Annotated in this window: 52 protein-coding genes (2 of these 52 only partly in view); 26 read left to right on the top strand and 26 right to left on the bottom strand. The window is 37.2% G+C overall.

Annotation, left to right across the window (positions count from 1 at the left end; translation table 11 throughout):
• On the bottom strand, nucleotides 1-428 hold the 5' portion of the coding sequence (locus tag CHSO_RS02305) for a porin family protein (protein ID WP_045491944.1). 163 nt of this gene lie to the left of the window's left edge; only the first 428 of its 591 coding nucleotides appear in the window; its start codon is at nucleotides 426-428; the stop codon falls past the left edge of the window.
• A 305-nt stretch (nucleotides 429-733) separates the two neighbouring features.
• Between CHSO_RS02305 and CHSO_RS02300 the strand changes: the two genes are divergently transcribed.
• The 7 genes from CHSO_RS02300 to CHSO_RS02270 all read left to right on the top strand — a co-directional run bounded on the left by CHSO_RS02300 (nucleotide 734) and on the right by CHSO_RS02270 (nucleotide 10,376).
• Nucleotides 734-1,852 carry an efflux RND transporter periplasmic adaptor subunit gene (locus CHSO_RS02300; protein WP_045491942.1) on the top strand — a complete coding sequence of 373 codons (1,119 nt, stop codon included), beginning with the start codon at nucleotides 734-736 and terminating at the stop codon, nucleotides 1,850-1,852.
• A gap of 29 nt (nucleotides 1,853-1,881) precedes the next feature.
• A complete protein-coding gene (locus CHSO_RS02295; protein ID WP_045491940.1) occupies nucleotides 1,882-5,040 on the top strand; it encodes an efflux RND transporter permease subunit in 3,159 nt (1,052 codons plus the stop codon).
• Nucleotides 5,027-6,442, top strand: a complete 1,416-nt coding sequence (locus CHSO_RS02290) for an efflux transporter outer membrane subunit (protein ID WP_045491938.1) — start codon at nucleotides 5,027-5,029, stop codon at nucleotides 6,440-6,442. The genes CHSO_RS02295 and CHSO_RS02290 overlap by 14 nt, the downstream gene beginning before the upstream one ends.
• Before the next feature lie 287 nt (nucleotides 6,443-6,729).
• Nucleotides 6,730-7,305 (top strand): DUF4840 domain-containing protein, encoded by a 576-nt coding sequence (locus CHSO_RS02285; RefSeq protein WP_045491936.1) that lies wholly within the window; start codon nucleotides 6,730-6,732, stop codon nucleotides 7,303-7,305.
• Nucleotides 7,306-7,399: 94 nt separating this feature from the next.
• Entirely contained in the window at nucleotides 7,400-7,966 is a 567-nt protein-coding gene (locus tag CHSO_RS02280) for an RNA polymerase sigma factor (protein WP_045491934.1), read from the top strand.
• Nucleotides 7,959-9,368: an outer membrane beta-barrel protein gene (locus tag CHSO_RS24865; protein ID WP_052480468.1), complete on the top strand. Its 1,410-nt coding sequence runs from the start codon at nucleotides 7,959-7,961 to the stop codon at nucleotides 9,366-9,368. The genes CHSO_RS02280 and CHSO_RS24865 overlap by 8 nt, the downstream gene beginning before the upstream one ends.
• A gap of 42 nt (nucleotides 9,369-9,410) precedes the next feature.
• On the top strand, nucleotides 9,411-10,376 hold the full coding sequence (locus tag CHSO_RS02270) for a T9SS type A sorting domain-containing protein (RefSeq protein WP_045491929.1): 966 nt from the start codon (nucleotides 9,411-9,413) through the stop codon (nucleotides 10,374-10,376).
• Nucleotides 10,377-10,530: 154 nt separating this feature from the next.
• Here the strand turns inward: CHSO_RS02270 and CHSO_RS02265 are convergent, their stop codons facing one another.
• The 9 genes from CHSO_RS02265 to CHSO_RS02225 form a co-directional block, all read right to left on the bottom strand.
• Complete coding sequence (locus CHSO_RS02265; RefSeq protein ID WP_045501738.1) at nucleotides 10,531-11,106, bottom strand: Crp/Fnr family transcriptional regulator; 576 nt, start codon at nucleotides 11,104-11,106, stop codon at nucleotides 10,531-10,533.
• A gap of 10 nt (nucleotides 11,107-11,116) precedes the next feature.
• Complete coding sequence (locus tag CHSO_RS02260) at nucleotides 11,117-11,800, bottom strand: hypothetical protein (protein WP_052480467.1); 684 nt, start codon at nucleotides 11,798-11,800, stop codon at nucleotides 11,117-11,119.
• A gap of 43 nt (nucleotides 11,801-11,843) precedes the next feature.
• Nucleotides 11,844-13,397 (bottom strand): DHA2 family efflux MFS transporter permease subunit, encoded by a 1,554-nt coding sequence (locus CHSO_RS02255; protein ID WP_232509140.1) that lies wholly within the window; start codon nucleotides 13,395-13,397, stop codon nucleotides 11,844-11,846.
• A gap of 6 nt (nucleotides 13,398-13,403) precedes the next feature.
• On the bottom strand, nucleotides 13,404-14,462 hold the full coding sequence (locus CHSO_RS02250) for an HlyD family secretion protein (RefSeq protein WP_232509139.1): 1,059 nt from the start codon (nucleotides 14,460-14,462) through the stop codon (nucleotides 13,404-13,406).
• Nucleotides 14,463-14,470: 8 nt separating this feature from the next.
• Nucleotides 14,471-15,808: a TolC family protein gene (locus tag CHSO_RS02245; protein WP_045491925.1), complete on the bottom strand. Its 1,338-nt coding sequence runs from the start codon at nucleotides 15,806-15,808 to the stop codon at nucleotides 14,471-14,473.
• Between the two features lie 71 nt (nucleotides 15,809-15,879).
• Complete coding sequence (locus tag CHSO_RS02240) at nucleotides 15,880-16,317, bottom strand: universal stress protein (RefSeq protein WP_045491922.1); 438 nt, start codon at nucleotides 16,315-16,317, stop codon at nucleotides 15,880-15,882.
• A gap of 75 nt (nucleotides 16,318-16,392) precedes the next feature.
• Nucleotides 16,393-17,154, bottom strand: coding sequence for a siderophore-interacting protein (locus CHSO_RS02235; protein WP_045491919.1), 762 nt, complete (start codon nucleotides 17,152-17,154; stop codon nucleotides 16,393-16,395).
• 12 nt (nucleotides 17,155-17,166) lie between these two features.
• Nucleotides 17,167-17,841 (bottom strand): 3,4-dihydroxy-2-butanone-4-phosphate synthase, encoded by a 675-nt coding sequence (gene ribB / locus CHSO_RS02230; RefSeq protein WP_045491916.1) that lies wholly within the window; start codon nucleotides 17,839-17,841, stop codon nucleotides 17,167-17,169.
• Nucleotides 17,842-18,000: 159 nt separating this feature from the next.
• The gene (locus CHSO_RS02225; protein WP_045491912.1) at nucleotides 18,001-19,599 is read right to left on the bottom strand and encodes a Na+/H+ antiporter; all 1,599 of its coding nucleotides are present in this window, start codon (nucleotides 19,597-19,599) and stop codon (nucleotides 18,001-18,003) included.
• A gap of 131 nt (nucleotides 19,600-19,730) precedes the next feature.
• On the opposite strand from CHSO_RS02225, the gene CHSO_RS02220 reads away from it, so the two are divergent.
• Together CHSO_RS02220 and CHSO_RS02215 are read left to right on the top strand one after the other, a co-directional pair.
• Entirely contained in the window at nucleotides 19,731-20,690 is a 960-nt protein-coding gene (locus CHSO_RS02220; protein WP_045501732.1) for a hypothetical protein, read from the top strand.
• Between the two features lie 132 nt (nucleotides 20,691-20,822).
• A complete protein-coding gene (locus CHSO_RS02215) occupies nucleotides 20,823-22,358 on the top strand; it encodes a YifB family Mg chelatase-like AAA ATPase (RefSeq protein ID WP_045491909.1) in 1,536 nt (511 codons plus the stop codon).
• 30 nt (nucleotides 22,359-22,388) lie between these two features.
• Here the strand turns inward: CHSO_RS02215 and CHSO_RS02210 are convergent, their stop codons facing one another.
• The gene (locus CHSO_RS02210) at nucleotides 22,389-23,321 is read right to left on the bottom strand and encodes an MBL fold metallo-hydrolase (protein WP_052480466.1); all 933 of its coding nucleotides are present in this window, start codon (nucleotides 23,319-23,321) and stop codon (nucleotides 22,389-22,391) included.
• A gap of 525 nt (nucleotides 23,322-23,846) precedes the next feature.
• On the opposite strand from CHSO_RS02210, the gene CHSO_RS02205 reads away from it, so the two are divergent.
• Complete coding sequence (locus CHSO_RS02205) at nucleotides 23,847-26,954, top strand: non-ribosomal peptide synthetase (RefSeq protein WP_052480465.1); 3,108 nt, start codon at nucleotides 23,847-23,849, stop codon at nucleotides 26,952-26,954.
• A 68-nt stretch (nucleotides 26,955-27,022) separates the two neighbouring features.
• Here CHSO_RS02205 and CHSO_RS02200 read toward each other — a convergent pair whose 3' ends face one another.
• A complete protein-coding gene (locus CHSO_RS02200; RefSeq protein WP_045491907.1) occupies nucleotides 27,023-28,243 on the bottom strand; it encodes a spondin domain-containing protein in 1,221 nt (406 codons plus the stop codon).
• 214 nt (nucleotides 28,244-28,457) lie between these two features.
• Between CHSO_RS02200 and CHSO_RS02195 the strand changes: the two genes are divergently transcribed.
• The gene (locus tag CHSO_RS02195) at nucleotides 28,458-28,739 is read left to right on the top strand and encodes a hypothetical protein (RefSeq protein WP_045491904.1); all 282 of its coding nucleotides are present in this window, start codon (nucleotides 28,458-28,460) and stop codon (nucleotides 28,737-28,739) included.
• A 16-nt stretch (nucleotides 28,740-28,755) separates the two neighbouring features.
• On the opposite strand, the gene CHSO_RS02190 is transcribed toward CHSO_RS02195, so the two are convergent.
• Together CHSO_RS02190 and CHSO_RS02185 are read right to left on the bottom strand one after the other, a co-directional pair.
• Nucleotides 28,756-29,232: a YdeI/OmpD-associated family protein gene (locus tag CHSO_RS02190; RefSeq protein WP_045491901.1), complete on the bottom strand. Its 477-nt coding sequence runs from the start codon at nucleotides 29,230-29,232 to the stop codon at nucleotides 28,756-28,758.
• Between the two features lie 76 nt (nucleotides 29,233-29,308).
• Nucleotides 29,309-31,513 carry a S46 family peptidase gene (locus CHSO_RS02185; RefSeq protein WP_045491898.1) on the bottom strand — a complete coding sequence of 735 codons (2,205 nt, stop codon included), beginning with the start codon at nucleotides 31,511-31,513 and terminating at the stop codon, nucleotides 29,309-29,311.
• A gap of 86 nt (nucleotides 31,514-31,599) precedes the next feature.
• Here CHSO_RS02185 and CHSO_RS02180 point away from each other — a divergent pair, with 86 nt between their 5' ends.
• Nucleotides 31,600-32,034, top strand: a complete 435-nt coding sequence (locus CHSO_RS02180) for an META domain-containing protein (protein WP_084221065.1) — start codon at nucleotides 31,600-31,602, stop codon at nucleotides 32,032-32,034.
• Nucleotides 32,035-32,139: 105 nt separating this feature from the next.
• Here CHSO_RS02180 and CHSO_RS02175 read toward each other — a convergent pair whose 3' ends face one another.
• From CHSO_RS02175 to CHSO_RS02160, 4 genes are all read right to left on the bottom strand, one after another.
• Nucleotides 32,140-32,550 carry a hypothetical protein gene (locus CHSO_RS02175; protein WP_045491895.1) on the bottom strand — a complete coding sequence of 137 codons (411 nt, stop codon included), beginning with the start codon at nucleotides 32,548-32,550 and terminating at the stop codon, nucleotides 32,140-32,142.
• A gap of 6 nt (nucleotides 32,551-32,556) precedes the next feature.
• Nucleotides 32,557-35,106: a beta strand repeat-containing protein gene (locus tag CHSO_RS02170; protein WP_045491892.1), complete on the bottom strand. Its 2,550-nt coding sequence runs from the start codon at nucleotides 35,104-35,106 to the stop codon at nucleotides 32,557-32,559.
• 5 nt (nucleotides 35,107-35,111) lie between these two features.
• Nucleotides 35,112-35,591, bottom strand: a complete 480-nt coding sequence (locus CHSO_RS02165; RefSeq protein WP_045491889.1) for a T9SS type A sorting domain-containing protein — start codon at nucleotides 35,589-35,591, stop codon at nucleotides 35,112-35,114.
• Nucleotides 35,592-35,750: 159 nt separating this feature from the next.
• A complete protein-coding gene (locus CHSO_RS02160; RefSeq protein WP_045491881.1) occupies nucleotides 35,751-36,458 on the bottom strand; it encodes a LytR/AlgR family response regulator transcription factor in 708 nt (235 codons plus the stop codon).
• Between the two features lie 191 nt (nucleotides 36,459-36,649).
• On the opposite strand from CHSO_RS02160, the gene hflX reads away from it, so the two are divergent.
• From hflX to CHSO_RS02115, 9 genes are all read left to right on the top strand, one after another.
• On the top strand, nucleotides 36,650-37,873 hold the full coding sequence (hflX, locus tag CHSO_RS02155; protein WP_045491877.1) for a GTPase HflX: 1,224 nt from the start codon (nucleotides 36,650-36,652) through the stop codon (nucleotides 37,871-37,873).
• The gene (locus CHSO_RS02150; RefSeq protein WP_045491875.1) at nucleotides 37,873-38,502 is read left to right on the top strand and encodes a DUF4919 domain-containing protein; all 630 of its coding nucleotides are present in this window, start codon (nucleotides 37,873-37,875) and stop codon (nucleotides 38,500-38,502) included. The genes hflX and CHSO_RS02150 overlap by 1 nt, the downstream gene beginning before the upstream one ends.
• Before the next feature lie 23 nt (nucleotides 38,503-38,525).
• Nucleotides 38,526-39,812, top strand: coding sequence for a cation:proton antiporter (locus CHSO_RS02145; RefSeq protein WP_045491873.1), 1,287 nt, complete (start codon nucleotides 38,526-38,528; stop codon nucleotides 39,810-39,812).
• A 19-nt stretch (nucleotides 39,813-39,831) separates the two neighbouring features.
• Nucleotides 39,832-40,548, top strand: coding sequence for a DNA alkylation repair protein (locus CHSO_RS02140; protein WP_045491871.1), 717 nt, complete (start codon nucleotides 39,832-39,834; stop codon nucleotides 40,546-40,548).
• 134 nt (nucleotides 40,549-40,682) lie between these two features.
• Complete coding sequence (locus CHSO_RS02135; RefSeq protein WP_045491869.1) at nucleotides 40,683-41,351, top strand: hypothetical protein; 669 nt, start codon at nucleotides 40,683-40,685, stop codon at nucleotides 41,349-41,351.
• Nucleotides 41,352-41,368: 17 nt separating this feature from the next.
• Nucleotides 41,369-43,393: a hypothetical protein gene (locus CHSO_RS02130; RefSeq protein ID WP_045491867.1), complete on the top strand. Its 2,025-nt coding sequence runs from the start codon at nucleotides 41,369-41,371 to the stop codon at nucleotides 43,391-43,393.
• Nucleotides 43,394-44,632: a hypothetical protein gene (locus CHSO_RS02125; RefSeq protein WP_045491865.1), complete on the top strand. Its 1,239-nt coding sequence runs from the start codon at nucleotides 43,394-43,396 to the stop codon at nucleotides 44,630-44,632.
• A gap of 31 nt (nucleotides 44,633-44,663) precedes the next feature.
• Complete coding sequence (locus CHSO_RS02120; protein WP_171817586.1) at nucleotides 44,664-45,002, top strand: DUF6122 family protein; 339 nt, start codon at nucleotides 44,664-44,666, stop codon at nucleotides 45,000-45,002.
• Nucleotides 45,003-45,068: 66 nt separating this feature from the next.
• Complete coding sequence (locus CHSO_RS02115; RefSeq protein WP_045491863.1) at nucleotides 45,069-46,139, top strand: calcium:proton antiporter; 1,071 nt, start codon at nucleotides 45,069-45,071, stop codon at nucleotides 46,137-46,139.
• A gap of 33 nt (nucleotides 46,140-46,172) precedes the next feature.
• Here CHSO_RS02115 and CHSO_RS02110 read toward each other — a convergent pair whose 3' ends face one another.
• Nucleotides 46,173-46,553: a group III truncated hemoglobin gene (locus tag CHSO_RS02110; RefSeq protein WP_045491861.1), complete on the bottom strand. Its 381-nt coding sequence runs from the start codon at nucleotides 46,551-46,553 to the stop codon at nucleotides 46,173-46,175.
• Nucleotides 46,554-46,699: 146 nt separating this feature from the next.
• Between CHSO_RS02110 and CHSO_RS02105 the strand changes: the two genes are divergently transcribed.
• The 3 genes from CHSO_RS02105 to CHSO_RS02095 all read left to right on the top strand — a co-directional run bounded on the left by CHSO_RS02105 (nucleotide 46,700) and on the right by CHSO_RS02095 (nucleotide 48,712).
• Nucleotides 46,700-47,671, top strand: a complete 972-nt coding sequence (locus tag CHSO_RS02105) for an ion channel (RefSeq protein WP_045491859.1) — start codon at nucleotides 46,700-46,702, stop codon at nucleotides 47,669-47,671.
• Nucleotides 47,672-48,160, top strand: coding sequence for a YkgJ family cysteine cluster protein (locus tag CHSO_RS02100; protein WP_045491857.1), 489 nt, complete (start codon nucleotides 47,672-47,674; stop codon nucleotides 48,158-48,160).
• 228 nt (nucleotides 48,161-48,388) lie between these two features.
• Nucleotides 48,389-48,712, top strand: a complete 324-nt coding sequence (locus CHSO_RS02095) for a hypothetical protein (protein ID WP_045491855.1) — start codon at nucleotides 48,389-48,391, stop codon at nucleotides 48,710-48,712.
• 57 nt (nucleotides 48,713-48,769) lie between these two features.
• Here CHSO_RS02095 and CHSO_RS02090 read toward each other — a convergent pair whose 3' ends face one another.
• The 4 genes from CHSO_RS02090 to CHSO_RS02070 form a co-directional block, all read right to left on the bottom strand.
• Entirely contained in the window at nucleotides 48,770-49,192 is a 423-nt protein-coding gene (locus tag CHSO_RS02090) for a hypothetical protein (RefSeq protein ID WP_045491853.1), read from the bottom strand.
• 242 nt (nucleotides 49,193-49,434) lie between these two features.
• Nucleotides 49,435-50,793 (bottom strand): NADP-specific glutamate dehydrogenase, encoded by a 1,359-nt coding sequence (gene gdhA / locus CHSO_RS02080; RefSeq protein ID WP_045491849.1) that lies wholly within the window; start codon nucleotides 50,791-50,793, stop codon nucleotides 49,435-49,437.
• A gap of 190 nt (nucleotides 50,794-50,983) precedes the next feature.
• Nucleotides 50,984-52,093, bottom strand: coding sequence for a DNA-processing protein DprA (gene dprA, locus CHSO_RS02075; RefSeq protein ID WP_045491847.1), 1,110 nt, complete (start codon nucleotides 52,091-52,093; stop codon nucleotides 50,984-50,986).
• Between the two features lie 33 nt (nucleotides 52,094-52,126).
• Nucleotides 52,127-52,894: a rhomboid family intramembrane serine protease gene (locus tag CHSO_RS02070; protein WP_045491845.1), complete on the bottom strand. Its 768-nt coding sequence runs from the start codon at nucleotides 52,892-52,894 to the stop codon at nucleotides 52,127-52,129.
• A 249-nt stretch (nucleotides 52,895-53,143) separates the two neighbouring features.
• Here CHSO_RS02070 and CHSO_RS02060 point away from each other — a divergent pair, with 249 nt between their 5' ends.
• Both CHSO_RS02060 and CHSO_RS02055 read left to right on the top strand, forming a co-directional pair.
• Complete coding sequence (locus CHSO_RS02060) at nucleotides 53,144-54,070, top strand: DUF3078 domain-containing protein (RefSeq protein WP_045491839.1); 927 nt, start codon at nucleotides 53,144-53,146, stop codon at nucleotides 54,068-54,070.
• Between the two features lie 228 nt (nucleotides 54,071-54,298).
• Nucleotides 54,299-55,222, top strand: a complete 924-nt coding sequence (locus CHSO_RS02055) for a DUF3078 domain-containing protein (protein WP_045491837.1) — start codon at nucleotides 54,299-54,301, stop codon at nucleotides 55,220-55,222.
• 69 nt (nucleotides 55,223-55,291) lie between these two features.
• Here the strand turns inward: CHSO_RS02055 and sufD are convergent, their stop codons facing one another.
• The 3 genes in view from sufD to sufC are tightly spaced (at most 34 nt apart) and all read right to left on the bottom strand, a layout consistent with a single transcriptional unit that may run on beyond the window.
• The gene (gene sufD, locus CHSO_RS02050) at nucleotides 55,292-56,599 is read right to left on the bottom strand and encodes a Fe-S cluster assembly protein SufD (protein ID WP_045491835.1); all 1,308 of its coding nucleotides are present in this window, start codon (nucleotides 56,597-56,599) and stop codon (nucleotides 55,292-55,294) included.
• Between the two features lie 34 nt (nucleotides 56,600-56,633).
• On the bottom strand, nucleotides 56,634-57,026 hold the full coding sequence (locus tag CHSO_RS02045) for a four helix bundle protein (protein ID WP_045491830.1): 393 nt from the start codon (nucleotides 57,024-57,026) through the stop codon (nucleotides 56,634-56,636).
• Nucleotides 57,027-57,056: 30 nt separating this feature from the next.
• Nucleotides 57,057-57,671 carry the 3' portion of a Fe-S cluster assembly ATPase SufC gene (gene sufC / locus CHSO_RS02040; protein WP_045491828.1) on the bottom strand. The gene runs 129 nt beyond the window's last position, so only the last 615 of its 744 coding nucleotides appear in the window; the start codon falls outside the window, past its right edge — the gene reads right to left on this strand; its stop codon occupies nucleotides 57,057-57,059.

Here is a 57,671-nt window from a genome sequence, read left to right as displayed (position 1 = left end):
AAATCTATTGATCGTGTTTTACCGTATGTAGCCTTCACTTTCTCATTTTTCCCCATAAGGAATCCTATAGATGGCCCTGCATTTACGTACACTGGGCCAAAGCTGTATTTCGCCAGTACAGGAACCTCTATATAATTGAAATTGTAGGTTTCACTTCCAAAGCTATTTTTAAATTTTGTTCCTTTGCTGATGAAATTCACCTCAGGCTGTACAGAGAAATTCTTGATGCCTGTCTGTATATTTACTCCTAAACCAGCCTGGAAAGATGTCTTTGATTTCTCATCATTCACATTCTTAATAGACTGATTGGCAATGTTGATTCCTACCTTCGGAATGAGTTCAATTCCTGATTCCTTTTTAGGTACGGTCGTTTGTGCCTGTACTCCTAAACCTAATACGATCGCTGTGATTGCTAAAAACTTTTTCATTTGATAAAAATTTAAATTATTGACTCGTTTTTTAATGTTTTGATACTGCGAAATTAGACCGGGAAATAACCTGAACTGGTAATTTTAAAAGTGAAACGTATAAATTGAAACATCAACCGTATTTTTGAAATATTAAAACGAAAAGGCCCTTTTTTATCGATCTGAATGGTGGGAATAACTGCTTTTCTTTTCATTTTTAGTATCGTACGTTTCACCTGCGATTAACTACGTTTCACCTCATTTTTAGATGAATTTCCTTATTATATGAACTTATTTTGCTCCTGTAAAATTTAAAAACAAATGTTATGAACTACAGAAAAGGATATCTGGCACTTTCACTTACAGCTGCAGCAATACTGTACTCCTGCGGTTCAGGAAATGGTCAGGAAAACACCCAGCAGGCGGTGGCGCTTCCTACAGACTTTGTTCAGGTAAAATCCGGTAATGAAGACGTAGCAACGGGATACCCCGGAAGTATAGAAGGGCAGGATAATGTGGAAATAAAAGCTCAGGTAACAGGATATCTGGAAGCTGTATACATAAAAGAAGGCCAGTTTGTAAGCAAAGGGCAAACGCTGTTTAGAATTAATCCATCAGTGTATAATGAGCAGGTAAATTCCAATGAAGCCGCTTTGAAATCTGCCTTGGCAGCCCAGGAAACAGCAAGACTGGAAGTTGAAAAACTAAAACCTCTTGTAGAGGGAAAAGTAGTTTCTGATATGCAGCTGAAAACAGCTCAGGCTAATTTAAAAGCAGCATCAGCACAGGTAGCTCAGGCACAGTCTTCATTGGGTTCTTCAAAGATCAACGCCAACTTTACCTACATTAAAGCACCGGTAAGCGGATATATTGGAAGAATCCCAAACAGGGTAGGAAACCTCATCAGCCCGTCTGATGCTTCACCACTCACAACGCTTTCCAATATCAGCAGTGTAAACGTTTATTTCTCAATGAATGAAGCCGACTTTATTGCCCATAGCAGAACTGCAGCTTCAGGAGAAAATGCTGAAAATGTAGAGCTTATTTTAGCAGACGGTTCTACCTATGGCTTCAAAGGGAGGTTGGAAAATGCAAGTGGGAATTTCGACAGAAATACAGGAAGTATTCAGATGAAAGCTGTTTTCCAGAATCCGGATAAACTGTTAAGATCAGGCGGAACAGGAAGAGTAATGGTTCACAATGCACTGGATGGTGTAGTGAAGCTTCCTAAAACTTCTGTAAAAGATATTCAGGACAAATTCTTCGTTTATAAACTGGAAGGTAAAGACAAGGTGAAAATGATGCAGATTGAAGTATCAGGAAGCACCTCTCAGGATTACTTTGTGAAGACGGGAGTGAATGCAGGAGACAAGATCGCTGTTAATAGGATAGATGCTCTTACAGACGGAGCGTTGGTTGTGGCTAAAGTAACTCCTTCGAAATAAATTTATAATCATTCTTAGAAAATTCGAAAATGTTAAAAAAGATAATAGACCGTCCGGTACTGGCGACGGTAATATCCCTTATCATTGTCATTTTGGGGATCATTGGATTAAACCAGTTGGCCGTGACCCGATTCCCGGACATTTCTCCGCCTACCATTACGGTTTCAGGGTCTTATCCGGGGGGAAACAGTGAAACGGTAATCCGTTCTGTAGTAACCCCTCTGGAAGAACAGATCAACGGGGTGGAAGACATGAGCTATATGAAATCCACGGCAAGTAATGACGGAACTTTTACCATTTCTGTCATATTCAAACAGGGTGTAAATGCAGATCAGGCCGCAGTAAATGTACAGAACAGAGTACAGCAGGCCACACCAATATTGCCTCAAGAAGTGGTAAGAATGGGTCTTACTACCTCAAAACAGCAGAACAGTATGGTATTGATTTTCAATATTTATACTGAAGATAATAAGCAATATGATGAAACCTTTCTTCAGAACTTTGCCAATATCAACCTTATTCCGCAGATTAAAAGGGTAAAAGGAGTAGGACAGGCACAGATCTTCGGAATTAAAGATTATTCCATGAGGATATGGCTTAATCCGCAGAAGATGGCTTCCTACGGGTTGGAACCCTCAGATATTTCCAATGCCATTGCAGACCACAGTTTAGAATCTGCACCAGGTAAATTGGGTGAAGAATCCAATGCAGCTTTAGAATATGTAATTAGATATAAAGGAAAAAAGAATAAGCCGGAACAATATGAAAACATGGTCGTTAAAAATGACGGAACCAATGTGATCAGGCTTAAAGATGTAGCCAGAATAGAATTTGGGTCCATTAACAACACCGGAGATAACCTTTCCAATGGTAAAAATGCGGTTACGGTTGCCATTATGCAGACCACAGGATCCAACGCCAATGAAATTGAAATAGGAGTAAACAAAGCGATTGACCAGTTATCAAAATCTTTCCCGCCGGGTATTAAATATACCAAGGTGATGAGTACCAAAGAAAGATTGGATGAAGCAACAGGCCAAGTGAAATCTACGCTGATAGAAGCTTTTATCCTTGTATTTATTGTGGTATTTGTCTTTTTACAGGATTTCAGATCTACCATTATTCCGGCGATTGCTGTTCCGGTAGCCATTATTGGTACCTTCTTCTTTCTTTTGGTATTAGGATTTACGATTAATGTGTTGACGCTATTTGCCCTTGTGCTGGCGATCGGTATTGTAGTGGATGATGCCATTGTAGTGGTAGAAGCCGTCCACAGTAATATGGAAGGAACAAACCTTTCGGGGAGAGATGCCACGCACAAAGCGATGAGTGAAATTACAGGAGCTGTTATTTCCATTACATTGGTAATGTCAGCCGTATTTATTCCAATTGGATTTATGTCTGGCTCTGCAGGATTATTCTATAAGCAGTTTGCCTATACATTAGCCATTGCGATTATTATTTCTGCCGTAAACGCGCTTACTTTAACACCAGCGTTATGTGCTGTATTCTTGAAAAACCATCATGCAGAAGAAGGCGGAAAACCAAAAGGATTCGGACAGAGATTTGCTGTTGCCTTTAATGCAGGGTTCAATAATATGACAGAGCGTTATGCAAAAGGAGTAAGATTTTTAATCGGGAAAAAATGGATTGCAGCAGGATTGGTGGCCGGAATTATAGGGCTTTCAGCATGGTTAATGTCAAGCACCACCAAAAGTTTCGTTCCGATGGAAGACGACGGATTCTTTATGTACTCATTGAGTATGCCGCCAGGAACCGGATTGACAAAAACCACAGAAGTTTCCAACAAGATCAATACGATCTTAAAAACAGTAGACGCTGTTCAGGAGAATACTTCCATTACGGGATTTAACCTGTTAAGCAACAGTGCCGGACCGGCTTATGCAATGGGATTTGTGAAATTAAAGCCTAAAAAAGAAAGAGGAGCTGTTCAGGATATTGACGAGATCATGAATATTGTTAACGGAAAACTGTCTGTTATCAAAGAAGGAAGCGTAATGAGCTTCAGAATGCCGCCGGTAGAAGGATATGGAGTAACCAATGATGCTGAGATCGTTCTTCAGGATCGTATGGGTAGAGATCCTCAGGTTCTTAAGTCTAAGGCAGATGATGTGATCGGACAATTGATGCAGGTGCCGGAAGTAGCTTATGCTTACACCATGTTCAGAGCAGATTATCCTCAGCTGGAACTTGAAGTAAATGAAGATAAAGCCAAGCAATTAGGAGTAAGTATCTCCAACTTGTTAGGATCAATCCAGACCTATTTCTCAGGAGATCAGTCTCAGAATTTTTCCAGATTCGGAAAGTTCTACAGAGTGAATATCAAGGCTGACGGTGTTTTCAGAATGGATGAGCAGGCGTTCAATGATATTTTCGTGAAAAATAATAAAGGAGAAATGGTTCCTGCCAATACCTTGATCACTTTGAAAAAAGTATATGGCCCAGAATCCGTTCAGCGATATAATCTTTATAATTCATTGAATATTAACGTGGTGCCGAAACCGGGAATCAGTAACGGAGCTTTGATGGATAAGATTGAACCAACCTTGAATAAACTTCCATCTGACTACAGTTATGAATGGACTGGTTTAAGTTTGGAAGAAAAATCAGCAGGAAATCAGACTGCTGTGATCCTTGGATTGTGTTTACTTTTCGTTTACCTGCTTCTTGCAGCGCAATACGAAAGTTACATTCTTCCTTTAGCGGTAATGCTTTCCATTCCAACGGGAATTTTGGGTGCATTCCTCGGAATTAAAGCGATTGGATTGGATAATAATATCTATGTACAGGTAGGATTGATTATGCTTATTGGTCTACTGGCGAAAAACGCGATCCTTATTGTAGAATTTGCCGTCCAGAGACGAAAAGCAGGACTTTCTATTCTGGATTCCGCATTGGAAGGTGCGAAAGCAAGACTACGTCCGATCATCATGACATCATTAGCCTTTATTGTAGGAATGATTCCATTGATGATTTCAACAGGAGGAATGGCCTCAGGAAACAAATCCATCAGTGTGAGTGCTGCCATAGGAATGCTAAGTGGAGTAGTGCTTGGAGTATTTGTAATTCCTGTGCTGTATATGTTCTTCCAGTATTTGGACGAGAAATTTTCATCCAAAAAAAAATATCCTGTAATCCAAAATCAATTGACAAATGAGAATATTTAATATAAAGAGTTTCTTCATTTCAGGCGCAATAGCATCAGTATTGGTGTCTTGCGCCGTGGGGAAACCCTATGCAAGGAAAGAACTTCAGGTGCCGGAAACCTATAAAGAATCTATGCAGGTAACAGGAGATACGGTAGTGCTGCCATGGAAGACGTTCTTTAAGGACCCTAAGCTGATCGGTTTGATAGATAAAGCTTTAACCAGAAATAATGAGGTAAATGTTGCTCTGAAAAATATAGAACAGCTGGATTTGATATACAAACAGGCGAAACTCTCTCTTCTTCCAACACTGGATCTCAGTGCAGGGGCCAACAGAAGCTGGGCTTCTAAAAATACTCTTAACGGCTCACTTAACGAACAGTTTGCAGGAACAACACATATGGATGATTTCAGTGCCAGTCTGAGACTTTCGTGGGAAGTTGATATCTGGGGTAAAGCCAAAATGCAGAAAGAATCTGCGGCTGCAGAATACTTTGCCCAAAAAGAAAATTTAAACGCTGTAAAAAGCAGAATCATTGTTCAGGTAGCTCAGGCTTACTATAATCTGATAAGTTTAGATGAGCAGATGAAAATTGCGGAACAGAATATTGAGCTAAGTAATAATACGCTTAAAATGATGGATCTTCAGTTTAAGGCAGGGCAGATTAATTCATTGGCCGTGCAGCAGTCGGAAGCGCAAAAGAAAACTGCTGAACTTTTGATTCCTTTGGCTAAGCAGAATATCTCTGTTCAGGAAAATGCATTGAGCATCCTTTGTGGGGAATATCCAACAAAAATTGAAAGATCAGGAAATCTGAAAACAATGATCCCACAAAATAAACTGGCAGAAGGACTCCCTGCACAGTTATTAAGCAGAAGACCGGATCTGAAGATGGCAGAATTTAATGTGATCAGCCTGAATTCAAAAACAGGATTGGCTAAGGCTGCGATGTATCCGAGCATCAGCCTGAGCCCACAGATTGGAGTTAATTCCAATAAATTCAGTTCTTGGTTTGATATTCCGGGATCTATTACCAAAGCGGTGGCGGCTAATTTAGCAGCTCCGATTTTTCAAAAAAAACAGTTAAAAACCGCCTATGAAACGGCATTAATTGAACAGGAAAAAGCGGCGGTCAACTTTAAACAGTCGGTAATGACAGCTGTAGGAGAAGTTTCTGATGCTATGGCAAAAACTCAGGGAACTTCAGAAAGATTACAGCTTTTGGAACAGAGAACAGCCATTTTAGACAAAGGAATTGGAGATGCCTTAAAATTGTATAAAAGCGGAATGGCAACCTACCTTGAGGTTATTACGGCTCAGAATAATAAACTTCAGAATGACCTGGAAGCTATTAATGTAACATTGGAAAGATTAAATGCTGAAGTTGATCTTTACCGCGCATTGGGCGGTGGAGTACAGTAAAATGTAATTGAAAATAGTAAATAGGAAGGAGGCTGCATTACGTAGCTTCCTTTTTTATTGTAAGATATTGAAGGATCAAAAATTCAATCACTGAAATATGAAATTCAAAACGATTGTCTTTTTTTATTGAATAAATATTTATTCAGATTGAATTTTTTAATCCATAAAATCAGTGAGTTATGAAAAAAAAATGATTTTTTTTGAAAAAAGGATGCAAGATTTCCGAAAAAGGAGGTTTATATCAATGAGTACTCAAAATAATTAATGTTTAATGAAAAAATAATGCAATGAAAAAGTTTACAGTATCTCAATTTTTAACAGCTATTTTAATGGTAGTAACAGGGTTTACATTGTATTCATGCAGTGTAGACGGTCCGGAAATCAGACCAGTAACACTGGAAGATGTGAATGGAGACTATAAAGGAAGACTCATTACCATACAGGGAGATAACCGAACAGAAAAGATAAAGAATTTTAAAGCAAAAAAAGATACGATTATGTTTTCAGAATTTCCTGTGGATGAAATTGTGAAAAGCGTAATAAAAGATCCGTTAAAAGCAGAAGCAGCTATTAAAGCGGTAGGAAAGGTGAAGTATGAAATTAAATACACTGCTTCCGTAAATGCAGTCAACAATGTGGTTGAATTATCTTTCGCTCCTACACCCTTGGTCATTCAGATTCCTGTGGATGGAGTAACCAAAAAGACAGAGATAGGATTGATAGCTAAGCAGAAAGGGTTTTATGTAGGGATGGACGGCTCATTACGATTTGCATTGACAGCAGAGAAAATTACCGTAGACGGTACAGTACTTGCCCCTTATGAAACGATTAATTATAATTTTCCGTTCTGCGTAAAATATTAATTAATGGTTATTACTATAAATAGATTGTATTTATACGATGCAATCTATTTTTGCTTTAAAATTTTAATCAAAATATCGTATACTGAAGCAGTGCATGGGAGAAAGTAAAGAACAAATTTTGGTAAATCGTCTTCTGCGGAAGGAGGAAGCCGCCTGGAAAGAGCTTTTTGGAGCTTATTCAGGGAATTTGTCCTATGTATGTTCCCGGTATATTAATGAAAAAGAAGATGTGCATGATGTCCTTCAGAACAGTTTTATCAAGATGTTTCGTTCCATAGAATCATTTGAATATAGAGGAGATGGCTCCCTGAGAGCATGGATTACCCGTATTGCAGTGAATGAATCATTGAAGCATATCAGGCAGAAAGGAGATCTTAAATCTTCCGTTGAGGTAGATGATCTTCCCGACCTCCCCAATGAAGAAGAACCTGATTTTGAGGAAATCCCGAAAGAAGATATTATGAGATTGATACAGTCTCTTCCGGACGGATACAGAACAGTTTTCAACCTGTATGTGTTTGAACAGAAAAGCCATAAGGAAATTGCATCACTGCTGGGAATTGCAGAAAATTCTTCAGCATCCCAGTTTCACCGTGCAAAAGGGCTGCTGGCTCAGAAAATAAAGGAGTTTAAAATGTCAAAAAAAGCACAATATGAATAACGAATGGCTCAATAACCTGCGAAGCAGAATGGAGAACCATGAAGAAGAGGTTCCGGAAGGATTGTGGGATGACATCAAGGATGAACTGTTCTCAGAAGAAGAGGAAAATAAGTTGATAATAGGCTTTATTCCTGCAAATGATGCTGCAAATGAAGAGAAAAAGATACATGCAGCAAGTTCTGGAAGTAAATTTTGGTTTTATCGTATCGGCGGTGTTGCTGCCGCAGCCGTTTTGATTTTTATGATGATAAAAATAGTGCCGGAAGAGGATCAGAATACACTTTCACGGAATCCATCCGATTCTCATAAAAGTAATAAAAGAACAGATACAAATTTACCTTTGAACAATGCTGAACAAGAAGATAGTAAAAAGATTTGGGGAAACTCAAAGGCAGATATCCCTTTAGCTCACGATGATTTTAATACATTATATCCTTATGTTAGAAATATAAGACAGATAAAGTCTGAAAAAGCAGATGGAAAGGAATCCGGAAATGATGAAAACGTTAAAGATGTTATCCGAATAAATGAATTAGAGCAATCCATTTTGGTTCCAGAAGAGAATAAAACCAAAGAAATGCCTTTGGTTAATAATAACATAAAGAATGAAGAGGCTGAAAAAGAAGCAAATAATGTTGAAAAGGAGTTGTCTGAAAAATACGCAGATAATACCAAAACTAAGAATGTAAAATCCAGCGCTGAAAAGAAATGGATGCTAAGTATGCTTACCGGAAATGCGTCATCCAATTCTGCAGAACAGCAGTTTCATGGTTATGCTTCTGTTAGTGGGAAACCGATGAATTTTGAGCAGGTCTGGACTGCTTCTGAATATGTAGATGATCCTTTGACTCAAATACTATTGGCCAATCAGAGTAAACCGGTAGAAGCCAGAATCAGACATAAGGTTCCGGTAACATTCGGACTGTCGGTGTATTATAATCTGGGAAAAAGATGGGGAATAGGAACTGGGCTCAATTATACCAAACTGGTTTCTGAGCTTCATTCCGGAAGCAATGATAATTATATTAAAGGAGAGCAGAAAGTTCACTATATCGGAATTCCTGTTCAGGTTAATTATAATGTCATCCAGAAAGGGAGGTTTACAGGATATGTTACAGGAGGCGCGCTGGTAGAAAAGCCTATATCAGGAAGTATTACAACAAGTTATGTCGTAAATGATGAGGTAAAAGAAACTTCGAAAGAGAATTTGGATCATAAACCACTGTCGTTTTCGGTGAATACGGCAGTAGGACTTCAGATGAAGGTGGTTAATAGATTAGGGATTTATGCGGAGCCGGGGATTGGATATCATTTCAAAGATGAGAATTCTCCCAATACCATTTATAAGGAAAAACCCCTGCATTTTAATATAAAATTCGGGATCAGATTGTTGATTGATTAATGCTGATGACTTTTAAATAGAAATCAACTTAAATGTCAATATATGAAAACAAAACTGATTTTTTTAACATTTTTATTATTCAACTTTCTGATGATAAAGGCACAGTGTGACCCTACCATTACCAGTCCCAGATTAGGTGCTGTATTTGCGGATAAGATCCTGTTCTGTGAGAATGAAGATGAGATACTTTCCACTACACAAACGTTTGCTTCTTATCAATGGTACAAGCAGGAATGGACTTGGCAGACACCCAATCCCAATCCATGGGTGATCATTCCGGGAGCTACCTCACAGCAGTTAACGATCAACGGAAATGACCAGCTGTATTATTTTAAGGTAGCAGTTACACAGGCAGACTGTACGGCAGAAAGTCCGGCAGTAATGGCTGATGGATATGTATTTGGGCTTCCTGCTATGATGTCCACTTTTGTTCCGGGAACTTATGAGATTGTAGATGATGGGATAATACATGTATGCACGGAAGCTCCTGTGAAATTTGATAATGTATTTCCTGTGGTGTATGGCCCGCATACCTGGTTTAAATGTGTACCAACCACCACTGCACCTTTTACGGGAGATCCTTGTGTGATCCCTAATGTAACCGGAGATACTTATACGACTACTGAACCTGGGAAATATGGATTCTATGCCTGTACAGAATATTGTCCGGATCAGTGCAGAATGTTAGATCCGTTCGCATTTGTAGAATTGCAGTATGGTGATTGGGAATTCTGTGGAAGCTTAGGAACAGGAGAAGCAGCAAAGCCTAAAGAAAATAAATTAAATATATACCCCAATCCTACGGCACAATTTCTTTATATCGGAAAAGAATCAGAGGAATATAAAGAGGTTACCATTATAGATATGTCTGGAAAATTGGTTCTTAAGAAAAATGACCACCAATATAGACAAGGCATTGATGTCAGCCATTTGGTGCCCGGAAACTACATTGTCATTTCCAAAAGTGTGAAAGGAGAAGTCTATAAAAATAAATTGATAAAGAAATAAAGGATTAAATAATCTTTTCGTTAGTTTTTAATAGTGGTTAAATCGGCACAATCTGTTTTGTGCCGATTTTATTTTGTATCAGCTTATATTGATAAAAAAACCAGACCCAATCATGAGTCTGGTAAAAAAATTAAGGATGTTATTTGGTTATTTTTTATTTATAAAGTCTTCCTTTCAGTCTGCTTAACGATTCCTGCGAAATGCCCAGATAATTGGCCACCATTCTATTTGAAAGTCTTTGTACAACAGCAGGATTCTGTTCCAGAAGCTGTTTGTATCTTTCTGTAGCATCCATGGTTAGAAAACTCATCAGATGGCGGGTATTGTTCACATAAGCGTTTTCCAGATAGTAGATGTAAAACTTTTCCCAACCCGGAACCCTGCTCAGAAGACTTTGGAAATTCCTGAAATAAATATAAAGAAGTTCAGAACTTTCCAGAGCCTGAATGTATTCTTCCGAACCTTCACCGGTAATTAATCCTACAAGGTTACTGGCAAAATTATTTTCAAAAGCAATATATCTTGTTGCTTCCGTACCATCTGCCTGCAGAAAATAGATTCTGAGACAACCTTTCACTACAAAATAGATCCTGGAAGAGTGTTCCTTTTCATTCAGAAGAATCTCTTCCTTTTTGATCTGGAAATATTTAAAATAAGACAGAACGATTTCCATTCCTTCTTTATCAATTGAAGTGACCTGGGAAATTTTTTCAGCTAATAATGAATACATGTTGGAAGTATTAATGATTATAATTCGCAATTCTAATCTGGTTTTCAGCAACTCCCCATTCCTTTTTAAAATACTGTGAAAATAACGTATTAACTTCATGTTCACAGAAAAGGAGGAGAGTAAAGCGGTCATTCTCTCGTTCAAAATCCTTTTTAAAAAGATGAAGTACCCGCTCAGGACTGAAGGGATAGATAATGTGATAATTGAGCGGGTAGCTTCCGTCAATATCCGGGAAAAACTCCCCTGTATTTTTGCTGTAGATAAAACTGTTGACCGTACTTGTAAAAGGCAGGCTTCTATTGAACTGATAGAAAAAGGCCTGTGCATTCGTATTGCCGATCAGGTAATATATTTCAGCATTTAATCCCTGTATAATAATTTCTTCAGGATCAAGATACTGGATGGTCTTTCCTGGAGATAGGCTTTCCAGCCATTCTTCATTACTTTTTCTTGCATAAATGATAATTTCCATGGTATTTCGTACCACATCATAGTTCCATAAAGTAGATCTGATGATCTGAGTGCCTCCCTGTTCTTCATTTTCAAATAATAGAGGAATAATGTATCCTGGATTTCTATCCATATCCAGTTCTATATAAAAAGGAACTTTTAGCTTTATATGCCACGCGCTAGAAGTAAGCTTTTTAGAAGCAATAATTTCACCACTGTTGATATTGGTTAATTCTGATTTCATTTTGCGACTGTTTTGGAGTGATAAATTGTTTTAAAATCAAATATTAATGAGCATCTGCCGGGATTTCTACCTTTTTCTTTTTAAATCCTTGCAGCAGCACAAACGGAATACAGCAAAGCATGGCAATTCCAAGATATTGGTAAGCGTCCGTGAATCCCATCAGCATAGCTTGCTTATTGATCACTTTATCTATCGCATGTAAAGCCATTTCAGAAGCATCAGAATGAGAGAAGCCTTTAGCCATAAAGCCTGAAATATACTCCTGAGTTCTTTCCCAATAAGCAGATCCATATTCATTAATATTTTCCAACAGATAGTTCCGATGCTGTCCCTTTCCGATGTGAACAGAAGTAGCCAGTCCTGCAATTCCAAAAGAACCTCCTAATTGGCGCATCATATTGTACAAGCCTGCTCCCTGTCCGATCTCTGGACCTTTTAAGTCTTTGATAGCCAGAGTAATCAGCGGAACAAATGAAAGTCCGATTCCGATTCCTCTGAAATAAAGTGGGAAGTAGAAATCTGTATTTCCGGAAGACAACGTCGCCTTGCTCATAATCATTGGGAAAATAAAGAAGCAGAGGAATCCGGCAATTACAAACAGCTGTGGCGGAACTCCTTTTTTCAAGAGTTTTCCTACCGTTGGCATCAGTGCAATGGTAAAGATCTGGCCCGGGAGCAGTAGAAATCCTGTCTGTTGTGCCGAAAAGCCCAATAGACTCTGGCAGAACTGCGGAAATATAAATACCGATCCATACAATCCAATTCCGAAGAGGAACGAGGTAACCATTCCCGCAGAGAAACTTCTGTACCTGAATAATTTAAGGTTCACAACCGGGTGCTCTGTGGTAGTTTCCCGCCAGATAAATAATAAAATACCAATCACCGAAGTCACACAAAGTACAGTAATATAATTAGTAGCGAACCAGTCTTTTTCTTCTCCTTTTTCAAGAACAGTCTGTAAACTTCCCACGGCAACGGTCAGCAACAGAATTCCCCACCAGTCGACAGGTTTCCCCGTACTTTCTTTTGGGGTTTCCCTTACATACTGATAGGTAAGAATAGCTGCCAAAATTCCCAAAGGAAGATTGATATAAAACACCCACGGCCATGAGAAATGATCCGTAAGATAACCTCCTAAAGCGGGGGCCACAGTAGGCCCAACTACAGCGCCAAAACCGAAAATTGCGGTTGCTGTACCTCTTTCTTCAGGCGGCCAGGTTTCCAGCAAAATAGCCTGTGCTGTAGAAATCAAACCACCGCCAGCCAATCCCTGCAGAATTCTGAAAGCCACCAATTCAACCAAAGTGTGTGAGTTCCCGCAGAGCATTGAAGCAATGGTAAAAACAATAATGGAAAATAAGAAGTAATTCTTTCTTCCAAAACGACTTCCCAGCCATCCGGACATCGGTAAAATAATGACATTGGCAACAGCGTAACCGGTAGAAACCCAAGCAACATCCTCTAATATGGCACCCATATTTCCCTGAATATGAGGGATCGCAACGTTCACAATGGTGGTGTCTAAAAATTCAAGCATACATGACAGTACCATCGTAAACGTGATCACCCATTTTCTAAATCCTTTCTCAGCCATCATGTTGAGTTATTTAGTTAATACGCTTACCTCCACATTCATCCCCGGGCGAATCTTTTTAAGCAGTTCTGGAGTAGCATTGATTTTTATTTTCACAGGAATACGCTGTACAACCTTCACAAAGTTACCCGTCGCGTTATCGGGTGGTAACAGAGACATTTTTGCTCCTGTAGTACCGGCAAAATTATGTACAACTCCTTGTATTGGCTCATTAGGGTAAGCGTCAACAATGATTTCAGCTTTTTGCCCCGCACGGATGTGCTGCATCTGGGTTTCTTTAAAGTTCGCTGTTACATACAGGTTATTTTCATCTACAACAGCAAATAACGTTTGTCCGGCCTGAAGCAACTGTCCCATTTGTACACGGCGTTTCGTTACAATTCCTGAAACAGGAGCTTTAATAGTAGTGTAGGAGAGAAGCAGTTTAGCATAATCTACATCTACCTGCTGCTGGCCTGTTGCCGTATTCGTTACAACCAGTTCCGATTGGCTGTTTCCAATCTGAGCAACAGCTGTTTTGTACTGTTCTTCTGCAGATTGTAGCGCTGCCTCAGCAATTTGGCGCTCCGCTTTAGCCTTATCAAAAGTCTGCTGCGGAATAGATCCGTTTTTAATCAACGCTGCATAACGCTCATAATCCTGATTGGCTTGCCATAATTTGGCTTTAGCCTCATCTACTTTAGCTTTATATCCTAAAGATGCAGAATGGGTCGTTGAAACCTGAGTTTGAGAAACCCCGATTTTTGAACCAGCAGTTTTTTGAGCAGCAATCGCCTGTTCCAGCTTCAATCGGTATTCTTGATCCTCTAATTGAACCAGAACCTGTCCCTTGCTTACACGTTGATTATCCTCAAATCCAATAGAATCAATGTAACCGCCTACACGGGTTACCACGGCGCTTAGATCGCCGTCTATCTGCGCATCATCTGTATCTTCATGGCTTTGGTGGTAAAAATATTGCTTAATTCCGAAAATACTTCCGGCGACAATCACGATCAGAAGAATGATGGGAACAATGTATTTTTTTTGTTTAGAAGGAGTAGCTTCCATAGTATTGTTAGTGTTCATAGTCGTTGTTATTGAGTAATCGTTGAAATTTTTCCTGAAACCTTTAGAAGATTATACCATGCCATAGACGCGTCGGCACGGGCGATCTCTAAATCTGTCAGTGCCTGATAAAGTTTTGTATCCGCATCAATACGGTCGGTAACGGTGGTTACATTGTTTTTGTAACGGTCTGCCTGCATACGGTCATTTTCAGTAGCCTCTTCAATAGAGGAATGAAGAAGATTAACTTTATTTAAGGCTTTGAAATACAATTGATAAGCCTGGTTTACTTCAGTTCGGATTTTATCTGCCCAGATGTTCTTTTCTATCGAAGTCTGCTTCTGATTAATCTGAATTTCAGATAGTTTGTTCTTATTTGTCCATAATGTGGAAAAGTCCCATGAAACCGTTGCCCCTAAAGAAAACGGAGCGATAAAAGTTCCATTGGAAGGAATGAAAATAGACCCTGCATGGTTGTAGCCCATTCCTGCACCCACGGATAATTTGGGGAGCTCATCTGCTTTCAGAACTTTAAATGAAAAATTATGAACCTTGGATTGAAGAGTATTTTGTTCCAGTTCCTTTCTTTGAGAGAAAGCCATATCCAGGTATTGTTCCAATGAAAAAGGAGCTTCTTCTTTTAAAAGCACCGAATCTGTCTGTAGGTCAAGGCTGTCCGGAAGTCCAAGAAGGACATTCATATTATAACATACAATTTTGCGGGTAGCCTCTAGGTCTGAGGCGGTAATCTCAATTCCGGATCTTTGAAGTTTAAAGCGTAAGACATCGTTTTTAGTCACAATGCCATGACTGTAAAAATGTTCCGCCTGTTGAATTAGATTATCAACTGCCATAAGATTCTGCTGTACAATTTTTTGGCTTTGAGAAATTTTGTACAGATCAAAATACATCTGGACCGCAGTGTAAATCACCTCATCCTCAGTAAGGATGACATTGGTTTTCGCAATTTCAGAAAGGAGTAGGGTGGATTGCCTTGCATACTTTAGTTTAAAACCATTGAAAATAGTTTCGTTAAGAGAAGCATTTCCTACATAAGATTCGGCCCTTTTCGGAAGAATCCAGTCAAGAGATCCCAGTTTAATATGGTTGGCGATATTTTCAGTATGAGAAAATGTTCCGCTGACGCTTCCCGTAGGAAGAGACTGGTCTTTGGTCTGGTTGTATTTATTGATGGCAAGATCTACAGAAGCCCTTTTCAGTTTCAGGGCATTGCTGTTTGAAAGTGCCATTTCTACCGTTTGGTTTAAAGTCAGCACACGGGTTTGTGCATATCCGGAGATGCTCAATGCTGTACCAAGACATAACAGGAGAGATTTCCAGAGAAGTGGGTTGATTAGTGTTTTCATTTGTTGTAAGACACAGCTCCGCCGGGCAGGCAGTGAGCTTGCTTTAAGAGATTAGTTATGATGAATAAGATTTAGTGTGTTTCGTGATTGTATGGAAGAACCAATACCGGAGTGGTAGAATGGCGGATGATGTATTCTGCAGTACTGCCACTGATGAGGTGATCTAATCCGGTTCTTCCATGGGTACCTACAATTAATAGGTCCGCGCTGTTGTTAACCATGAACTGAATGATCTGCTCCTGCGGATCTCCATTGATTATTGTCGTTGAATGTTCTACCAAACTATATTTTTCGGTAACCTGTTTTATTTTAGCCATTTGTCTTTCCATTTGGTCATCATTTTCTATAAAAGTATTGGCTAACGAGGCATTAAGAATAGCCGTATTGTTTCTTACAAGCAGCAACTTCACAGTAGCATTAAAAAAGACAGCGAGTTCAAAGCCCCGGGAAGCAATTCGTGGAGAAAAAATACTTTCATCCAGGGCAATGACAATAGATTGAATGTTCATAGTTTATATTTAAATTGTGTTGCAAAATTCCATTATCGAAGGAATAAAAACTTTGACCTGGGTTAAAAAACAATTTTATGATGACTGTTTTTTATGCAATCCGGCTTGGTCTTCCGATTCACCGGCTTTCCAGTAAGATATGGCATGCAGAGCACGGGAATCCAAAGTTGGATCAGCTTTGAAATAATCACGAAGTTCTTTTGCTGTAGAATATTCTGCAGCTACGTACACATATTTTCTTTGCTCATCTTCCGGGAATTTAAATTGTTTGGCCGCTTCTGCAAGTTGGCTTCCTTTTTCCGGTGTTGGATTATAGAGCCATTCAATATCTACATTGGCCGCAGAGCAGGAGAGTACTTCATCTTCTTTTCCGAAGGTTTCCAAAAGTACCTTTACATTCACTCCTTCAGGTAGTTGTTCTACAATGGCACAGATAACAGGCAGGGCAGTAGCGTCACCTACGAACAGATAAGAATTTGCTTCAGGAACTAAAGGTCTTGGGCTTGCTTTCATTCCTATACCTAAAAAATCTCCTTCCTGTACGTTTAACGCCCATGCTGATGCAGGTCCATTATCTCCGTGTGCCACAAAATCAATGCTCAGTTCCCTGTTTTCAAGATCAATTTTTCGGTTGGTATATGTTCTTATAATTTCCTGTGTATCTGGTTCATCTGTAGGGATAAATATCTTGTTATTTGAACCAGATTTTACATTAGCGAGCATTTCTGCCTGATTGTCATTAATATTGAAAATAACCCGGATAAAATGGGGGGTAATATACTCTTTATGTTTCACATGAAACACTGAACGTATTTTTTTTGTTTCGGTTGAATTCATTATGGTTAAATTTTATTGTAAAACATTTTCTTCTAATAAGTTATCCGAAGTGTGCATTTGTCTGTATTCGATGATATCTTCTATGGATAAAACCATTAAATCATGCTTTAGGGCAAACACAACAATCTGCGGGAGCCTGGACATGGTTCCGTCATCATTCATCAGCTCACATAAAACAGACATAGGTTTTAATCCGGCCAGGCGCATCAGATCTATACTTCCTTCCGTATGGCCGTTTCTTCCCAAAACACCATCATTATGCGCTCTTAAAGGAAAGACATGCCCGGGACGAACCAGGTCATCTGGTTGTGCATCTTCAGAAATAACAGCTTTCACCGCTGCAACTCTGTCTGCTGCTGAAAGCCCGGTTGTAGCTCCTTTTCTGGCGTCTATAGAAACCGTAAAAGGGGTTTGATGTGGACTTGAATTATCGGGTACCATATAGGGAAGCTGCAATTCATCAGCTTTTTCATGGGTGAGACATAGGCAAACGACTCCGCTGCAATACCGGATCATTTGCATCATATCTTCCTCATTCATATGTTCTGCAGAGAAAATAAGATCGCCTTCATTTTCACGATCTTCATTGTCGATCAGTAAAACTCCTTTTCCTGCCTGCAATTCCTGGATTGCGTTTTCAACTCGGTCTGTGGAATTTTCGCCAAATATTTTTAACATATTTTCCATAAGTAAATATTTAAATTGTATATGATAACCAATTGGCTACCTGTTTTCTTTAGTAGTATGATATTTGTGTTTTTTAGTCTGTATTTTAAATTGGTGAGGCAAAGTTGGGCATGCCGGAAATGAAAAACTTTGACTTAGGTTAAAAAAGTAAGACCAGTTCTAATTTTTATACTCTAATGTTTCCATTTCATGATAAACGGTAGTGGCCCAAAAGTCTAATTCCCACTCTTTTTTGCGGATCACTTCAAGTGAGTATTCACCTTTGTAATAATTTTTAATAAGTTCCTTCCGTTGAAATTCTATAAGCTGAATTTCAATATTGAAATAGGCTTTTCTCCATTCTATATGGTCAGTAGGCTCAGAATTTTCGTTTTGATATAGCTCCGTTTCTTCCTTTTTCAATTTGTCAATCATTCCGGAAACAATCCCCTCAGTGATAGAATGATCCCCTTTCTTATTTTCCAAAAAGGAAAGGGACTGGTCAATTAAAAGGATGTTCAGCTCTTTTTCATTCTTGTCTTCCTCTTCAGTGGGCTTGATAAGCTTTATCAGATTGGGTAAAGTCAAACCCTGGATGAGTAAAGTGAAAATGATGACCACAAATGTGATAAAAAGGATGGTGCTTCTCTGGGCAATTAAGACTCCATCATGATCCTCTAAAGGCATTGCGAGTGCGGCGGCTAATGACACAACACCTCTCATTCCTGACCATGATAAGATAATATATTCCTTTTTCGCCTGTGAAAAGAATCCTGTTTCTTTTTTGACTTTATTCCCTGAAAATAATGGAAATGTAAAGATGACAAACAGCCTAATCACAATAAGAACTCCAAAGATGAGAAGACCATACAGAATTAGAACTGGCAGCTCAGAATGAGGAATATCTGCAATAATCTGAGGAAGCTGCATCCCAAGAATCAGAAATACCAACCCGTTCAGAACAAATATGATAACGTCCCAGAAGTGGTTCATCTGTATTCTGCTGTTGGTCCTGAAAAGAGAAAAAGAATTCCATGAAAGAAACATACCCAAGACTACAACGGCCAGCACTCCTGAGCATTCCAGATGTTCAGCCATGCTGTAAGTGGCAAATGGTAATAAAATAATCACAAAGGTTTCTGCATTACTGTTTCCGTTCAAAAATCGGTTCAGTTTCAGGAATCCATACCCTATCACTAGGCCCACAATAATTCCGCCTAAGCTGATGGTTATAAATTGAAAACCAGCATTCCAGAAAGAAAAAGCTCCACTTAGAATAGCAATCAATGCACATTTATAAGCAATAAGGGCTGATGCATCATTCAGAAGACTTTCTCCTTCAAGGATGGTAACCAGCTTTTTAGGTAAAGGAAGACCTTTTGTAATGCTGGTTGCCGCTATAGCATCCGGTGGGGAAATAATGGCTCCCAAAATAAAAGCCAATGGCCACGAAAAACCTGGAATAATACTGTGAGCAATACATGCAATGATGGTCGTGGTTAGGAAAACCAAACCTACTGCAAGAAGGGATATTTTGGAAAGCTCTTTTTTAAATTCAGGAATAGAAGTATTCCATGCTGCGTCAAATAAAATAGGAGGTAAAACCACATAAAAGATCATCTCCGGACTCATATCTATAGAAGGAACCAGCTTTGTAAGACTTAAAATAAGACCTGCTGATAAAAGTAAAAGAGGAAGCGCAAGTTTGAGCTTTTCTTTTACTGAAATAATAACAATGAGAATAATAGAGATCCATATAATTTTTTCAATTTCTGCCATGCGTTTCTTTATTGTGCTGCAAAATTATTGTGCTTAGAAAGGCAAAACTTTGATCTGTGTCAAAAAAAGATAAAGGGTTGTAAAATTTTTTTCCTTCCAATTTTTCACGATATTTATCAAAATGTTTAATGATGAAATTGAATACAATACTTTTTCCTTTGATGATATTCTGTACTACGCTGATTCATGCTCAAAAAAATGCAGAAAATATCGATGGAGTCTATAAAGCAAAGGGTGCGGTTTTCATTATCAATAAAAATAAAACATTTCTGATTATGGCTTATGCAACGCTGATAAAAGGAACGTGGAATATTGATAAAGATCTTATGTATCTGAAACCTAAAAACCCAGAAGATAAATTTTACATATATGCCCGCAAAAACCCTGATATTAAAACAGGAATGCGGATTAATTTTACAGGAGATGATATTGGAAACAGTAATATTGCAGTAGGAGAGTTTCCAAACAAAATGCAGTCTCTTTTTAACGATGAAGCCAACTGTCTGGATTATCCTAATGTTCATATGTTCAAAGAGAAATGGCCAGCTATTACCCTATTGGAAGAACATAATGATGGAAATTGGAAAACGGCAGATATTCCAAGGTTAATGTATAACTTTCCAACGACAGATTATAATGATTTCATAATACAACACATGCAGGATAGCCTGTATCATAACGACTTTGTTTTTAAAATTACAAAAAAAGGATTGTCGGATTTGAATAGTGGTTCAGGAGAGATCATTCAGAAATCTACTGTAAAAGAAGAGTTTTCCAATGAAAAAGAAATGGAATTTATAAACCAGTCATTTGATATGGCCTTTAATGCAGATTATAAATTAGTAAACAATGCCTATAACATGAATGACGATATGAATGAAAAAATAGATCTGATTGGCTATAAATACGACAAACAAAAAAATGCCTATGTAAATGCTGCTGTACCGGCTAAGCAGCTGAATTATAAAAGTAAAGACTACCATGATAATAATGTGCTGATGAAGTTTGACAGAATTACTGGAACTTCACAGCCGCAGGTTGCTTTAAAAAAATTACCAAAACCTCTATTTGTGGCTAATTGTAATCATTAAGAACTGGGCTGAATTTAAATCTTCACTTTCCTTAAAATCATTTTCAAAATTCTTTTTTCTGTAGAAAATTATCAGGATAACTCTCAGATTATTAAAATAGTATATTAATTATATTTACTTCAAAAACACACCATGCTGATCAAAATTTATGGCAGTGCTATTCATGGCGTTGCTGCCCAGACAATAACTATTGAAGTAAATGTAGATACCGGCGGAGTAGGATACCATTTGGTGGGACTTCCCGATAATGCCATCAAAGAAAGCAGTTACAGAATTTCTGCTGCACTGAAAAATGTAGGATATAAAATTCCAGGAAAAAAGATTACGATTAATATGGCTCCTGCAGATCTGAGAAAAGAAGGGGCTGCCTATGATCTGAGTATCGCGATTGGAATATTAGCTGCTTCAGATCAGATTCTGGCTGAGGAAACGCAGAACTACATCATTATGGGTGAACTTTCGTTAGACGGAAGCCTGCAGCCTATTAAAGGTGTGTTACCTATAGCAATTCAAGCTCGGGAAGAAGGTTTTAAAGGAATTATTCTTCCTATTCAAAATGCTAGGGAAGCAGCTATTGTTAGCGATCTTGATGTATATGGAGTGGAAAATATAAAGCAGGTTATTGATTTTTTTAATGAAGGGAAACCTATTGAGAAAGTAATATTGGATACTCAAAAAGAGTTCCATGAAAGGATCAATGATTTTCCGTTTGATTTTTCAGAAGTTAAAGGTCAGGAAACAGCCAAAAGAGCTATGGAAGTAGCGGCTGCAGGCGGACATAATATCATTCTGATCGGACCTCCCGGTAGCGGAAAAACCATGCTGGCCAAAAGAGTTCCTAGTATCTTACCTCCATTAACCTTAAAAGAAGCTCTGGAAACCACAAAAATTCATTCTGTAGCAGGAAAAATAGGAACAGAAGCTTCATTAATGACTTTTCGTCCCTTCCGGGCCCCACATCACACAATTTCAGATGTGGCCCTTGTAGGTGGGGGAAGTTATCCTCAGCCGGGAGAAATTTCACTGGCCCATAATGGGGTTTTATTTCTGGATGAAATGCCGGAATTCAAAAGAACAGTGCTGGAAGTGATGAGGCAGCCTTTGGAAGATCGTGAAGTAACGATTTCAAGGGCCCGGTTTACCGTCAATTATCCGGCAAGTTTTATGCTGGTAGCTTCTATGAATCCAAGTCCAAGCGGGTTTTTTCCTGATGATCCCAATAATACCTCATCTGTTTACGAAATGCAGCGATACATGAATAAACTTTCAGGGCCGCTTTTAGATAGAATTGACATCCATATCGAAGTCCAGAAAGTAGAATTTGAACAGCTTTCCGAAAAAAGGAAAGGAGAAAAAAGTAAAGACATCAGAGACCGCGTACTCAAAGCACGAGATATTCAGAATAAAAGATATGAGAACCTCAATATCAGCAGTAATGCCCAAATAGGACCTAAGGAAATTGAGGCGTATTGTGAACTGGATGAAACTTCTTTCAGTCTCATCAAATTAGCTATGGAGAAACTCAATCTTTCTGGAAGAGCTTATGACAGGATCCTTAAAGTTGCCAGAACAATAGCGGACCTTGAAGAATCTGAAAATATTATGTCTTATCATATTTCTGAAGCCATACAATACAGAAGTCTGGACCGGGAATTCTGGAATGGATAACAGATCCAGACTTCTATTGCTGAAATAATGTTAGAGGGCTTCTATTTCCACATCCATTTTAAGATTGATCAAAAAAGGATGGTTGTATACTTTAGGAACCCATTGAAACTGATCATTCACTTTATTAATATACCCAATACCTGGCCACGGAAGATGAGCCGAGCAGATTAGTGTTCTGTTTTTAAAGCAGTTTTCAAGAACTTTTTTACGGGTTTCAACGCCTGTTTCAAAATCAATATCCCATTGCGTTCCCCAGTCCGGTTTTGCAATGAGTAGAGGAGAATGGAAAACATCTACTACATTGGTAATGGATATATCTCCATCATTCACCGTATAAATAATATGCCCGGGAGTATGTCCGGGAGCAGCCTGCGTCTGAATAGTGGAGAACAAAAGATCTCCCATTTCAAATGTTGTAAGCCGATTGCCAATGGCAGAAAGCGTTTTTCTGACTAATGGAATACTTGGTTTTCCTCCTTCCGGATTTTTACTTTTTTGAAAATCCGGTTCACCTGCCATCCAGAATTCAAATTCCTGACGTGAAATGTAATATTGAGCATTTGGAAATACAACCTCACCGTTCTTAGAAAGAATTCCTCCGATATGATCTCTGTGAGCATGTGTAAGCAGAATATCCGTTATGGATTCCGGCGTAAATCCAGCTTCTGTAAGGCTGTGTAATAATTGTCCTGCGTTTTCTTCATCATAAAATCCTTCTCCAGTATCTATTAAAATAACACGGTCAGCTTTTTTGACAAGCATTACATTGATAGGTGCTTCATAATAAGACTCCGGCAAATATAGATTGCGGAGTTCATTTTTTACCCTATTTTGAGGAATGTCGGGAGCTAAAATGGGCTGATGGTAACCAATACCAAAATACCCGTCAGAAAGGATAAAAATATCTAGTTCATGACATGGAATATGTATAAATCCATGATCTCTCTTCAATTGGTGATCCATATTAAAATGAGGCGTTTTTTCTTTTATACAAATTTAAAAAATATTAATACACTTCGATCACTAGATAGGAAGATATTGAGTTGTTGTCATTGTAATTAATTAGAATCCAGTGCTTTAATTGTAAATTCTTTTAGAATATCTATTCCAGGTTGATACAAATTATAGGAATTATGTAACAGATAGGTTGAATTATTATGTTAAGTTTGATTGCCAAATTATTTAAAATATCATATTATGGAAGTAAAATTCATAAATACTGCATAGGAGGTGTATCCACTTACAAAGGATAGACGGAATATATTCTTTCTTCTTTTTCGAATACCCTACATAACGTTTGAATACTGTCTTCCGTTCCGCTCATAGAGGGAATCGGTTTATAGTCTGTATCATTCAGTTTTGAGAAGTTGCCAGTAAACACATTCAGTAAATAAACGATGGTTATCCCTCATGTTTTTACTTTTTATATGTTTTCTATAGTGGCAAACCCATTTTACAAAGTTTTAAATCAAACCAAATCAAATTATTATGTCAAACATCATTCCCTCATTAGAAACCTTGTCAATAAGTTCGGCTGTATTAATGTCCTCAGAAGACAGAGAAAAACTTTTAAATGGATTTAATAAAACCATTTGGGATTACCATCACGAAGAAACATTGGAATCTCTTTTCCGTAAGCAGGCAATCCTTCATCCTGATAAGACTGCTGCGGTTTACCAGAATCGGGAGATTACTTATGGAGAGCTGGACCAAAGAAGCAATCAGCTGGCCAATCTATTATTGAGTCGTGGTATCAAAGAAGGAAAATATGTTCCCATCTGGTTAGACCGTTCTTTGGAATGGATTATTGCCGTACTTGGGGTAATCAAAACAGGTGCAGCCTATGTTCCCATAGATCCTGCTTATCCTGTCAAAAGAGTAGAATATATTCTTTCCGATACCTCTGCTGATCTTATCATTACCAATCAAATTCTTGAAGACCTTTTATCAGAAACCGAAAAGACAAAAGTATTTGATCTGGGTACTATGGAAAATCTTGATCGTTTACCTTCAGAAAATCCTGGAATTAACATTCATCAGAACGCCTTGGCATACACAATTTATACTTCGGGCTCAACGGGTAAGCCCAAAGGTGTAATGGTAGGCCATCAGGCTATACAACATCTGGTAACCTGGCATAATCATCATTTTCATGTGGATCATAGCTCAAAATTAACTCTTGTTGCAGGGTTGGCATTTGATATCTCTGTGTGGGAAACGTGGTCTGCTCTTACTTCCGGAGCCACTATTTTTATTGCTGATAATGAAGACAGAACAGATGCACTTGCTTTGCTTGATTATTATAGAAGAAATCAGATTACACACGGTTTTGTACCCACTGTTTTGGCTCCGCCAGTTGTTAATTATTCCAGTAACTATAATGATCTGAAACTGAAATATCTCTTTACAGGAGGTGAAAAATTAAAACCAGTACTTACCTCAGAATTAAGCTACGAACTGATAGATTATTATGGACCTACCGAATGTACCGTATTTGCAACATTCAAAAAAGTGAAAGATATTAACGGGAAATATGTTTCCTCAATAGGCAGGCCGATTGCCAATGCAAAAGCCTATATTTTAAGTGATAATATGGAATTGCTGCCGGTAGGAGCTGCAGGAGAGTTATGCATTGGAGGAAATCTTTTAGCCAATGGATATCTTAATAATAAAGAACTTACAGAGGTTAAGTTTATTACCAGCCCATTCAATGAAAAAGAAAAACTGTACCGTACAGGAGACCTCGCCAAATGGAATTCGGATGGTGATATTGAATTCTTAGGAAGGATTGATAACCAGGTGAAAATTCGTGGATTCAGGGTTGAATTGGGAGAGATAGAACGTTCATTGACCCAGCAGAAAGAAGTCAGAGAAGCTGTGGTTATTGGTAAAGAAACGGAAGGAAGCACCAAATATCTGATTGCTTTTGTTGTATTAGATCCCGGAGCAACAACAGATATTTCATCTGTCCGAAATGCATTGAAAGAAGAACTTCCAGGCTATATGATTCCCGCACAAATTATTTTTATAGATAAAATTCCATTAACGGCAAATGGCAAAACTGATAGTAAGGTATTAAAAGATCTGGCCGATAAAGAAGCGAAAGAACTGATTTCATTTGAGCCACCCACCAACGAGACAGAAAGAATCATTGTAGATGTCTGGTCTTCTGCATTGGAGCGTCCTGTTATTAATATTACAGATAATTTTTTTGATATTGGAGGAAATTCTCTGTTGGTAGCAACCGTTGCTGTAACTTTACAAAGAAAGCTTGATGTGAAGGTTTATCTGCGGGATATATATCAGTATCCGGTATTACAGCAGCTGTCGGAAGTTCTTATTGAGAGATCCCGAGAAACCAGGGAAGCAATCCCAACGGAAGATGTAGAACCATATGTTGAGCTTCAGAAGGATGTTTATCTTGCTCCAGGTACTGTTTTTGCAGGTGGATTTGATCCTAAACAGGTGGAAAATCCCACTACCATTTTTTTAACGGGTGTTACAGGATTTGTGGGAATACACCTGCTGCAGGAACTTTTGGATACTACAAATGCTGATATTTACTGTCTTGTAAGAGCTCAGGATGAGTTTAATGCAATGGAGAAAATTGACAAATGTTTTAAGCAATATCATATTCCTCAAAATATAGAACAGAAATCAAGAATTATTCCTGTTATCGGAGATCTGGCTTTGCCATCCTTAGGATTGTCAGAAGAAACATTTACAAAGCTGGCAAAACAAACCGATTTGATTTATCACTCCGGAAGCTCAGTTAACTTTATTGAACCTTATTCCTATATGAAAGCTCCGAATGTAGAAGGGTTAAGGGAAATCATAAAACTGACAGGAGCAGAAAGAACAAAATGTCTTGCTTTGTTGTCAACCATTTCCGTATACAGCTGGGGACATGTATTTACAGGAAAAACAGTAATGCTTGAATCCGATGATATTGAACAAAACCTGATGTCAGTAAGCAAAGACATTGGCTATGTAAGAAGTAAATGGGTGATGGAAGCCGTGGCTGATTTGGCCGCAAAAGAAGGACTGCCATTGATTACTTACCGTCTCGGATATGCCATGTGTCACAGCAAAACGGGAGCCAGTGCTGCTTATCAATGGTGGTCCGGACTGGTGAAAAACTGTATAGAGTTTAAATCTTATCCCGCACTCACTGAGCTTAGAGAAGGTTTAATTACGGTAGATTATATGACCAGGTCTATGGCTTACATTACAAGGAATAAAGAAGCGATAGGGAAGAAGTTCAACCTAATTGCCAGCCCGGAAACGAATCTTACTTTAGAAGAGTTCTTCGGGCTAATGAAGAAATACTATCCTTTCCCACTCAAAGATCTTCCTTACAAAGAATGGAGAAAACAATGGGAAGATGATAGTAAAAACAGACTGTATCCACTAACCAGTCTTTTCAGAGATAATATGCATGAAGGACTGTCTACGGTGGAGCTTTACCAAAATACTTATATCTGGGATTGTTCCAATGTAATTCAATTTTTGAAAGGATCAGGCATTAAAGAACCTGTGTTTGATAAAAAGATATTGGATGTGTATTTACAGTTTCTCGGAATTTCAGCTTCATAACTTTTTGAAACATCAACATAAAAAAACCAGACGAATTTTCGTCTGGTTTTTTACTCCTAATTACAAATTTAATTCACGGTCACTTTAATCACATTCTGTACAGCCGGAACAGGATATTGAGTTCCAACCTTTGAAATAACCATCGTCTCACTTTGTGGAGTTCCACCAAATAAAGCCTGACGGTTTCCGGCTCCTGGATACTGATCTACTCCGGTGCCGGAATCAAATAAAGCTGTTTTTGAACTAAGATCACCTTTTATAGCCGCATCAATATTTGTCTCATTTGCGTAGAACCAATCATTGGAAAAACCAAACATGGTGACATAAGTAATTTTATCGCCTGGATCTGCCTTGAAGCTTATCATGACCTTATTTCCAGGGGGAACAGGGGCATTTCCTGCAACATAGATTCCTTTAATGCCTGGAAAAGATTTTAAACTGTTTTGAAGTTTGCTTACATTTCCAAATTGAGCAATTTCCTTTAATCCCATTCCGTTATCCATTTTTCCTAATTCATAGACTGGGTTTTTATCTCCGCGATAAATGACTACCAAAGCAGGAGAAAGACCTGTCATAATCCCTGTATTAGAGCTAAGCTTTGCTTTCATTTTATCAATATTTCCCATCTGGGCTATATCCGTAATTTCAGGATTGGATAAAGAGTTAGGAGTAAAGAATGGGGCACTGTTAAGTAGTTGAGAGCCATTGTAATTGGAAACAGCCCAAACTCCGGGAGAAAAAGGCGTTTCATTAGCTGTTCCGCCTGAAGTATTGGTGATGGTTAGAGTAAACTCAGAAGTCATCTCATTGTAGTCAAGATTAAGCTTCATCAGTTGTGGGGCGTTTACATTGGGAACCTGAGTGATGGGTTTACTTTCCGGCTGGCCGGTATTGTCTTTTGTTCCATTATCCCATAGTAATACGCTTGAAGAAACATCTCCCGTAATTGCTTTTCCACTGGTGTCGAAAAGTTTGATTCCCGGTTGTTGAGAAGCAAAGAACCAATCTTTAGAGGCTCCGTACATAGTAGCAAACATAAGAGCCTGTGCTTTTCCTGCACTAAACTTTATGAATACAGATTGCCCAGGTAAAATAACGGGTACTGCTCCGGTTCCCTGAAAGCTTCCACTTTCTACAAAGTCTTTAGGAGTAACAATATTTTCAAAGGTAATCGTTCTTTGAAGAGAATTATCCATCATGTTATTGTCTGAATCGTTGCATGATAAAAGAGTAAATGCAGCGATGATTCCTGTAGCGAATGCTGTGATTTTAAAAAAGATCTTTTTCATAAAATAATTTTTTATAGTTATAACTTGCTGTTAAGAATGTAGTCGGACACTTTTTGAAATCCTGACAAAAAAAGATCAACTATTTTTTACAATGGTGAAAATTAGTGGGGTTTGTGGAGATTTTTACTTTATAAAATAATACGTCGAGTTCTGTCGCTACAGATCAAGATCTTTGGCCAGGATAATGAAAAATTGATAATCAAAAGAACAGCAAATGAATAATTTTATGGTATTAGCTAAGGACTTTGTGGCCAATGAAAGCGTAGTGATAGATCTTAAATCATCCGGAGTTGAAAATAAGTTGAATTCATTGGTTTTTCAGAATCAAAAAGGGCAGTCTGCACAATTTCTATGGCAGTTTGATCATGTAAAAATGAAAGGGTATTTTAAAGAGATAATTAACGATCTTGGGGTAAAGGTTGTTAATTATGATGGTTTTTTGACAGTAACCAATGGAGGAGGAAGTCAATTTTTGGAAGCAGAAGTAAAATGGTAATAGGGAAATAAGTGGTTTATATTCCCTTTTTTCCTTCTATAATCATCTGAATCATTTTTACCTTTCTGTTTTCTCTTGTTTCAGGTTTTTTAGCTTCTTCAATCCAACGGATATATTCCTTCTTATGAGTGTAGCTCATTTTATCGAATAGTTCTTTTGCATCAGGATTTTCATTAAAGGCGGATGTAATATCATCAGCAATCGTCACAATCCGCTCTTCTTTATCTTCCATAAGAGAAACGGTAACCTCATCCCCAAAAGTTTTTCCAAGTTGCTTTCTGATGTCTTGGGTTAATCCTAATAGGTGGCAGTCAGATTTCATTTTGGCCAGGCTTCCACGGTATTCAACCTTGTCGTCAAACAATACTTTAATTTTCACCTGTCCTTTTTTGTTGAATAATTCTTCTGTTGAAAAAGGAAATTCCACAAAAGCAGCATTCATTTCTCCGTTTTGCTTAATGATGGCTGTGAATAATATAGGCTTAGAATTCATGGGCGTTATTTTAATATTCAAAAATAAAAAAACCGTGAAAATTACTTTCACGGTTTCAAAAATAGATCAGATGAGATTATTTTTTCTTTGTTTTCTTAGGCGTTGTTGTAGTACCTGAGTTTTTAGTTTTTGTATCAGCCGGAGTGTTTGCATCTCTTACAAGCTTTAATTCATCAACTAATCTTCTTGCACCAGCAAATTTATCAATGGTCCAAAGAACGAAACGAACGTCTACGTTGATCGTTTTCTGCCATTCTTGTTCAAATACGATATCACCGCTTAAAGCTTCGCTGTTTCCGTCAAATGCAATACCGATAAGGTTTCCGTCTCCATCAATTACCGGAGAACCAGAGTTACCTCCTGTAATGTCATTGTTAGAAAGGAAGTTTACAGGCATATAACCTTTTGCATCAGCATACTGTCCGAAATCTTTAAGGTTGTAAAGATCAATTACTCTTTGAGGTAAATCGAACTCTTCATCACCTTTCTTGTATTTTCCAACAAGACCAGACATATCTGTATAATAGTTATCAGTAACTCCGAAGTAGTTTCTGTCTTCTCTGATAGGAAGTTTATCTACCGTACCATAAGTTAATCTCATCGTAGAGTTTGCATCCGGATAGAATTTCTTCTCAGGCATCGCTTTTACTAAACCAGCTAAGAATAGACGATTGTTTTTTGCAAAGTTATCATCTACTTTAACGTATTTTTCATTACTCATTTTCTGATCTGCAACAATACCGTTTGCTGCTTTCCAAAGTGGATCAGCATCAAGCTTTAATGCATCAGGGTTTAATAAAAAGTTTGTAGCAGAAGTCTTGTTGGCGAAAATTGAAGAGTAAGCAAGGTTAGAAATTGTTTTAGCATCTAATCCTAAAATTGTAGCAGAAGCAACATCCTTATTTACTCTTGCCTGGTAAAGGCTAGTCATTGAAGCCAGCATATCTCCTTCTAATGAAGGGCTGAAGTTTTCATAAGCAGCTTTGATTGCAGCTTCAGTTTTAGCTTTCATAGCTAGTCTTCCCTGCATATCCTGAGCAGCATAAGTTTTTAAAACAGAACCTACCTGTAAAGCAAGAGAAATATATTTAGCATTTCTAAAGAATTGAGAAGCGTAGTTTCTTTCAACATTTCTGTCAGAAGTTTGTTTGTAATATACACTAATATCATCTAGGATACCATCATACATAGTATTTCCTGGTTGAGCCGCCCATACTTTAAACTTGTCCTCAATGGCTTTTTTATCAGTAATGGTGCCGTTTTTGTTAACAGCATCAATGGTTCCCTGTCTGTTTTTCCAGTAGTTCGCTACAGAAGCATATTGAGAAGCATAGTTAAGCTGAGTAGCCTTATCTTTATCCATGTACTTCTTCATTACGTCCATAGCCGTTTTAGAAGCTTCAACCCAAGCCGGATAGTCTTTGTTGACCATCTGCTGAATTCCGTAAGAAGTCAAATAACGGTTTGTTCTACCAGGGTATCCAAGGATCATTGAGAAGTCACCAGGCTTAATTCCTTTAAGAGAAACCGGTAAGAAATGCTTAGGCTTCATAGGAACGTTGCTTGGAGAGTATTCAGCAGGATTTCCTGCAGCATCAGCATATACTCTGAAAACGGTGAAGTCTGCAGTGTGTCTTGGCCACTCCCAGTTATCAGTATCACCACCGAATTTTCCTAATGATGAAGGGGGAGCACCTACTAATCTTACGTCTTTATAATCTTGGTATACGAAATAGTAGAACTCGTTTCCGTTGAAGAAATCTTTTACCACTACAGTATATTTTCCGTTTTCAGAGTTTTCTGTTTGAATGGCTTTCGTTTCAGCATCAATTACAGCTTTTCTCTCTGCTCCGGTCATGTTGTTGTTTAGCTTGGATGTGATTCTTTGAGTAGCATCATCCATTCTTACTAAAAATCTTACATAAAGATCTTTAGCGTTGAACTCGTCTTTCTGTTTCATGGCCCAGAAACCATTTTTCAGATAATCTTTTTCAGGAGTAGAAGCAGCAGCAACAGCTCCATAACCACAATGGTGGTTCGTGAATAAAAGTCCTTTATCAGAAACAATCTCCCCAGTACAGAAACCACCAAAACTTACGATAGCATCTTTTAAACTGGAATTGTTAACTGAATAAATCTCTTCAGGCGTAAGATGTAGACCCTCTTTTTGCATATCAACACCGTTAAGTCTTTTGATGAGCATAAGCAGCCACATCCCCTCATCCGCCCTCATCTGAGCAAAGCTCAGTAAGAAAGTGAATAGTAGAAATAGTCTTTTCATTTTATAAAATAATTTTTGTGTTGCTAATTTACTAATTTTTATGAGATTCTGTCCCGGATTGGTACGAAAATGGGATGATAATCAGCATGAAAAAAATACTATTCCCCCTTTTTGCCATTTTATTCTTAGGACTCCTTTTCAATTGCTCTGCAATGCCGGATAAAAATCCTAGCATTCAAAGGCAATGGATGTTGGTTTCTTTAGATGGATTTTCTAGAGATCAGTTAATTGCCCATAAAGCTGAAATTAATCTGACCGGAAAGATGGAAAAAGGTAAGATTCAGGGGAGTGCATACATGGGCTGCAATCAGATGTCTTTTACTTCTGAATTTAAAAATGGTGGAACCCTGAAGATTTCCAAGGGAGTAAGCACCATGAAAGCCTGCCAGGATATGCATCTGGAAACCTCTTTTCAGAAGGAATTTGAAACCATGACAAAATATACTGTAGAAGGACACTTTCTGACGTTGTCTGATGATCAGGGAAACACAATGAAATTTGTAGCTGCCGATTGGGATTAATCATCTCAATGTTGAAATATAAAAGTCCGCCAATGAGCGGACTTCTTTTGTTTGAAAAATCTAGTGAGGTTATTAGCTTTTGAGGTTACTGGTTTTTTAGGGCTATTAGTTTTTAGGAATTGTCTTTTTTATTTCTTCTAAAGTTGCAGTATTGGGAAGTCCGGTAATTGATTTTGTGTTCCTAGAATTTATTGTGTTATGATACGCCTGTCTGTTGGGAATTGTTCTTTTTATTTCTTCGAGTGTTGCTGTGTTGGGAAGGGGAACTCCTGAGCTGTTGGAAACTTTAGGCTTTTGTTCCTGTTTTTTTACTTCCAGTCCTCGGTCAGAGGTTAATCCTGTATGAGCTGTTTGCTTTTCTATATTTTCTTTGGCATCCTGCATCAGTTTTGCTTCATGCTCTTTAATCTGCTTCAAAGCTTGTGTCTGATCTTCCACAAGAGTGGCCTGTTTATTTTCCTGAGCATAAATAATAGTGCTTAAGAGTAATAATGAGATGATATATGCTGTTTTCATAATGGTTTATTTTATGTTGACTAATACTTGAATTTTTCCAACCTCTTTTTGGTTATAATCCTGAAGAGCTTTTCCGATGACCTGTCCTATTTTTACCTTTTTAGGATTGGCTTTCATGGCAATGCCAGCTTGGGATGAGGTAACCAGAAGGTCGCCTCTTTTTATTCTTCCGTTCTCAAGACATACCTTGGTTGGGATAACCCCAATAACACCCATAGGAACTTTATTGGAAATGTCTGTATCAATATGCTCCTCTGTTAAAAGTACTCCAGGTTTGGTTGCGTATACACCGGCAACAAGAGTGGAATAAGGGGTTGAAGATTTTTCTACAGTTCTGTCAGAGTTTGTGGAAATAACCAATATATCACCAGCTTCATATTCGGAAATGGCTCCTTCTACATCAAATGCTTCTGCTACGTCTGCACCGCTATTTTGTGTTCCTCCGTTGAAGAACCCTGTTCCGGATTTATTGATACGGGCAACATTCACGGATGCACTTTGATAGATCGCAATGTTTCCGGATGGTCCCTGATGATTGATAAGTAGAGTAGAGCCTGTACCGGTTGTAGTTACATGTACTACCGGCTGGCCGTTACTATTGTTGAAGTTGGCAAATCTACCTGCTTTACCGGTACCAAAGTTGGGAATAAAACCAGAGATGGCGTTTCCGTTTCCATCACACGAAGCTTCAATACCATCACCACTTCCGCCTGCATTGGCTGTAATTCCATTTCCATTTCCATCAGTTAGAGCTAATAATGAAGGACCGTTTCCAGCGGCATTACTGGCGTAGAAAAGCCCACCATATCCTCCTGTACCAGAAGAAAGACCAAAAACTCCTGCCGTTCCGAAATTAGCAAACTGTGAATTGACTTCACCTTTTACGGCAGCGGAGGTTCCGGTTGTCCTGTCAACTTTGAAATTTCCTGCAATACCATTTCCTACAGTTTTTACCGTTACTACATCACTTGTATTATTGTCGTTGAAGATTTCAAATCTGCCGGCTCTTCCGGTTGCAAAAGAAGGGACCCATGCATACAGTGCATTTCCTGCCCCATCAATATTGGTTTCAACACCGTTTCCGTCTTTTCCTGCATTAGCAGTGATTGCATTTCCGTTTCCATCAGTTAAAGCGATAAGTGACGCTCCGTTTCCGGCAGGATTACTTGCATAGAATAATCCGGCACGTCCTCCAGTACCTGAAGAAACTCCAAAGACAGCCGCTGCACCAAAATTTCCGAAAATAGTATTTACTTCTCCTCTTACGGCAGCTCCAACGCTATTGTTATTATCGAGTAGGAAAGAGGCGGCATTTCCTTTGGTGTTATCGGGGATGTTTCCATTTCCGTTAGATAGCACTTCAAAAGTATTAGCGTCAGTATTTGTTTGATTAAAATTTTCAAATCTACCAGCCCGTCCTGTGCTATTATTTAAACCTACCTGTCCATAAACCCCAACACCGGTTCCTGCAGTACTGGTAGCTACAAATCCTCTTACTCCATACCCGCCACCATCATTTCGGCCTACCACGGCTCCGGCGATATCACTGGTTGTCCTACCAACAATAGCTTCACCGGCTCCGGTATTATCACCTACAATACCCGCGGAAGTTTGGGCTGAGGTGCTTCCGTGTATCGCAAAACCGCTTCCTGTAGTGCTGTTTACCCCAGCTCCACTTCCTGATGTTGTGACGTTTACAACCGTTCCGTTTCCTACGGTAGAAACACTAAGTGCATTATTGTTATTGGCATTATTGAATATCGAAATACTCGCAGGGATTCCATTGTTACTGGTTGCTGTAAGCCCTGTTCCCGTATTACTGTTGGCATACACTCCCGTTCCGTTAGCGCTTGCGTTTCCGTATACTCCCAATCCATTAGGGGTTACTCCATACACCCCCCATCCACTTCCTGCCTGGCTTCCCCAGACGCCAATTCCCAGTCCACCTGTACCATTGTTAATTCCCCGAACTCCGGTGGAAAATCCTCCTGGTGCCGTATTGCTTACAATTCCTCTCACGGCAGCAATACTAGAGGTGGTTGTATTATTAATCCCTTCCAATGAAGTTCCGTCTCCATCATTTATTAAAGAGAATAGAGTAGATGGATTGTTGACTGTATTGGTGTATGGAATGGCAAAGCTGCCTCCACCACCACCTGCAGATTTTGCATACATAGCATATGGAACACTCAATAACTGACTCGTTCCCGCTATCGTATAGTTTGTTCCTCCTGAAGGATCGGTTTCTGTTTTTAAATAATAGTTTCCCAAAGTCCAATCGATAGAAGAAAATATTCCTGATAAAACCGTTCCTGTTCCTATTTCCATAGTGATAAGTCCGTTGGCATTCGTATTTCCAGTGAGGCGTTCAGAGTAGACAAGTGTACCTGCAGGAGAGCCCTGTAATAAACTTACCTTAATGGCAATTCCTTGATTGGTTAACAGTTGCCCAGATCCGTTTCTCACAACTGCCTGATAGCTCATTTTTTCAGGAGCCTGTGAAAGCCCCATGAAGAAGCCGTACAGGATCCAGAACATTAATAATATTTTTTTCATGGTGATTATTTTTTGATGATTTTAAACGTTTTTAGGTTTTCCCCATGCTGATTAATTTTGATGATATACATGGCAGAAGGGATATCTGAGAAATTGAGCTCAGATTTGGACTGTAAGATCACGTCTTTTCGGATTAATTTACCTTGAGCATCAAATAACTGGTATTCTGCTCCTTTAAAATTATTTATAGTAAAATCCAGATATAGGTAATCCTTGAAAGGGTTAGGGTACAGTAATATATCTTTTAGGTCTGATGTTGCTGTTTCACGAGTGGTAAGTGAAATGATTTCATAAGGTTGTTGAACCCCTTCCAGAATTTGATTTCCGGCTCCTTTATAAAGATAGGCCACTTGTCCGATGCTGTAAGAAACAGAGCCATTGCCTCCTGAAGCATCCATTCCGGTTGCAAGAATTGCAGATTGAGCTTTCAGAAATGAGAAGGAAAAGGCAAACAGGATGAGAGAATAAATAGATGTTTTTTTCATGGATAACGGTTTTTAGGTGATGAATTCAAGTTTTTCCATAAGAAATTTGGGAAGACTAAATTACTACCTATCATGACCTGATAACCGAAAAATAGACCAACGGCAGAAATAATCGACCAATGGCGTTTTGTGAATTATTATTGAGATTGAATCCCTTTTTTAAGGCTCAAAGAAAGACAGATTATTTTTATACGTTCTGCCTATGGGAAGCTTGATATGATGGATCAGCTCTATTTCATGACAGCTTTTTCCACGGATGAGATGTTTGGGCACAGCATAGCTTCTGTGGATTCTTACAAAAGAATCAAAAAAGCTTTTGTGAAGAAGATTTCCCAAAGAATCAAGAATACAGTGTTTTTTTTCAAGAGTGATGATTCGGGTGTAATCTTTGAGTGCTTCCAGATAAAGAATATCTGCTTTTCTGATCTGAGAAATGTTCCCGCTTTCTTTGATCTTAATGCATTCTTGTCCCAGTATGGCATCATAGCATTCACATTTTTCTTTTATTTTAAAAAAGTCGAGAACCCTCTGCATGGAATAATGAAAACGTTCTGAAGTGAGAGGTTTGGTGATAAAATCCAGCGTATTGATCTCAAAAACATAGGCTGCCAGTTCGGGATGAGAACTTACAAAGATACAAGCAGGAATCTTATGGGCTAATTTTCGGAACTCCAGACCACTCATGTCTTTTAGGTTGGTTTCCGTGATGAGAAGGTCAATGGGAAGTTCCAGATACGGAATTGCCTTTTCTGCCGAATCAAAAGAAGCGACAATTTCTATGTTCTCATACTGTTTAATATAATGCTGAAGAACCAGCCTGTCCAGTTCATCATCATCAATAATCATACATCTAATATGGGTAATCATGATCTTCTGGAGATTTTTTTAAGTTAAATATTTAAAAATCAGAAAATTATTACATAAAGTTATTGCTTTTTTACAAAACAATCTGACATAATCTTAAATTTATATTAAAAAATATTATTAATTAAAATTTGATTTTGTTTTTTTTCTGAAAAATATTATCTTGTAAAAATCATAAACATAGACAGAACTTAATGTTAGAAAAAAAAGAACATCATTATGAGAAAGCAGTCTTGGTAGGGATTATTACCCAAAATCAAGATGAAGAAAAACTGGTGGAGTACATGGATGAACTTGAGTTTTTAGCTTTCACGGCCGGAGCAACCGTACAAAAACGCTTTACCCAAAAATTAACACAACCTGATTCCAAAACCTTTATTGGAAGTGGAAAAGCACTCGAAATAAAAGAATACGTAAAAGAAAATGAAATTGGAACCGTAATTTTTGACGATGAACTTTCTCCTTCACAGCTTAAAAATCTAGAAAGAGAAATGGAGGTTAAAATTTTGGACCGTACCAATCTTATTCTCGATATTTTCGCACAACGGGCACAAACTTCTTATGCAAGAACTCAGGTTGAACTAGCTCAATATCAATATCTCTTACCTCGTTTGACGAGAATGTGGACTCACTTGGAGCGCCAGAAAGGAGGTATTGGGATGAGAGGTCCCGGGGAAACGGAAATTGAGACTGACCGTCGTATTATTCGCGACAGAATTACTTTGCTGAAAGATAAATTAAAGACGATTGACAAGCAAATGGCTACTCAGCGTAATAATCGTGGGAAAGTAGTTCGTGCTGCTTTAGTAGGGTATACCAATGTAGGAAAGTCCACTTTGATGAACTCCCTTTCAAAATCTGAAGTTTTTGCTGAAAATAAACTGTTTGCAACCCTTGATACTACTGTAAGAAAAGTAGTGATCGGAAACCTGCCGTTCCTCCTTACCGATACGGTAGGATTTATCAGAAAATTACCAACTCAGTTGGTGGAGTCATTTAAATCTACATTAGATGAGGTTCGTGAAGCAGACCTTTTGATTCATGTAGTGGATATTTCCCATGAAAGTTTTGAAGATCACATTGCTTCTGTTAATCAGATTTTAATGGATATCAATGCCCATCAGAAACCAATGATCATGGTATTTAATAAAATTGATGATTTTAGCTATGAGAAGAAGGATGAGGATGATTTAACACCCAGTTCAAAGAAGAATATTTCTCTGGATGAATGGAAAAAAACCTGGATGGCTAAGTCAAAATATCCAACTGTTTTCATTTCTGCTTTAACGAAGGAAAACTTCCCGGAAATGAAAAAGATGATCTATGATGAGGTGATGAAGATCCATATTTCCAGATTCCCATACAACGATTTCCTTTTCGAGTACTTTGATGACGATGAGGAAGAAAATAACAATTAATGAAATATCATTTTTTCCTTTTATTCACTCTGTTTTCGGTTTTTGGGTTCAGCCAGAAATCGAAAGTAGATTTTAAAGCCATTGAAAAGAGTCTCAAAAATTCTGATTCTCCGTACAATTACGAAAAACTTCTTTTCAAATACAAAGGATATCCGAAGTCTCTGGATAGTATAGAAGCACAGTATCTTTACTATGGCAGGAGCTTTAAAGAAGGTAAAATAAGCACTTCAGATGAGGGATTCAAAAGTTTGGCGGAAGCTTTTAAGCAAAACAATTCCGAAGAGTGTATCAAGCAGGGAAAGGTTCTGTATGATAAAGATCCCACGAATCTGGACATTCTGCTCATTCTGCTCAGAGCTTATGATTCTTTAAAAGATGGAAATAACTTTATGCATCACCTAAGCCAGTTTCGAGCTTTGGCAGATGGAATTAAGAGTTCTGGAGACGGAAAGTCTGAGAAAACGGCTTACCTCGTAAATTCGGTGGGGGATGAATACATTCTGCTGAATATTCTGAATATAGGAAATGATTATACCAGAGGATCGAAGCCTTCGAAGAATGGCATGTTTGATATCTGGGAAAAAGGAGGTCAGAAAATATACATCAAGGTCCTTTACTTAGACTTATAAATTAATTTAAAAAAGAACACTTAGTGGAATTATATTATTCATTTTCAGCATTAATCGTATTAGCATCCATATTTGCCTATCTTAATTACAGATTTTTAAAACTTCCCAGTACTATTGGAATTATGGTGATTGCCATTGTGGTTTCCATTTTTCTGGTAATGTTTGGAGAAACGGTCCTTCCAAGAACATTTGGACATCTTCACAAACTGATGAACAGTATCGATTTTACGGAGGTGTTGATGGGAGCGATGCTTAATTTTCTTCTTTTTGCTGGAGGAATTCATATTAACATTAATGATCTTAAAGAACAATTCCGGCCTGTGCTGATATTTTCCACAGTAGGAGTTGTGATTTCCACTTTTGTAGTAGGTTTTGGAATGTTTTATCTCCTTCCTTATGTAGGAATTAAGCTTCCGTTTATCTACTGTCTTGTTTTTGGGGCATTGATTTCTCCTACCGATCCGGTGGCGGTTCTGAGTGTGCTGAAACAGGCAAACGTTTCCAAATCATTAGAAACAAAAGTAGCCGGAGAATCTCTTTTTAACGACGGTATGGCGGTTGTGGTGTTTACCGTAGTATTACAGCTTGCCGTTGGAAAAGAAGTGGATCTTGGGGTAGAAAGTATCGGATTGCTATTGCTTCATGAAGCGGGTGGAGGTCTTTTACTGGGTGTTTTGCTAGGTTGGGTGACCTCCAGATTAATGCGTGAAGTGGATGATTATATTATTTCTGTACTGGTTACACTTTCTGTGGTGATGGGAGGTTACCTTATTGCAAGGCAGATGCATATTTCAGGACCATTAACGATGGTGGCAGCAGGATTGTTTATGGGGAACTTTAACATGAACTTCAAAATGAAATCCGTTACTCAGGACTATCTTATCAAATTCTGGGAGCTGATAGACGAAATTCTGAATGCCGTATTATTCCTGTTCATTGGGTTTGAGCTTTTAATGATTAAGGATCTGAAACACTTTATGATTCCTGGTTTACTGGCTATTTTTGTAGTCTTGTTTGCAAGATTTATTTCCATTTGGGGACCTACTAAGTTTACTTCTCTGAGAAGAAGTTTCAGCCCGCAAACTGTAAAGGTATTGGTTTGGGGAGGAATCCGCGGTGGTGTTTCCATTGCATTGGCGATGTCTATTCCTAAAAGTGAGTATAGTGAAACGATCTTAAGTATTACGTACTGTGTAGTGGTATTCTCGATCGTTGTTCAGGGACTTACCATAGCAAAGGTAGCAAACCCTAAACAGATTGTGAAAGAAGAAGAGGAGCAGGGAAGTAGTGCTTTAGAGCATAAAGCTTAGTTTTAAAATCAGATGATTGATGAGTATTGTTCAAGAAATACAGGAAGCTCTTGCAGTGTTATCCATTCCTGAAAAAGCAGAATTCTTTCCAAAATTTTTTAAAACAGGAAAAGGAGAATACGGTGAGGGAGATCTGTTTCTGGGTGTAAAAGTTCCCGATCAGAGGTCTGTTGCTAAAGAATATTACTCAAAAATCAATTTAAAAGAACTGAGTGAAATCCTTTCTTCAAAATACCATGAGCATCGGCTGACGGCTCTTTTTATGTTGGTTTCAAAGTTTGAAAAAACAAAAGATATAGCTATAAAAGATGAAATTATAGCATTTTATCTTCATCACTTACAGTATGTTAACAATTGGGATCTGGTAGATTCCAGTTGCTATAAAATTCTTGGCAGATATGCTTATGAAAATAAGAAAGAAAACCTGCTGAGGGATCTTTCGGAAGCGGAAGAGATGTGGTATAAGAGAATTGCCGTGGTAGGAACTATGTACTACATAAAAAAAGGCTCTTTTGACCTTACCAAAGAATTTGTAACCAGAAATCTGAAACATCCCCATGACTTAATGCACAAAGCGAATGGCTGGCTACTGCGTGAAATGGGAAATAAAAATGAGCAGGAACTCATTGGCTATCTTAACAAATACTATAAAGAAATGCCAAGAACCTGTTTGCGCTATGCTATTGAAAAGCTGGACGAGGATCTTCGGCAGGATTATTTGAAAGGACGTATTTAAAAAGAGTATAGCTCAAAGGAAGGGAACTTCCGATCTGAAAAACTACCGGGAAACAGCTATTTTTATGATCTAAAATCAAAGATTATAACGAGGTAAGGTCAGAATTGAGTAATTTTGTGGTTTTAAACCCAATCATGAAAAGTTTTCTTAGATTATTTCTTCTATTTATTCCCTTGCTGCTCCTTACAAGTTGTTTTGACATTCTTGATAAAGTGAATATAAAAGCTGACGGTACCGGAGAATATACTATTATTCTTAACGCCAGCAAGAGCAAGACAAGACTGGCTTCAATCTCCAAGATGGAAACCATTAATGGAAAAAAAGTTCCCAAAAAAGCTGAAATTGAAAACAAAATCAATGAAGCTTCCAAAATTTTTAAAGGAACTCCGGGAATCAGCAATGTGAAAACTTCCATAGATTTGGATAATTATATCATCAAACTGAGCTGTAATTTCAAAAAAATTGAAAATATTAATGCAGGACTGGAAAAACTGAAAGCTCAGAAAATATTGGGTAAAATGATTCCAACACAAGTTTACAGCCATAATCTTGAGAAAAAGACATTAACGAGAAATAAAGTAAATACCTTCAAAGAAGATTATGATAAGATGAATAAAGCAGATAAGGAGATTTTCAATGATGCAAAATATACTTCCATCATGCAATTCGAGAGTGCTGTAAAATCACAAACTAACAGCACTTATGTACTTTCTCCCAATAAAAAAGCACTTAAACTGGAGGCTGATATTCTGGATCTTATCCTTCAGAAAAAACAAATACAAAACACTATTCTTTTTCAATAAATTTCTAAACTATAGTCATGAAATCTATCTTAATAAAAACACAGAAAATTATTTTTGTACTCTTTGGCTTTACCTTGGTTTTTGCCCAAAACAGCATGAAAATCCCGTCTGATGCCATATTTTATATGGAAGTCAACGGAAAACAGCTTAATAATAAAATCAACTGGACTAAACTGAATCCATTGCTGCATGAACTCAGCAAAAAGAGTAAGGAGAAACCTACATGGACAGATTATTCCAAAACAGGAATAAAATATGATGCTGTTCAGTATCATTATGCAAGCTTTAATGACTCTATAAAGACTTACAATACTCATTTTATCATTGATAATAAAGAAAAATTTCAGGAGTTTGTTAATTCTATGAAGAAAAAAGGGCAGGAGGTTTTCAATAGAAAGAATTATTCTTACGTAGACATCAATGATGATGTTTTCGTAGCATGGAATGGAAGTCGTGCTGTTCTCAGTATGATTAACTATACCAAACCTTATAAAGATCTTTGGGCTGCAGATGCCGTTACAGACAGTACTGCCGTTGCCGTTGCAGATTCTGCTGCAGTAGCTGTAGATGCCACAGATAGTGTTTATACTGAGGAACCGGAAAAACCTTTTGATTATAAAGAGGAGATCAAAAATCTTAAAGACGACATTAAGTATCTTAAAGAAAGCATTAAAGATAATAATAACGAGATCGCAAGAATTCAGAAAGATATCAAATATCTGCAAAAGCATCATCAATATCCTAAGGAGAAGGAGAGTGTAGAGATTCCTGAAGAGGAGGGAGAAATGCCTAATGAATCATATGATGAAGAAGCTGAAAAAGCTTTCCAGAAAGAACAGGATTCTATCCGCAGAGAAAATTTCAAGATTGTTCAGAAGAGCGCTGAAGATAGGTTTGATCAATATTTTGGTTCAAATTTAGACATTGAAGTTCCTAAAGAAATGCTGGCATTCAGAGATGCTAATTCTGATGTTTTTGTCTATACAGACTATGGAAGAATTGTAAATGAAGGAATCTATGGTAAGATGACAAAGTATTATACTTACGGACAACTCTTCAAAAATATGTACAATTCCAACCATTCATACAATCTGTATTTTGATAAAGACAAAGTAAGACTGGTTAATAATTATCAGCATAAAAATTCTGAAATTCAGAAGAGTATGTCTGCTATTTATAAAGGGAAGAAAAACAGAAAACTGCTGGAACTTATCAATGAAAAAAGTGTTGGCTACTATGCAATGAATGTAAACGGAGCAAAGTGTTTTGACATGATGTACAGCCTTCTTCAGAATTCCGGAGTTAATGAGTATAAAAAAGAAATGGAACTCATCATGGAAACCATGAAAATTATTCTGGATGAAGAAGCTATTACCAAAATAGCACCAGGAAACGGAATTTTTGTTCTAAATGAGCTGAAATCTAAAAAAGTAGAATATACGGATTATGAATATGATGCTGATTTTAATGAAAAAGAAGTAAAGAAAACCAAGGAGATTGCTGTTCCTAACTTCACTTTCGCTTTTGCAACGGAGAATGAAGGGTATTGGAATCGTATTTTCGATATGCTAGCTACCAATAAAAAACTGTCTAAAAGATTCTCTAAAAAAGGAAACTTGTATACCTTTAAAGAAGAGAAAGACGGAGGATACATAGATCAGTTGTTCTTTACGGTAAAAGATGGAGTGGTATATCTGATGAGCTCTGCAGATAATATGGTATCAGCGAACCAATCTGATATTTCCAGAAAATGGGCGAAAGATTCCGCTAAATATCCTTTATCAGGAAGATTGGATCTTCAGAAACTTTTAACCGGTTTAGATAAAGAATTCAAAAGCCCTAAAGAAAGAAAAGCATTGGATGCCATTAGAAAGAATGTAGGAGAGTTGTATTATAAAACTGAAGTGAAAGGAGAAAGTATCCAGACTGAAATGAATTATAATATTAAGGACTCTTCGGAGAATAGCTTAATGTATTTCTTCGATGTATTCGATCAGGTTTTTAAAACAAAAGAAACAGAAAAGAAGGAACCCATACTATAGATGAAAAAAAAGAAGATTATTATCCCGTTACTTTTATTGCTCGCTGTTGCGGTGTATTTTGTGGTTTTTCATAAAGATAAGAACCTCAGATATATTCCTGAAAACGCAGATGCAGTTGTTTTAATTGATAGTAAGGAACTCACGGGACAATACCTCTTCAGCTTAGCAAAACACCCTTCACAGTGGTTTGAAGGCAAAACAAAAAGTAAAAGTGCCGGGTCATTGAAAGATTCAGGAATCAGAATTCCGGATTTTTTGCAGATTTTTCATGTTAAAGACACTAAGTTCTCCGAATGGTATAGCATTTTAGAACTTAAAGATCCTCAAAGGTTCATTACTTTTTTAAAGAATAAAAAATTTATTGATAAAGGAAAAAACTGCTATAAGAAAGATCAAATTTTCCTTATGATAGAAGGGAATCACTGCATTGCAGGAACTTCTGATCTTGCTTTTGAAACAATTAAGAAGAAGCTTCTTCAGACCTCTGTAAATCCTGTTCTGAATGCGGACAAATTGATTAAAAATACATTGGGAAGTATCTCATTCATTTCAGGACAGAATATTCAAAACTTTGCTATTGAATTGCATGATGATGAAATTGAGATCAAAAATAATTCAAATCAGGAAATTTTTAATGTAATTGCTTCAAAACTTCAGAAAGGAAATCAGTTTCTGGAGCTGGAATTAGATCAGGAGAACATTAGAAACTTCAGTCGTTTTTTCAATAAAAGTATTGTAGATTCTTCACATGCTATTTCTTTAAAAGCCATTGCCAATCTCGAGCAGGTTAATGATACGATTATCAGCTATGAATATGATGATAACTTTAATGAAGTTGAAAAAAAGACCTTTCAGAAGATTACACAACCTAATTATAGTATTGACATTCAAAGTAAAGATGCTGGAAAAACGTGGGCATATTTGCAATCTAAAAAGTGGATTAACGGAGAAAATCAATTCACTGCAATTCCTTTCCAGCCCAATAAAATTACCCAAAATAATGATGGAGTTGTAATCAATTCAACGAGAAAAACAATATCATTATCGCCTCAATTAAAAGAAAACTATATTCTGATCAGAAATAATATTCTGCTGTATTCTTCTTTGAAAACGTTGAGTACCACCGAGAAAAGAATCATTTCAGACATTGATTACGTATGGTATGGAAGTAAATCACAGGATTATTGGCTGAAAATAAAAGCGAAGAAAGGAAATTTACCTTTAATTTTACGATGGTAACCATAGAAACTAAAAAAATCAATATCCATTCATGGCTCTATCAGAAATTGCTTTGCTCAAAACCTGCACACATTATTTTTTGCATTTTGTGTTTCCTGTCTTTATTGCATTGATCTTTTATCCTAAAAACTGGAAGAAAGTGTATCTTATATTATTGGCGACAATGCTGGTAGATCTGGACCATCTTTTTGCCAACCCCATTTTTGACCCCGCAAGAGAAAGCATAGGTTTTCATTTTTTACATTCCTATTATGCCATTGCGGTGTATTTTTTGATGCTATTTTTTAGAGGAAATATCAGAATTATAGGGATTGGTCTTTTGTTTCATATGTTAACAGATTATCAGGACTTTAACTTCTGGCCTCATTAAAATGTTATTAATATTTTCTTTTGATATTGAAAATGTTATAGATTTTTTGTATTTTGTAGTCACTATATGAGACTTAAAGAACTTTTACACTACACCTATATTTTTCCTGTCCTTGCGGTAGGGTACTACTTTTCCGGACTGATGGGAAATGGCGTTGTTTATGATATTATTGCCGGAATTTTACTTATTGGAAGTGTCTTGTCGGCGGTTCACCATGCAGAAATGGTGGCTCATAAAGTAGGAGAGCCTTTCGGAACGATTATCCTTGCTCTTTGTATTACCATTATTGAAGTAGCGCTAATCATCTCACTGATGGTTGCCGGCGGAGATCAGGCGATCACGCTGGCTAGAGATACCGTTTTTGCCGCCGTAATGCTGATCCTGAACGGAATTTTAGGAATTTGTATTTTGGTGGGTGGTGTTAAATACCATGAACAGTTCTTTGCAAGAACCTCAGCAACTACTTATCTGGTAAGTATTGTTTCCATTCTAGTGCTTACCCTTGTGCTTCCTAATTTTACTTCAAGTGTTAACGGACCTTTTTATAACGAAGCACAACTTGTATTTATTTCTATTGCATGTCTTGTGATCTATGGGGTTTTTCTGATGGTACAGACTGTAAGACACAGAAGTTATTTCATTGTTCCTGATGAACATCCTGAAGAACATTATATCCCTACTGTAACAAAAACTTTAATAAGTTTTAGCTTTCTGGTTGTGTGCCTGGTCATTGTTGTTTTAATGGCAAAAGGACTCTCAGATACCATTGAAGGGATGGTGCAGAGTGTGGGAGCTCCGAAATCTTTGGTAGGAGTTATTATTGCAGCGGTTGTTCTTCTTCCAGAAGGAGTAGCGGCTATTAGAGCTGCTAGAAGCAATCAGATACAATCCAGCTTAAATCTGGCACTGGGATCTGCATTGGCAAGTATCGGATTAACAATTCCTGCTGTTTCTGCAGTTTGTATTATGTATGACATTCCGTTGGTGTTGGGATTGGATAAGAAAGATGTGATCCTTCTTTCCCTATCTGTTTTTATCGTAATGCTTTCATTAAGCCGCGGAAAAACAAATGTCCTATACGGAACTGTGTTATTGGTAAACCTGGCAGCGTATATCTTCACGGTGATTGTTCCTTAAGCAATGATCTCGTAACATGAATCACGAATCCTGTTAAAGTCTTCTCGCCAATTCCATTTTAAAAGCCATTAGTTTGGCTATATTTTCTGATTTGTAGATTGCCATGTCCGCATTTTCACCTACAAAATTTTCTTCGATGGTGGTTCTCCATAGTTCCAGCCATCTGTTGAAATGTTTTTGTTCCATAGCCTGTATTTCATTGATTGGAAAATGAACACCCATTGGATTTCCTTTGTAAGTCATTTGTCCGAAAAGAATAGATTCCCAAAAAGAATACATCTTGGGAAGATGTTTATCCCAGTCTACTTTAGCAATATCATTGAAGAAGAAACTAATGGTTTCGTCCTTTATTACTTTGGCATAAAATGAATTGACAAGGTGTTCAATATCTTCTCTTGATTCAAGCTTTTTCATATTCCAAATTTACTGTAAAATCAAATTGGATAAGTAAAGGATTTAATTGATAAAATTCATGAAAACAATATTTTATCTTTGTATCCGGAAAGAGGAAAAGATGAATGCTCAATAACCAAGCTATTCAAAAAAACAAATGATATAAGATGACAAGAGGTTTCAGAAAAAAGATCCGCCAGAAAAACACGGAGAACAGTGGCTTTGGAAGCAATGCCTCAGGAAGATTCATCAATAAGGATGGTCTTCCCAATGTAAAGAGAACAGGTGTGAATGTTTTCAATAGCCTGAGCTGGTATCATACCATGCTGAATTTATCTTCATTTCGCTTTATTTCATACCTCGTTGTAGCCTATATTCTGATAAATCTTGTATTTGCAATGATTTATTATCTGATTGGAGTAGAACATCTTACAGGAATAGATAAAAGTGATCCGTTGAATGAGTTTATTGATGTATTCTTTTTCAGTTCTCAGACATTTACTACAGTTGGATATGGAAGGATTGCTCCTGTGGGTTTTTTGGCCAGTTTAGTGGCTACTTTTGAAGCTTTTCTGGGATTGCTTACCTTTGCCATTGCAACAGGTCTTTTTTATGGAAGATTTTCAAGGCCGAGGGCTTATTTAAGATTTTCTGATATTGCGGTGATTGCTCCTTTTGAAGAGGGTAGAGCTTTAATGTTCAGATTAGCACCTTATAAAAACAATGCACTAACAGATGCTGATGTCATTGTATCTACAGCCATTGAAGTGATTGAAAATGATGTTCCTAAGAGCAATTTTTATAGGCTGGAAACCCATTTAAGTAAGATCAATACTTTGGCCCTGAACTGGACTGTAGTTCATAAAATTAATGAAAGTTCACCATTTTACGGATTCTCTGAAGACGATTTTAAAAGTACTGATATTGAGATTATTGTTCAGGTACGCGCATTTGATGAAGTATTCTCCAATACAGTAGTTCAGAGGTCTTCATTTGTAACAGGAGAAATTGTATACGGAGCTAAATTTGTCCCGATGTATTATCCTGATAAAAAGAACCTTGCCACCATCTTAGATCTGGATAAGATCAATGAATATCAAAAAGCTGACCTTCCAATGCAGGTAGGAAATAAAGAATAAATGAATTTAGATTTTTATAAAAAACAAGCTTTACAAAAGCAGAAAGAACATAAAAAATTTCTGGACGGATTAAAGAAAAAACCGCCCAAAAACCTCGATTATATTGTACAGGAAACCCACGATGAAGTTTTTGATGAAATAGATTGTTTACAGTGCGCTAATTGCTGTAAAACAACAGGGCCGCTGTATACTGAAAAGGATATTGAACGTATCGCTAAGCACCTGCGTATGAAATCAGCTGATTTTGAAGCTAAATTTTTAAGGGTGGATGAAGATAATGATAAGGTACTACAAAATCTTCCATGTTTTTTCCTGAATAGTGATAATACTTGTTCCATCTATGAAGTAAGACCAAAAGCTTGCAGAGAATATCCTCATACAGATCGTAAAAAGATTTATCAGATCAACAATTTGATGCTGAAAAATACAGTAATCTGCCCAGCTGCTTTTGAATTTGTAGAGAGGATGATGAAGAATATAGCAAAGTAAATTTTAAGATAAAATCAGGGTGCTGAGAAATGGGTGTTTTGATTAAAAGCGCTTTTAATCAAAACAAATTTACCTCTTTCAGTTTTGATTTTTTAACCCAATTCGGGTAAACAACTTTTTTTGTAAATTCTTCTTAAATAGTTATAAAGTCCGTTAAATAAGTTACTTACACATAATTTTTATAAATGACACTCCGTTTAGTTTAAACAATCATTTAAATATTACATTATGAAAAAGTTATTTTTAACGGCAGCGTTTACATTAGTCGGAGTAATCGCAGTATCGGCTCAAACACAAACCCAAACCCAGAAGCCAGCGGAAAGTACCACTAATAACCAGACAACCACCACTCAAACACAGCCGCAGACATCAGAAACAAAAGCAGATTGGAACTCTACCACTTCTACAACAAGCGGCCAAAATACCACTGCAACGGAAGCTTCAACAGCAACTCCGGCAGCCGAAGCCACTGCAAGTGCAGGAACTACGATGGAAGCCACTAAACCTGCGGAAGCAACAAAAGAACAAAAGAAATCTAAAAAGAAAAAGTGATAGTACTTTAGCAAACACTAGTCTGAATCCTGAAATCTTGTATTTCAGGATTTTTTATTATCGGTGAATCACTGTTCTTTCTGATATTTTGTCATCAAAATTCTGCACGAACAGGTCCGTTTTTGATTCATCAAAAATCCCTTTACTGTCAATAATATCATTTTGCATAAGTAATTTGATGGTAGACTGTAAATCTCCACCTGCTATTTCAGCTTTAGTTCCTTTTGTTAAAAATTTAACCTGAACATAATCATCGGATAAATCCATATGTGTTCCGTTATCTATAGCTAGCAGCGCAATAATAGGTTTTTTTCCGTCTAATTCGTATAGATTGAAACCTCCAGCTCCAAAAGAACCTATTTTTTCTGTTTTTAGAAGTTCTTTATCATCAACAAGTACTTTGTCTTTTTTGTATCTGATTTTTTGTCCTAAAACAAAACTTACTGATAAAAAAGCACAAAATAGTAGGATTTTTTTCATGAGAGAATAATAATGGGTTAGTTTTTAATGATTGCAAATATACTGACATTAGCCCATAATAAAATCTTCTTACATTCTGAATCTGTAGATTTTTTTTCAGGGCGCGGGACGAGATATAAAAATAAAAAAGCGCTGCATATAGCAGCGCTTTCTCCTTTCACTTTTTACTTTTTTCCCATTATCCCGGGAACAGGCTATATCAAAAAAGGTCGGGAGTTTTTCCCAACCTTTATTATTTTTTGTTACACAACTCCTTGAGCCAACATTGCTTCTGCTACTTTTACGAAGCCTGCAATATTTGCACCTTTTACGTAGTTTACATAACCGTCTTCGTCTTTTCCATAGTCTCTACAAGCTTTATGGATACCAATCATGATTTCCTTTAATCTTGCGTCAACTTCTTCAGAAGTCCAGTTAAGACGGATAGAGTTCTGAGTCATTTCTAATCCTGAAGTAGCAACACCTCCAGCGTTGGAAGCCTTACCAGGAGAGAATAATACTTTATTGTCTAAGAAATAGTTGATAGCGTCCAATGTAGAAGGCATGTTAGCAGCTTCAGTTACACAAAGACATCCGTTTTCAACTAATTTTCTTGCATCATCTAAATCTAATTCGTTTTGAGTTGCAGAAGGGAACGCTACGTCACACTTCACCTCCCAAGGACGTTTTCCAGCGTGGAATTCAGCAGATGGATATTTTTTAGCATAGTCTTCAGCCCTGTTGTTTCCAGAAGCTCTAAGTTCTAATAAATAATCAATTTTTTCTCCGCTGATACCATCTTTATCATAAACATATCCGTCAGGACCAGAAAGCGTTACAACTTTTGCTCCAAGCTCAGTTGCTTTTTTGATAACTCCCCAAGCTACGTTTCCGAAACCTGATACCGTTACCGTCTTTCCTTGGAAATTCTGTCCGATCGTTTTAAGCATCTGCTCCGCGAAGTATACCACTCCGTATCCTGTAGCTTCAGGACGAATTAATGAACCTCCGTAAGCAAGACCTTTTCCTGTAAGAACCCCAGTAAATTCGTTTCTGATTTTCTTGTATTGTCCGAATAGGTAACCAATTTCTCTTGCCCCTACACCAATATCTCCTGCAGGTACATCTGTTTCAGGACCGATATGCTTACATAATTCTGTCATGAAAGCCTGGCAGAAACGCATTACTTCCATATCAGATTTTCCTTGTGGATCGAAATCTGAACCTCCTTTACCACCACCCATTGGAAGAGTCGTTAAAGAGTTTTTGAACACTTGTTCGAAAGCTAAGAACTTAAGAACGGATAAGTTTACAGTAGGGTGGAAACGAATTCCTCCTTTGTATGGACCAATAGCAGAGTTCATTTGGATTCTGAAACCTCTGTTAACCTGAATCTCTCCTTTATCGTCAACCCATGGAACTCTGAAGATAATAATTCTTTCAGCTTCAGCCATTCTTTCAAGCAGCTTCATTCCGTTATATTCTTTTCTCGTAGCAATGAATGGAATTACAGTTACGGCAACTTCTTTTACAGCCTGTAAGAATTCCGGTTCGTTAGGATTTTTTGCTTCAATTTTTGCAATAAACTCTTGGATTTTCTGGTCAATATTATATTGTTCCATATATTAAGGTTGAATATTATTGTCAACAAATTTAATTTTTTTTTCAAGATTCACAACACTCTATTTTAACATTGTTGAAAATTAAATAATAATGTCTTGAAATATTATTAAATTGATAATTTATGATTAAAATTTATTAAAAATTAAATGTTATGTATGAAATAATGCAGTATTAAGAAATCGTTAATTCTTAAATTGCGATAAATTGCCTCCCGGAAAATGATTTTACTTTCCCTAAAAGTTCTAATTCTAAAATTATAGGTAAAATTTTGTGTGAAGGAAGGTTAATTTCCTCTGCAAGATTGTCCAGAGAAATTTGTGGATTCTGTTTGATGAATTGATAAATATTTTCCTGATTTTCAGTTAATTGTATTGTTGTTTCACTGTAAGGAAAAAGCTCAGCAATTTTTTCTTTTGGATTATTGAAGCCAAGCATACTTATCAGATCTTGGATGGTTGAAATGGCTGTCGCTTTGTTCTGCAAAATCAATTGATTACATCCTTGGCTATGAACATCGGTTATTTTTCCGGGAAGTGCAAAGACCTCTCTGTTATAATCATTGGCAAATGCCGCAGTGCTTACAGATCCTCCTCCAAATCCTGTTTCCACTACAATAGTTGCAGGAGAAAGTCCAGCCACAATTCTATTTCTCTGAATAAAGTTTTCCCGATCCGGTTTTCTTGTTGAATTAAATTCAGTTAATAAAACACCACCTTCCTGAAGAATTTTCTCTGAAAGTTTTCTGTTTTTAGCAGGATATAAAAATTCGAAACCATGAGCAAGAACAGCAATGGTTGGTTTTTGATTTTGGATAGATTGTTCATGAACTTCTTTGTCTATTCCTAAAGCAAGGCCGCTTACAGAGACATATTGGGTGTATTGGGTAGCTTCAAAAAAGTCTCCAATAAACTGTTTCCCATAAGAAGTCATATTTCGGGTTCCAACAATGCTTATTTTTAGAAGTGAATCGTCAATGTTTCCTTTTTGGTAGAGGATAGAAGGTGCATCTATGCATTCATTTAGAAGAGTGGGAGTCTCATTAAGGTGCCTTACTCTGATCCGGATATTGTTCTTTTCGCAAAATTTAAGTTCTTTTTCTGCAAACCTAAGATGGTTCTCATTTCCAATATCAGCAACCGTTTTTGGGCCAATCCCCTCTAGTTTTTTATATTCTTTTTTTGCCTTTTTCCATGCATTTTCTGCAGTTCCAAAGGTTCTTACAAGTTTGTGAAAATTGATATCACCAATTTGGCTGCTTTCGCGTAAAGCGATAGCATATAAATATTCTTCGGAGATCATGTGTGTTTTTTATCAAATGTAATGAAATAAGTTTTATTTTCTTCTTAATTCATCCAAATGATCCCAAATATCATCTCTTTTTTTATAGGGAAGTTCCATGAAGTCTTCCGGGTGATTTTCCTTGTATTCCTGCCATAGTTTATCATCTTTTTCACTGTAGTAATTAGGGTATTCCCAGATAAATTTCTTCTTTTTCTCCCCTACATTTTTAAAAGCAAATGCGATGATACTGCCAACAACGGCTCCGGAAAGGTGAGCCTGCCATGAGATTTTGCTAGGTTCCTGCATATTATAGAACAGTTCTTCGGGAAGCATGCCCCATACTAAACTTCCATAATATAAGACAACGAGTAAGGAAATGGTCAAAAGTTTCGTATTCCATTTAAAAACTCCACTGAAGAAGAGAAAAAATGCTAATACATAGACAACACCACTGGCTCCAATGGTACAGGTGTACATATATTCACCAGTCATAATATCAATAGGAGGTAGAAGCCAAACCAAAAGCCCTGTTGCTATCCACCCGATAAAAAAAACTTTATTGGCGACCAATGGATAGAACTGATAGAGAAGAAACATTAATGCTGCAATGGGAATAGAATTTCCTATAATATGGTCTGTATTGCCATGTAAAAGAGGAGACGTAAGGATTCCCAGCAGTCCTTCAGGAACTAGAGGAATAATGGCTCCGAAGCAACTTCCAAAAAAGCCCTGCATTTGTAAAAAAAATCCGAACCACATTGCAGATAGCATCAGCAAAGGGTATAAAATCGCTCTTTTGGAAATTATATTTTTAAACATGGAGAGTGTACGTCAAATCAAAAGCCAATGATAAATGTCGGAAAATTTGTCGATGAAACCATTTCTGCACCTCTGATTTTAAGACAAAAGGTATCAAATTTAATTTTTGAACCTATTATTTTGGCATTGATTGTATTGAAGTATTTTGTTGTCAGCAGGTTGAAACCTAAAAAAGTGTATTGTTTAAGGGAAAATTTGCATTTTAAAAAAATTATATTAATATTTTTGCATTGAAAATTATTTAGAGTAATGAAGAAGTTTTTATTGATTCTTTCCATGTTTATTGGGATTGATGCAAGTGCACAAGAAGAATTAAAAAAAGATTCCGTAGTAGTAGACACCGTAAAATACTGGTCAGTGTTAGGAAAAAACACTGTAATGATTAATCAGGCAGCCTTTTCGAATTGGGTAGGAGGTGGAGCCAATAACGTAGGTTGGCTTGCTGGCATCAATTATAATATTACCTATGAAAAAGATAATGATCTTTGGGAAAATATTATTATTCTTGGTTATGGGCAGAATGATACCAAAGGGTTAGGAATAAGAAAAACCCAGGACGTTATCAACGTTTCTACCAACTACGGGCGAAAGTTTTCCAAAAGCTGGTATCTCTCTTTAGGAGCTGGTTTACAGTCTCAGTTTGCTCCGGGATATGAAGACGGCAATAATCCTGAAGCGAAAAAAATCTCAAACTTTATGGCCCCGGGTTATATGAACGCCGGTATAGGTATCACGTACAGACCGAATGATGACTTAACCGTAACGTTACGCCCTACCAACGGCAGATGGACATTTGTACTGGATAAAGATCTTCAGCTTGCCGGAAATTACGGTTTGAAAAGTGATGGAGCTACTTCATTGCTACAATTCGGTTTTCTGGGAACGGCTATTTATAAGTTTAAAATTATGGAGGATATTTACTTAACCAATACAGCTTCAGTCTTTTCAAATTATCTGGATCGTCCTGATAGATTGGTTTTGGCTTATGGAGCACTTCTGAATCTGAAGGTTAATAAATATATTTCATCTAATATTTCACTAGATTTATTGTATGACCATAACCAGATTGAAAAAACACAGTTAAAGCAAACGCTGGGAATTGGCTTTGCTTACACGCTGGATAACGGGGTAAAACGTTCTGATCGTAAAGACAGCCAATGGTGGATTAAAAAATAAATTATCAATAATAATTCAATTTTAGAAGCGCTTCAATAACGAGGCGCTTTTTTGATTTTAAAGATATTGAATTTAAGTTGTTTTAAGTTTGCTATGCTAGAAATGGTACTTTAAAGGTTTTATTCTCATTGTTTTATGTTGATGAAAACGTCTGAATTCAATTCATTTTAATGTGAGTTTTATCTTGGCGTAAATTATTATTTATACATTTGTAGGAAATCGTTAATTATGAAAAAAGTTTTATTGATCGCTTCTGTTTCTTTTGGAGCTTTGACTATGGCTCAGGAAGCAAAAACGGGTGCTCCCGCAACAGACACAGTTAAAGCCTGGTCTATCCAGGGACAAAATACTTTAATGCTTAATCAGGCTGCTTTCTCCAATTGGGTTGGGGGTGGAGCCAACAACGTAGGATGGCTTGCCGGCGTCAATTACAACCTTACTTATGAAAAAGGGAAAGATCTTTGGGAAAATATTATTATTCTTGGCTACGGACAAAACAATACACAAGGTACCGGAGTAAGAAAAACTCAGGATGTTATTAACTTGTCTACAAACTATGGGAGAGAGTTTGCTAAACACTGGTATATCTCTGGAGGTGTTGGTCTTCAGACTCAATTTGCTCCAGGTTATGAAGATGGTAACAATCCCGATGCAAAGAAAATCTCAAACTTTATGGCACCAGGTTATCTAAGCGTTGGAGCAGGGGTTACCTACCGTCCAAATGATAATTTGACTGTGACATTACGTCCTGCAAATGCCAGATGGACTTTTGTGTTAGATGAAGACCTTCAAAAAGCAGGAACTTACGGGCTTAAAAATGATGGAGATTCTTCTCTTTTCCAATTCGGTTTCTTGGGAACAGCAATGTATAAGCTAAAAATTATGGAGAACATTACTTTGCTTAATACAGCTTCCGTATTTTCAAACTATCTGGATCACCCGGAAAGGTTAGTTCTTGGATATAGCGGAGTGCTAAGTATGAAGATCAATAAATATATTTCTACCAATGTAACACTGGATCTGTTATATGATCACAATCAGATTTGGAAAACACAGTTGAAACAGACATTAGGAGTAGGTTTGGCGTATAATTTTGATAACGGAAAGAAACGTTCAGAAAATAAAGACAACCAAAGCTGGTTTAAAAAATAATTTCAAAGGGATAAAACAGTAAAAAAGCACTTCAAAATGAAGTGCTTTTTACGTATCAATATATAACGATTAAAATTCTATATCTACTTCCAGTTTTTCAGCCAAAAGCTTTGAAATCTTTTCTTTTAGAGGCTCAATATCGATATTCTGCATTGCATCATTAGCAAAAGCATATAGAAGTAGCGCCTGAGCTTCTTTTTTAGAGATACCTCTTGCTCTTAAATAGAACAGGGCATCTTCATTAAGCTGGCCTACTGTACATCCGTGAGAACATTTTACATCGTCTGCAAAGATCTCTAACTGAGGCTTAGTATCAATACTTGCTCCTTCACTTAGCAAGACGTTATTGTTCTGCTGGTAAGCATTGGTTTTCTGAGCAATTTTATCAACAAAAACTTTTCCGTTGAAAACTCCGTGGGCATTCCCATCGAAGATTCCTTTGTAGTTCTGATAACTTTCGCAGTTAGGGAAGTTGTGGTGAACCGCTGTATGGTGGTCTACCAACTGATCCTTTCCGATAATTGTGATCCCGTTCATGAATGAATTGATATTCGATCCATTCTGGATAAAATCAAGGTTGTTTCTTACCAGTTTTCCTCCGAAAGAGAAGGTATTTACAGTGGTTAAACTGTCTTTCTCCTGTCTTGCAAAGGTATTGTCTACAAGGTAAGAAGTATTGTTATCGTTCTGAAGTTTATGCCAGTCTGCTTTTGCATTTGGGTAAGTGAAAATCTCAGTTACAGAGTTGGTGAACACATAAGTGTCATCAAAATTGTGGTGGCTTTCAATAACCTCAACTTTAGCTCCTTCTTCTACGATTAATAAATTTCTTGTATTGTAGAATGTATTTTCATCCTGATTCTGAGAAATGTAGAAAACATGAATTGGTTTTTCAATCACTACATTTTTAGGAACTTTCAAAAAGAAACCATACTTGCAGTAGGCAAGATTTAAATTCGTGAAAGCTAAATCTTTAGAAGCAATTGTATTGAAATACTTTTCAAATACCTCTTTATGTTTGTCATCATTCAATGCGTAATTGAATGAAAGGAACTCTACATTTTCAATAGAAACTTTTGATAATTCTTTATGAAGCTTACCGTTTACAAAAACAATCCAATCAAAATTTTCTTCACCAAGGTGCAATTCATCAAACTGCTCTTTGGTGATGTTGTGGTTTTCTTTCGGGAAAAAGTTGTAGCTTTTTTCCGTGATCTCCTTTAGATTGGTATATTTATATTCTTCGTCTTTTTTTGTCGGAAAACCAATACCTTCAAACTTCTGAAGAGCGGCTTTTCTATCGTCATCCAAAAATCTGTGACGAAGGCTCTCCAAAAACTCATTATGGTTTTCGATGATTTGTTCTTTTAAACTCATTGTTTATTTGAAATTTGAAATTTGAGATTTGAAATTATAGACGGTTAAACTTATTTCCATTATGTTCGATAGTTTTTAAATACTTCATAAATCCTGAAATCATTTTTGATAAATCCGCATAATCTTTTTTCAAATCATTAAATTCATGTTCGTTAATGAAATTTCTATCAAATGCTCTGACTAATTGTGATCTTACTTCACCACATGAACCTTTTGACATTGATAGAAAGTTAATAAACTCTTTATTTCCCTCCCTTTCAAAACCTTCTGCAAGGTTATCCATGACAGAAGCGGATGAACGGTCGATTTGATTTTTAATATTTTGACTGCAATTTGAATTTTGTATTAGTGAGATAAAAATTTTTTGGCATAACTCTCTGGATTTTTTCCATATGTCTAAATCTTCAAAGTTATTTATTGTTGCCATAATTTCAAATCTCAAATATTAAATTTCAAATTAATTTAAAAGCCAGTCGTACCCTTTTTCTTCAAGCTCTAATGCTAAAGATTTATCACCTGTTTTGATAATTTTTCCGTTAGCTAAAACGTGAACGAAGTCAGGTTGAATATAGTTAAGCAATCTTTGATAGTGTGTAATCAAAAGAACTGCATTTCCTTCGTTTTTAAAAGCATTTACCCCGTCAGCAACAATTCTTAATGCATCGATATCTAATCCTGAATCTGTTTCGTCCAGAATAGCCAATTTAGGGTTAAGCATCATCATCTGGAAGATCTCGTTTCTTTTCTTTTCACCTCCGGAGAATCCTTCGTTTAGTGATCTTGAAAGGAAATCTTTTTTGATTCCTAATTTTTCAGATTTTTCACGGATTAATGCAAGCATTTCTTTTGCAGGCATTTCTGCTAATCCGTTTGCTTTTCTTGTTTCGTTTAAAGCAGCTTTGATGAAGTTCGTTACAGAAACTCCTGGAATTTCCACTGGATACTGGAAAGATAGAAAGATTCCTTTGTGTGCTCTGTCCTCCGGTGCATCTTCAATGATATCTTCTCCTTGAAAAAGAATCTCTCCACCTGTCACTTCGTAATCCTCTTTTCCTGCGATTACAGAAGAAAG

The sequence above is a fragment of the Chryseobacterium sp. StRB126 genome, from assembly GCF_000829375.1.
Taxonomy (GTDB): Bacteria; Bacteroidota; Bacteroidia; order Flavobacteriales; family Weeksellaceae; genus Chryseobacterium.
The sequence above is the reverse complement of the archived record's forward strand: the minus strand, read 5'-3'. Positions and strand labels throughout refer to the sequence as shown.

Coding starts and splice junctions, on each gene's coding strand:
- CHSO_RS02300 (WP_045491942.1), top strand. CDS start 734: ATGAACTACAGAAAAGGATATCTGGCACTTTCACTTACAGCTGCAGCA.
- CHSO_RS02295 (WP_045491940.1), top strand. CDS start 1,882: ATGTTAAAAAAGATAATAGACCGTCCGGTACTGGCGACGGTAATATCC.
- CHSO_RS02290 (WP_045491938.1), top strand. CDS start 5,027: ATGAGAATATTTAATATAAAGAGTTTCTTCATTTCAGGCGCAATAGCA.
- CHSO_RS02285 (WP_045491936.1), top strand. CDS start 6,730: ATGAAAAAGTTTACAGTATCTCAATTTTTAACAGCTATTTTAATGGTA.
- CHSO_RS02280 (WP_045491934.1), top strand. CDS start 7,400: ATGGGAGAAAGTAAAGAACAAATTTTGGTAAATCGTCTTCTGCGGAAG.
- CHSO_RS24865 (WP_052480468.1), top strand. CDS start 7,959: ATGAATAACGAATGGCTCAATAACCTGCGAAGCAGAATGGAGAACCAT.
- CHSO_RS02270 (WP_045491929.1), top strand. CDS start 9,411: ATGAAAACAAAACTGATTTTTTTAACATTTTTATTATTCAACTTTCTG.
- CHSO_RS02265 (WP_045501738.1), bottom strand. CDS start 11,106: ATGTATTCATTATTAGCTGAAAAAATTTCCCAGGTCACTTCAATTGAT.
- CHSO_RS02260 (WP_052480467.1), bottom strand. CDS start 11,800: ATGAAATCAGAATTAACCAATATCAACAGTGGTGAAATTATTGCTTCT.
- CHSO_RS02255 (WP_232509140.1), bottom strand. CDS start 13,397: ATGATGGCTGAGAAAGGATTTAGAAAATGGGTGATCACGTTTACGATG.
- CHSO_RS02250 (WP_232509139.1), bottom strand. CDS start 14,462: ATGAACACTAACAATACTATGGAAGCTACTCCTTCTAAACAAAAAAAA.
- CHSO_RS02245 (WP_045491925.1), bottom strand. CDS start 15,808: ATGAAAACACTAATCAACCCACTTCTCTGGAAATCTCTCCTGTTATGT.
- CHSO_RS02240 (WP_045491922.1), bottom strand. CDS start 16,317: ATGAACATTCAATCTATTGTCATTGCCCTGGATGAAAGTATTTTTTCT.
- CHSO_RS02235 (WP_045491919.1), bottom strand. CDS start 17,154: ATGAATTCAACCGAAACAAAAAAAATACGTTCAGTGTTTCATGTGAAA.
- ribB (WP_045491916.1), bottom strand. CDS start 17,841: ATGGAAAATATGTTAAAAATATTTGGCGAAAATTCCACAGACCGAGTT.
- CHSO_RS02225 (WP_045491912.1), bottom strand. CDS start 19,599: ATGGCAGAAATTGAAAAAATTATATGGATCTCTATTATTCTCATTGTT.
- CHSO_RS02220 (WP_045501732.1), top strand. CDS start 19,731: ATGAAATTGAATACAATACTTTTTCCTTTGATGATATTCTGTACTACG.
- CHSO_RS02215 (WP_045491909.1), top strand. CDS start 20,823: ATGCTGATCAAAATTTATGGCAGTGCTATTCATGGCGTTGCTGCCCAG.
- CHSO_RS02210 (WP_052480466.1), bottom strand. CDS start 23,321: ATGGATCACCAATTGAAGAGAGATCATGGATTTATACATATTCCATGT.
- CHSO_RS02205 (WP_052480465.1), top strand. CDS start 23,847: ATGTCAAACATCATTCCCTCATTAGAAACCTTGTCAATAAGTTCGGCT.
- CHSO_RS02200 (WP_045491907.1), bottom strand. CDS start 28,243: ATGAAAAAGATCTTTTTTAAAATCACAGCATTCGCTACAGGAATCATC.
- CHSO_RS02195 (WP_045491904.1), top strand. CDS start 28,458: ATGAATAATTTTATGGTATTAGCTAAGGACTTTGTGGCCAATGAAAGC.
- CHSO_RS02190 (WP_045491901.1), bottom strand. CDS start 29,232: ATGAATTCTAAGCCTATATTATTCACAGCCATCATTAAGCAAAACGGA.
- CHSO_RS02185 (WP_045491898.1), bottom strand. CDS start 31,513: ATGAAAAGACTATTTCTACTATTCACTTTCTTACTGAGCTTTGCTCAG.
- CHSO_RS02180 (WP_084221065.1), top strand. CDS start 31,600: ATGAAAAAAATACTATTCCCCCTTTTTGCCATTTTATTCTTAGGACTC.
- CHSO_RS02175 (WP_045491895.1), bottom strand. CDS start 32,550: ATGAAAACAGCATATATCATCTCATTATTACTCTTAAGCACTATTATT.
- CHSO_RS02170 (WP_045491892.1), bottom strand. CDS start 35,106: ATGAAAAAAATATTATTAATGTTCTGGATCCTGTACGGCTTCTTCATG.
- CHSO_RS02165 (WP_045491889.1), bottom strand. CDS start 35,591: ATGAAAAAAACATCTATTTATTCTCTCATCCTGTTTGCCTTTTCCTTC.
- CHSO_RS02160 (WP_045491881.1), bottom strand. CDS start 36,458: ATGATTACCCATATTAGATGTATGATTATTGATGATGATGAACTGGAC.
- hflX (WP_045491877.1), top strand. CDS start 36,650: ATGTTAGAAAAAAAAGAACATCATTATGAGAAAGCAGTCTTGGTAGGG.
- CHSO_RS02150 (WP_045491875.1), top strand. CDS start 37,873: ATGAAATATCATTTTTTCCTTTTATTCACTCTGTTTTCGGTTTTTGGG.
- CHSO_RS02140 (WP_045491871.1), top strand. CDS start 39,832: ATGAGTATTGTTCAAGAAATACAGGAAGCTCTTGCAGTGTTATCCATT.
- CHSO_RS02135 (WP_045491869.1), top strand. CDS start 40,683: ATGAAAAGTTTTCTTAGATTATTTCTTCTATTTATTCCCTTGCTGCTC.
- CHSO_RS02130 (WP_045491867.1), top strand. CDS start 41,369: ATGAAATCTATCTTAATAAAAACACAGAAAATTATTTTTGTACTCTTT.
- CHSO_RS02125 (WP_045491865.1), top strand. CDS start 43,394: ATGAAAAAAAAGAAGATTATTATCCCGTTACTTTTATTGCTCGCTGTT.
- CHSO_RS02120 (WP_171817586.1), top strand. CDS start 44,664: ATGGCTCTATCAGAAATTGCTTTGCTCAAAACCTGCACACATTATTTT.
- CHSO_RS02115 (WP_045491863.1), top strand. CDS start 45,069: ATGAGACTTAAAGAACTTTTACACTACACCTATATTTTTCCTGTCCTT.
- CHSO_RS02110 (WP_045491861.1), bottom strand. CDS start 46,553: ATGAAAAAGCTTGAATCAAGAGAAGATATTGAACACCTTGTCAATTCA.
- CHSO_RS02105 (WP_045491859.1), top strand. CDS start 46,700: ATGACAAGAGGTTTCAGAAAAAAGATCCGCCAGAAAAACACGGAGAAC.
- CHSO_RS02100 (WP_045491857.1), top strand. CDS start 47,672: ATGAATTTAGATTTTTATAAAAAACAAGCTTTACAAAAGCAGAAAGAA.
- CHSO_RS02095 (WP_045491855.1), top strand. CDS start 48,389: ATGAAAAAGTTATTTTTAACGGCAGCGTTTACATTAGTCGGAGTAATC.
- CHSO_RS02090 (WP_045491853.1), bottom strand. CDS start 49,192: ATGAAAAAAATCCTACTATTTTGTGCTTTTTTATCAGTAAGTTTTGTT.
- gdhA (WP_045491849.1), bottom strand. CDS start 50,793: ATGGAACAATATAATATTGACCAGAAAATCCAAGAGTTTATTGCAAAA.
- dprA (WP_045491847.1), bottom strand. CDS start 52,093: ATGATCTCCGAAGAATATTTATATGCTATCGCTTTACGCGAAAGCAGC.
- CHSO_RS02070 (WP_045491845.1), bottom strand. CDS start 52,894: ATGTTTAAAAATATAATTTCCAAAAGAGCGATTTTATACCCTTTGCTG.
- CHSO_RS02060 (WP_045491839.1), top strand. CDS start 53,144: ATGAAGAAGTTTTTATTGATTCTTTCCATGTTTATTGGGATTGATGCA.
- CHSO_RS02055 (WP_045491837.1), top strand. CDS start 54,299: ATGAAAAAAGTTTTATTGATCGCTTCTGTTTCTTTTGGAGCTTTGACT.
- sufD (WP_045491835.1), bottom strand. CDS start 56,599: ATGAGTTTAAAAGAACAAATCATCGAAAACCATAATGAGTTTTTGGAG.
- CHSO_RS02045 (WP_045491830.1), bottom strand. CDS start 57,026: ATGGCAACAATAAATAACTTTGAAGATTTAGACATATGGAAAAAATCC.